This window comes from Streptomyces sp. NPDC051822 (assembly GCF_044452745.1).
Classification (GTDB): Bacteria; Actinomycetota; Actinomycetes; order Streptomycetales; family Streptomycetaceae; genus Streptomyces.
In genome coordinates this window covers 91,958-147,275 of sequence record NZ_JBITBZ010000005.1, presented here as the reverse complement: position 1 = coordinate 147,275, position 55,318 = coordinate 91,958, and the positions used below count along the sequence as shown (strand labels likewise).

Annotated in this window: 55 protein-coding genes and 4 tRNA genes (1 of these 59 only partly in view); 33 read left to right on the top strand and 26 right to left on the bottom strand. The window is 72.0% G+C overall.

Features of this window, described 5'->3' with window-relative positions:
- The first annotated feature begins 380 nt into the window (after positions 1–380).
- Together ACIA8N_RS18090 and ACIA8N_RS18085 are read left to right on the top strand one after the other, a co-directional pair.
- Positions 381–1,055 carry a bifunctional DNA primase/polymerase gene (locus ACIA8N_RS18090; protein WP_365776553.1) on the top strand — a complete coding sequence of 225 codons (675 nt, stop codon included), beginning with the start codon at positions 381–383 and terminating at the stop codon, positions 1,053–1,055.
- 206 nt (positions 1,056–1,261) lie between these two features.
- On the top strand, positions 1,262–1,885 hold the full coding sequence (locus ACIA8N_RS18085) for a hypothetical protein (protein WP_365776551.1): 624 nt from the start codon (positions 1,262–1,264) through the stop codon (positions 1,883–1,885).
- Between the two features lie 219 nt (positions 1,886–2,104).
- On the opposite strand, the gene ACIA8N_RS18080 is transcribed toward ACIA8N_RS18085, so the two are convergent.
- From ACIA8N_RS18080 to ACIA8N_RS18070, 3 genes are all read right to left on the bottom strand, one after another.
- On the bottom strand, positions 2,105–3,082 hold the full coding sequence (locus tag ACIA8N_RS18080; protein WP_365776549.1) for a DUF5926 family protein: 978 nt from the start codon (positions 3,080–3,082) through the stop codon (positions 2,105–2,107).
- A gap of 169 nt (positions 3,083–3,251) precedes the next feature.
- Positions 3,252–3,854: an ATP-binding protein gene (locus ACIA8N_RS18075; RefSeq protein ID WP_365776548.1), complete on the bottom strand. Its 603-nt coding sequence runs from the start codon at positions 3,852–3,854 to the stop codon at positions 3,252–3,254.
- Positions 3,855–3,957: 103 nt separating this feature from the next.
- The gene (locus ACIA8N_RS18070) at positions 3,958–4,779 is read right to left on the bottom strand and encodes a glycerophosphodiester phosphodiesterase (RefSeq protein ID WP_365776546.1); all 822 of its coding nucleotides are present in this window, start codon (positions 4,777–4,779) and stop codon (positions 3,958–3,960) included.
- 201 nt (positions 4,780–4,980) lie between these two features.
- Between ACIA8N_RS18070 and ACIA8N_RS18065 the strand changes: the two genes are divergently transcribed.
- The 13 genes from ACIA8N_RS18065 (at position 4,981) to ACIA8N_RS18005 (ending at position 16,917) form a co-directional block, all read left to right on the top strand.
- Positions 4,981–6,450 carry a trypsin-like peptidase domain-containing protein gene (locus tag ACIA8N_RS18065; RefSeq protein WP_365776544.1) on the top strand — a complete coding sequence of 490 codons (1,470 nt, stop codon included), beginning with the start codon at positions 4,981–4,983 and terminating at the stop codon, positions 6,448–6,450.
- Between the two features lie 53 nt (positions 6,451–6,503).
- Positions 6,504–6,590: transfer RNA gene (locus ACIA8N_RS18060), tRNA-Ser, on the top strand.
- Positions 6,591–6,735: 145 nt separating this feature from the next.
- A complete protein-coding gene (locus ACIA8N_RS18055) occupies positions 6,736–6,954 on the top strand; it encodes an antitoxin (RefSeq protein ID WP_365776542.1) in 219 nt (72 codons plus the stop codon).
- A 136-nt stretch (positions 6,955–7,090) separates the two neighbouring features.
- A complete protein-coding gene (locus tag ACIA8N_RS18050; RefSeq protein ID WP_365776540.1) occupies positions 7,091–7,612 on the top strand; it encodes an O-acetyl-ADP-ribose deacetylase in 522 nt (173 codons plus the stop codon).
- A 421-nt stretch (positions 7,613–8,033) separates the two neighbouring features.
- Complete coding sequence (locus ACIA8N_RS18045; RefSeq protein WP_365776538.1) at positions 8,034–8,339, top strand: hypothetical protein; 306 nt, start codon at positions 8,034–8,036, stop codon at positions 8,337–8,339.
- 200 nt (positions 8,340–8,539) lie between these two features.
- The gene (locus ACIA8N_RS18040; RefSeq protein ID WP_365776535.1) at positions 8,540–9,706 is read left to right on the top strand and encodes an acyl-CoA dehydrogenase family protein; all 1,167 of its coding nucleotides are present in this window, start codon (positions 8,540–8,542) and stop codon (positions 9,704–9,706) included.
- Positions 9,703–10,626 (top strand): OB-fold domain-containing protein, encoded by a 924-nt coding sequence (locus ACIA8N_RS18035; RefSeq protein ID WP_365776533.1) that lies wholly within the window; start codon positions 9,703–9,705, stop codon positions 10,624–10,626. Before ACIA8N_RS18040 ends, ACIA8N_RS18035 begins: the two co-directional genes overlap by 4 nt.
- Position 10,627: 1 nt before the next feature.
- A complete protein-coding gene (locus tag ACIA8N_RS18030; RefSeq protein WP_365776531.1) occupies positions 10,628–11,692 on the top strand; it encodes an acyl-CoA dehydrogenase family protein in 1,065 nt (354 codons plus the stop codon).
- A complete protein-coding gene (locus ACIA8N_RS18025; RefSeq protein ID WP_365776529.1) occupies positions 11,689–12,078 on the top strand; it encodes a MaoC family dehydratase in 390 nt (129 codons plus the stop codon). The genes ACIA8N_RS18030 and ACIA8N_RS18025 overlap by 4 nt, the downstream gene beginning before the upstream one ends.
- Positions 12,075–13,241: a lipid-transfer protein gene (locus ACIA8N_RS18020; RefSeq protein ID WP_365776527.1), complete on the top strand. Its 1,167-nt coding sequence runs from the start codon at positions 12,075–12,077 to the stop codon at positions 13,239–13,241. The genes ACIA8N_RS18025 and ACIA8N_RS18020 overlap by 4 nt, the downstream gene beginning before the upstream one ends.
- A 52-nt stretch (positions 13,242–13,293) precedes the next feature.
- Positions 13,294–14,397 (top strand): DUF1906 domain-containing protein, encoded by a 1,104-nt coding sequence (locus tag ACIA8N_RS18015; protein WP_365776525.1) that lies wholly within the window; start codon positions 13,294–13,296, stop codon positions 14,395–14,397.
- A 185-nt stretch (positions 14,398–14,582) separates the two neighbouring features.
- The gene (locus ACIA8N_RS18010; RefSeq protein ID WP_365776523.1) at positions 14,583–15,128 is read left to right on the top strand and encodes a SigE family RNA polymerase sigma factor; all 546 of its coding nucleotides are present in this window, start codon (positions 14,583–14,585) and stop codon (positions 15,126–15,128) included.
- 136 nt (positions 15,129–15,264) lie between these two features.
- Entirely contained in the window at positions 15,265–16,917 is a 1,653-nt protein-coding gene (locus ACIA8N_RS18005; protein WP_365776521.1) for a long-chain fatty acid--CoA ligase, read from the top strand.
- 49 nt (positions 16,918–16,966) lie between these two features.
- Here ACIA8N_RS18005 and ACIA8N_RS18000 read toward each other — a convergent pair whose 3' ends face one another.
- Both ACIA8N_RS18000 and ACIA8N_RS17995 read right to left on the bottom strand, forming a co-directional pair.
- Positions 16,967–21,130 (bottom strand): PAS domain-containing protein, encoded by a 4,164-nt coding sequence (locus ACIA8N_RS18000; protein ID WP_365776519.1) that lies wholly within the window; start codon positions 21,128–21,130, stop codon positions 16,967–16,969.
- Positions 21,131–21,262: 132 nt separating this feature from the next.
- Entirely contained in the window at positions 21,263–21,688 is a 426-nt protein-coding gene (locus ACIA8N_RS17995) for an SSI family serine proteinase inhibitor (RefSeq protein WP_365776517.1), read from the bottom strand.
- Positions 21,689–21,980: 292 nt separating this feature from the next.
- On the opposite strand from ACIA8N_RS17995, the gene ACIA8N_RS17990 reads away from it, so the two are divergent.
- From ACIA8N_RS17990 to ACIA8N_RS17980, 3 genes are all read left to right on the top strand, one after another.
- Positions 21,981–22,071: transfer RNA gene (locus tag ACIA8N_RS17990), tRNA-Ser, on the top strand.
- Between the two features lie 214 nt (positions 22,072–22,285).
- Positions 22,286–22,358 (top strand) — tRNA-Arg (locus ACIA8N_RS17985).
- A 135-nt stretch (positions 22,359–22,493) separates the two neighbouring features.
- Positions 22,494–23,000, top strand: a complete 507-nt coding sequence (locus ACIA8N_RS17980; RefSeq protein ID WP_365777609.1) for an RDD family protein — start codon at positions 22,494–22,496, stop codon at positions 22,998–23,000.
- Positions 23,001–23,043: 43 nt separating this feature from the next.
- Here ACIA8N_RS17980 and ACIA8N_RS17975 read toward each other — a convergent pair whose 3' ends face one another.
- Complete coding sequence (locus ACIA8N_RS17975; RefSeq protein ID WP_365776515.1) at positions 23,044–24,297, bottom strand: FAD-dependent oxidoreductase; 1,254 nt, start codon at positions 24,295–24,297, stop codon at positions 23,044–23,046.
- A 102-nt stretch (positions 24,298–24,399) separates the two neighbouring features.
- The gene (locus ACIA8N_RS17970; RefSeq protein WP_365776513.1) at positions 24,400–25,344 is read right to left on the bottom strand and encodes an RNA polymerase sigma-70 factor; all 945 of its coding nucleotides are present in this window, start codon (positions 25,342–25,344) and stop codon (positions 24,400–24,402) included.
- A gap of 95 nt (positions 25,345–25,439) precedes the next feature.
- On the opposite strand from ACIA8N_RS17970, the gene ACIA8N_RS17965 reads away from it, so the two are divergent.
- From ACIA8N_RS17965 to ACIA8N_RS17915, 11 genes are all read left to right on the top strand, one after another.
- Positions 25,440–25,805: a PH domain-containing protein gene (locus tag ACIA8N_RS17965; RefSeq protein ID WP_365776511.1), complete on the top strand. Its 366-nt coding sequence runs from the start codon at positions 25,440–25,442 to the stop codon at positions 25,803–25,805.
- 169 nt (positions 25,806–25,974) lie between these two features.
- The gene (locus tag ACIA8N_RS17960) at positions 25,975–26,802 is read left to right on the top strand and encodes a BRO family protein (protein ID WP_365776509.1); all 828 of its coding nucleotides are present in this window, start codon (positions 25,975–25,977) and stop codon (positions 26,800–26,802) included.
- Positions 26,803–26,860: 58 nt separating this feature from the next.
- Positions 26,861–27,787 (top strand): DUF2797 domain-containing protein, encoded by a 927-nt coding sequence (locus ACIA8N_RS17955; RefSeq protein WP_365776507.1) that lies wholly within the window; start codon positions 26,861–26,863, stop codon positions 27,785–27,787.
- A 172-nt stretch (positions 27,788–27,959) separates the two neighbouring features.
- Positions 27,960–28,295, top strand: coding sequence for an antibiotic biosynthesis monooxygenase (locus ACIA8N_RS17950; protein ID WP_365776504.1), 336 nt, complete (start codon positions 27,960–27,962; stop codon positions 28,293–28,295).
- Positions 28,296–28,317: 22 nt separating this feature from the next.
- On the top strand, positions 28,318–29,238 hold the full coding sequence (locus ACIA8N_RS17945) for an amidohydrolase family protein (RefSeq protein ID WP_365776502.1): 921 nt from the start codon (positions 28,318–28,320) through the stop codon (positions 29,236–29,238).
- A 68-nt stretch (positions 29,239–29,306) separates the two neighbouring features.
- Positions 29,307–30,050: a response regulator transcription factor gene (locus ACIA8N_RS17940; protein WP_359202759.1), complete on the top strand. Its 744-nt coding sequence runs from the start codon at positions 29,307–29,309 to the stop codon at positions 30,048–30,050.
- Between the two features lie 5 nt (positions 30,051–30,055).
- Positions 30,056–31,618 (top strand): HAMP domain-containing sensor histidine kinase, encoded by a 1,563-nt coding sequence (locus ACIA8N_RS17935; RefSeq protein WP_365776500.1) that lies wholly within the window; start codon positions 30,056–30,058, stop codon positions 31,616–31,618.
- A 26-nt stretch (positions 31,619–31,644) separates the two neighbouring features.
- On the top strand, positions 31,645–32,934 hold the full coding sequence (locus ACIA8N_RS17930; protein ID WP_365776498.1) for a bifunctional glycosyltransferase family 2/GtrA family protein: 1,290 nt from the start codon (positions 31,645–31,647) through the stop codon (positions 32,932–32,934).
- Entirely contained in the window at positions 32,931–35,099 is a 2,169-nt protein-coding gene (locus ACIA8N_RS17925; protein WP_365776496.1) for a glycosyltransferase family 39 protein, read from the top strand. Before ACIA8N_RS17930 ends, ACIA8N_RS17925 begins: the two co-directional genes overlap by 4 nt.
- A 73-nt stretch (positions 35,100–35,172) precedes the next feature.
- Positions 35,173–36,711 (top strand): MFS transporter, encoded by a 1,539-nt coding sequence (locus ACIA8N_RS17920; RefSeq protein ID WP_365776494.1) that lies wholly within the window; start codon positions 35,173–35,175, stop codon positions 36,709–36,711.
- A 34-nt stretch (positions 36,712–36,745) separates the two neighbouring features.
- The gene (locus ACIA8N_RS17915) at positions 36,746–37,516 is read left to right on the top strand and encodes a TetR/AcrR family transcriptional regulator C-terminal domain-containing protein (RefSeq protein ID WP_365776492.1); all 771 of its coding nucleotides are present in this window, start codon (positions 36,746–36,748) and stop codon (positions 37,514–37,516) included.
- 81 nt (positions 37,517–37,597) lie between these two features.
- Here the strand turns inward: ACIA8N_RS17915 and ACIA8N_RS17910 are convergent, their stop codons facing one another.
- Together ACIA8N_RS17910 and ACIA8N_RS17905 are read right to left on the bottom strand one after the other, a co-directional pair.
- Positions 37,598–39,205, bottom strand: a complete 1,608-nt coding sequence (locus ACIA8N_RS17910) for an MDR family MFS transporter (RefSeq protein ID WP_365776490.1) — start codon at positions 39,203–39,205, stop codon at positions 37,598–37,600.
- 15 nt (positions 39,206–39,220) lie between these two features.
- Complete coding sequence (locus tag ACIA8N_RS17905; RefSeq protein WP_030549662.1) at positions 39,221–39,664, bottom strand: MarR family winged helix-turn-helix transcriptional regulator; 444 nt, start codon at positions 39,662–39,664, stop codon at positions 39,221–39,223.
- Between the two features lie 193 nt (positions 39,665–39,857).
- Here ACIA8N_RS17905 and ACIA8N_RS17900 point away from each other — a divergent pair, with 193 nt between their 5' ends.
- Positions 39,858–40,097 carry a hypothetical protein gene (locus ACIA8N_RS17900; RefSeq protein WP_362218460.1) on the top strand — a complete coding sequence of 80 codons (240 nt, stop codon included), beginning with the start codon at positions 39,858–39,860 and terminating at the stop codon, positions 40,095–40,097.
- 68 nt (positions 40,098–40,165) lie between these two features.
- On the opposite strand, the gene ACIA8N_RS17895 is transcribed toward ACIA8N_RS17900, so the two are convergent.
- From ACIA8N_RS17895 to ACIA8N_RS17855, 9 genes are all read right to left on the bottom strand, one after another.
- Complete coding sequence (locus ACIA8N_RS17895) at positions 40,166–40,951, bottom strand: hypothetical protein (RefSeq protein ID WP_365776487.1); 786 nt, start codon at positions 40,949–40,951, stop codon at positions 40,166–40,168.
- Between the two features lie 51 nt (positions 40,952–41,002).
- Positions 41,003–41,917, bottom strand: a complete 915-nt coding sequence (locus tag ACIA8N_RS17890) for an RNA polymerase sigma factor SigF (protein ID WP_030204752.1) — start codon at positions 41,915–41,917, stop codon at positions 41,003–41,005.
- A gap of 235 nt (positions 41,918–42,152) precedes the next feature.
- On the bottom strand, positions 42,153–42,998 hold the full coding sequence (locus ACIA8N_RS17885; protein ID WP_365776484.1) for an RNA polymerase sigma factor SigF: 846 nt from the start codon (positions 42,996–42,998) through the stop codon (positions 42,153–42,155).
- Positions 42,999–43,221: 223 nt separating this feature from the next.
- Positions 43,222–43,515, bottom strand: a complete 294-nt coding sequence (locus ACIA8N_RS17880) for a Dabb family protein (RefSeq protein ID WP_365776482.1) — start codon at positions 43,513–43,515, stop codon at positions 43,222–43,224.
- 9 nt (positions 43,516–43,524) lie between these two features.
- Positions 43,525–43,689: a hypothetical protein gene (locus ACIA8N_RS17875; RefSeq protein ID WP_015034987.1), complete on the bottom strand. Its 165-nt coding sequence runs from the start codon at positions 43,687–43,689 to the stop codon at positions 43,525–43,527.
- Positions 43,690–44,118: 429 nt separating this feature from the next.
- Positions 44,119–44,203 (bottom strand) — tRNA-Ser (locus ACIA8N_RS17870).
- Positions 44,204–44,270: 67 nt separating this feature from the next.
- Positions 44,271–44,699: a tRNA adenosine(34) deaminase TadA gene (tadA, locus tag ACIA8N_RS17865; protein WP_365777607.1), complete on the bottom strand. Its 429-nt coding sequence runs from the start codon at positions 44,697–44,699 to the stop codon at positions 44,271–44,273.
- A 119-nt stretch (positions 44,700–44,818) separates the two neighbouring features.
- Positions 44,819–45,352, bottom strand: coding sequence for a hypothetical protein (locus ACIA8N_RS17860; RefSeq protein WP_365776479.1), 534 nt, complete (start codon positions 45,350–45,352; stop codon positions 44,819–44,821).
- Positions 45,353–45,698: 346 nt separating this feature from the next.
- Complete coding sequence (locus ACIA8N_RS17855) at positions 45,699–45,896, bottom strand: hypothetical protein (RefSeq protein WP_365776477.1); 198 nt, start codon at positions 45,894–45,896, stop codon at positions 45,699–45,701.
- 93 nt (positions 45,897–45,989) lie between these two features.
- Here ACIA8N_RS17855 and upp point away from each other — a divergent pair, with 93 nt between their 5' ends.
- The gene (gene upp / locus ACIA8N_RS17850; RefSeq protein ID WP_365776475.1) at positions 45,990–46,625 is read left to right on the top strand and encodes a uracil phosphoribosyltransferase; all 636 of its coding nucleotides are present in this window, start codon (positions 45,990–45,992) and stop codon (positions 46,623–46,625) included.
- Between the two features lie 54 nt (positions 46,626–46,679).
- Here the strand turns inward: upp and ACIA8N_RS17845 are convergent, their stop codons facing one another.
- Positions 46,680–47,309, bottom strand: a complete 630-nt coding sequence (locus tag ACIA8N_RS17845) for a LytR C-terminal domain-containing protein (protein WP_365776473.1) — start codon at positions 47,307–47,309, stop codon at positions 46,680–46,682.
- A 117-nt stretch (positions 47,310–47,426) separates the two neighbouring features.
- Positions 47,427–47,723, bottom strand: coding sequence for a type II toxin-antitoxin system VapB family antitoxin (locus ACIA8N_RS17840; RefSeq protein WP_015034993.1), 297 nt, complete (start codon positions 47,721–47,723; stop codon positions 47,427–47,429).
- 97 nt (positions 47,724–47,820) lie between these two features.
- Here ACIA8N_RS17840 and ACIA8N_RS17835 point away from each other — a divergent pair, with 97 nt between their 5' ends.
- Entirely contained in the window at positions 47,821–49,464 is a 1,644-nt protein-coding gene (locus tag ACIA8N_RS17835; RefSeq protein WP_365776470.1) for a helicase HerA-like domain-containing protein, read from the top strand.
- Between the two features lie 28 nt (positions 49,465–49,492).
- Here the strand turns inward: ACIA8N_RS17835 and ACIA8N_RS17830 are convergent, their stop codons facing one another.
- From ACIA8N_RS17830 to ACIA8N_RS17810, 5 genes are all read right to left on the bottom strand, one after another.
- Positions 49,493–51,046, bottom strand: a complete 1,554-nt coding sequence (locus ACIA8N_RS17830; RefSeq protein ID WP_365776468.1) for a M28 family metallopeptidase — start codon at positions 51,044–51,046, stop codon at positions 49,493–49,495.
- A 130-nt stretch (positions 51,047–51,176) separates the two neighbouring features.
- Entirely contained in the window at positions 51,177–51,845 is a 669-nt protein-coding gene (locus ACIA8N_RS17825; RefSeq protein ID WP_365776466.1) for an HhH-GPD-type base excision DNA repair protein, read from the bottom strand.
- Positions 51,846–51,888: 43 nt separating this feature from the next.
- Positions 51,889–52,839: a prolyl aminopeptidase gene (pip, locus tag ACIA8N_RS17820; protein WP_365776464.1), complete on the bottom strand. Its 951-nt coding sequence runs from the start codon at positions 52,837–52,839 to the stop codon at positions 51,889–51,891.
- A 75-nt stretch (positions 52,840–52,914) separates the two neighbouring features.
- Complete coding sequence (locus ACIA8N_RS17815) at positions 52,915–53,487, bottom strand: alpha/beta hydrolase (protein WP_365776462.1); 573 nt, start codon at positions 53,485–53,487, stop codon at positions 52,915–52,917.
- Positions 53,488–53,672: 185 nt separating this feature from the next.
- A complete protein-coding gene (locus ACIA8N_RS17810) occupies positions 53,673–54,311 on the bottom strand; it encodes a TetR/AcrR family transcriptional regulator (RefSeq protein ID WP_365776460.1) in 639 nt (212 codons plus the stop codon).
- Positions 54,312–54,513: 202 nt separating this feature from the next.
- Between ACIA8N_RS17810 and wrbA the strand changes: the two genes are divergently transcribed.
- Entirely contained in the window at positions 54,514–55,125 is a 612-nt protein-coding gene (gene wrbA, locus ACIA8N_RS17805) for an NAD(P)H:quinone oxidoreductase (RefSeq protein ID WP_365776458.1), read from the top strand.
- A gap of 67 nt (positions 55,126–55,192) precedes the next feature.
- On the opposite strand, the gene ACIA8N_RS17800 is transcribed toward wrbA, so the two are convergent.
- On the bottom strand, positions 55,193–55,318 hold the end of the coding sequence (locus ACIA8N_RS17800; protein ID WP_365776456.1) for a metal-sensitive transcriptional regulator. 162 nt of this gene lie beyond the right edge of the window; 126 of the gene's 288 nt are visible here — the last part of the coding sequence; the start codon falls outside the window, past its right edge — the gene reads right to left on this strand; its stop codon occupies positions 55,193–55,195.

Sequence of the window (55,318 nt, the reverse complement as noted above, 5' to 3'; positions counted from 1 at the left end):
CCCGGCGTCCTTCAAGCCGCAGGCCGCAGCCCGTCACCGAGTGGCGGGGAACGTGTTCTGACCCGCCCTGGTTCTGACCCGGCTCCACCTCGTTCTGACCTGGCTCCACGTGGTACCGACCCGGCTCCATCCCGGTCCTGACCTCCTGGTCCTGGCCTCGCGGCCCTGACTTCCGGTCCTGATCTCGCTCCGCCCGGATCCATCCGGCTCCATCCGGCTCAATCCGGTTCCACGTGGCTCCATCTGGTGACGGCCCGGCCGGCCCCGCTCCGCGACGGGGGCCGCCGTCCCGCCGACCCGGTACGCGCTGATACGCACGGTGAAGTGTCCTGTACATGGTGTGATGTGGATTCGGCGTTCACGGAAAGGAACGAGCGCTCATGCGCGAGATCCTCGGAAGGCGACGCAGGCTCCGGTTCCGGCGCAAGGCGAGGACCGCCCGACTCGACGCGGCGGTCACCTTCGCCGTCGAGTGGAACTGGCCCGTCCTGCCGGGAGCGGCCCTGAGGGCGACGACCCGTACGGGGGCGGTCTGCTGCTGCCCCGACCCCGAGTGCGTGGTGCCCGGCGCCCACCCCTACGACCCGGGCCTGCTCGCGGCCACCACGGACGAGCGGATGATCCGCTGGTGGTGGACGCGGCGCCCGGACGCCCCGGTGGTGCTGGCCACGGGCGGCACCGCGCCCTGCGCGGTCAGCCTGCCCGCGGTGGCGGGCGCGCGGGCGCTCGCGGCGCTCGACGCGATGGGCATGCGGCTCGGTCCGGTGGTGGCGACCCCGACGCGGTGGTCGATCCTCGTCGCCCCCTACGGCCTCGAACGGCTCGGTGAGCTGCTGTACGCGAAGGACAGCGTGCCGAGCTCGCTACGGTTCCATGGAGAGGGCGGCTATCTGTTGCTGCCGCCCTCGGTCGCCGGTACCGGACAGGTGCGATGGGAACGGGCGCCGCTCGCGGGCTCGGCCCGGCCGTGGCTGCCGGACGTGGAGGCGGTGGTCGACGCCCTGGTGGAGGCGAGCACGAGCACCCCGGGCGGCGGAAGCCGACTCGCGTACTGAGGCGTACTGAGGCGTACTGAGGGGTGCGGGGCGGGGCGCTTCCCCGTCCCCGAGGCCCCGGTCTCCCCGGGCCGTTCACCCGAACGGGTGTGTCCCGGCCCCACTTCTCCGGGAAACGGGCGCGCGCCCGACCGGGCGCCCGCCGCCCGCCGATATGTTCACCCCACCGTTCGAGATCTCCAGCCGAGCAGGAACAGGTGGGGCACATGGGTCCGGTGAACCTTCGCGTGGTCGGACTCGGGGCCGCCGTCACGGTCGCCGTCCTGCTTCCACTCGTCGCGATGGCGGGGCCCACGGGCGATCCCGTACGACCGGCCGGGGCGGCGGACGGGGCCGGCGGCGACGCGAAGCCGGGGGACCTGTGGTCGGGCCTCGGCCTCGGCACCCGTACGCCGGCGTCTCCCGCCCACACCGCTCCCGCATCCCCTCCCGCATCCGCCCCCGCCGCCCCGGCGGCCCCCGCCCGGGTGTCTCCGGAGCGGGTCACGCGCTGTGGGCCGGAACTCGCCTCCCCCGAGGGGGTCGAGGCGCAGACCTGCGTGCTGGCCGAGGGACCCGACAACTGGGCGCGTACGTACTACAGGAACGCCACCGGCCAGGAACTCGACGCGTTTCTGACCCTCATGGCACCCGGCGGGCGGACCGTACAGGTGCGCTGCCCTGTCACGGCGCAGGACGAACCGGGAACCTGTGAAACGCCCAGGGAGCGCGGTCGGGGCGCGGCCGGGATGTATACGGCGGTGGCGGAATTCGCGGGTACGGGCGAGGGCGACAGCACTCCGCTGCTGCTGCGGGCAGGCAGCAACACGGCAGACCCGGAAGGAAGTTGAGCGTCTACGCCCCGGGGCTCCCGGAAGCGGACATGGAAAGGCCCGATCGCTGGCGACGGGGGATGCACCAGCGACCGGGCTTCCAGAACGGTAACAAGAGATCTGCTGTTCGCAAATTCGATCTCGGTTATTCGGACAGGGATTTACCCGTCCGAAGACCGCCTTGTGGCGGAAGTCACCGACTGGTCGGTCTGTCAGTCACCGATACCACCTGGGGTATCAGCTGAGAGTCACCTGACGGTTCGTGAGGCCGCCGCGCGCACGCCGCTCCTCCGCGGTGAGCGGGGCGTCCGAGGCGAGCGCCCCGGCAAGCCGCTCGGCGAACTCGGCGGCCGGCTTCTCGCACTGCTCGGCCGTCATCGAGGTCGGCAGGTCCCAGACCGGCACCATCAGGCCGTGGGCCCGGAACGAACCGACGAGCCGGGTGTCCGCGCCGAGGGAGGTGCCGCCGGCCGCCTGGAGGCGGGCGAGCGCGTCGAGGAGCTTCTCCTCCGGGTACGGCATGACCCAGCGGAGGTGGTTCTTGTCCGGGGTCTCGCACCAGTACGCGGAGTCCACGCTCGTGAGCTTCACGGTCGGGATCGCGGCCGCGTTGGCCCGCTCGAGCGAGGCGGCGACCTCCGGGTCGGCGCCGTCGGCGGACTGCGGGATCCAGAACTCGAAGCCCGTGTGGACCTCGGGGGCGAACGGGGCGTCCGCGTCGAGCAGGTCCTGGAGGCGCGGGCCCTCGGCCGGGACGCGGCGGGCGGGGATCGGGGTGCCCGGCTCGGCCTCCAGGGCGCGCTGGAGGGTGTCGGCGAGGTCGCGGGCGAGGTCGCCGGAGGTGGAGTCGTTCTGCAGGGCGAGCAGGACGGAGCCGTCGTCGCGGCGCAGCGCCGGCCACGCCATCGGCAGCACGGTCGCGAGGTTCACGGACGGCACGCCCTCCGGGAGCCCGCCCTTGAGGGTGAGCGGCGCGGTGGCGGCGGGTACGAGCTCACGCAGTGCGACCCAGTCGCACTCGCCGGGCAGGCCCTCGAAGGGGCGCTGGACGAGCTCGGTCACGGCGTGCGAGGCGGCTCGGCCGTGACACGCCTTGTAACGGCGGCCCGAACCGCACGGGCACGGCTCGCGGGCGCCGACGACCGGGATCTCCCCGCTCGTGACCTGTGCCTGGCCGGACGTGCCGGCCTTCGTCTGGGGGCGCTTCTTGGCCATGGTGTGGCTTTCTCCCGATCGCGGCGGTGCGGTGCTTGTTCCGGCGCGAGCCTAGCCGCCCCGGGCACCGACACCCCTCAGGCGGGCCGCGCCATCCCCTGTCATGGACCAGACCGGCTGCCATGGGTGGCGACGGCGGACGCCGCAGAGGCGCCGCCGCCGAGTCGCCTCAGTCCAGATCGTTGTACGCGTCCAGGACGTCGAAGCGGGAGCCGCCGCCGACCCGGGTCGCGAAGTCCTCGCGGCGGTGTCCCTCGGTGACCACCACCCAGACCGTGACCTCGCCCGTCGCGCTGTCCCGTACACCCCAGTCCTGAGCCAGCGCGCTGATGATGTTCAGCCCGCGGCCTCCCCGTGCGGTGACCGAGGGCGTCGACGGAACCGGTCGTGTCGGACCACCGCCGTCCGTCACCTCGACCCGCAGGCCGCCCGCCGGGTCCACCCGCCAGGCCGCCCGTACATCCCCGTCGCCCCGATCCGCCCGCCCCAGCGGCCTGCCGTACCGGCAGGCATTGCTGAGCAGCTCGGAAAGGATCAGCACCGCGTCGTCGACGACCGAATCGGCCACTCCGCTGCGGTACAGCTCGTCCCGCATCCGGTGTCTCGCCGCACCCACGCCCGCAGGACCGTGGGGTACGGCCATGCTCGACGACGTGGGCACCTCTTGTGCCACCACAAACGCCACCCCCGAGACCTCCTTTGCCCCACGCCACCGTTTGGATGCCCCAATGGACTGGACCGGAAACCGGCCAATCCGCGTGGGATGAGGCACTCGTGACGATCGCGTACGTACGGAACGCGCCGGTGCACGCCCTGCGAGCCCCATAAACCCTTGTGCCGTATGGGAAAGGAGGGACCCAGGGGGTGGGAAGGCGTCAGCTGCGGCCGAGCTGGGAGAGCACCTGCTTGGGACGGTTCGTGATGATCGCTTCCACGCCGAGGCGCTCGCAGAGCTCGACGTCCTCGGGGTCGTCCACCGTCCAGACGTGGACGTGGTGTCCGGCCTTCTGGAGCCGCAGGATCACGGCGGGGTGGTGCCGGACGATCCGGATCGAGGGGCCGGCGATACGCGCGCCCGCGGGGAGGCGTCCGTCGCGCAGCCGCGGAGAGACGAACTGGGCGAGGGAGACGGTGGGGAGCGTCGGCGCGGCCACGGCGATCCTCTGCAGGGAGCGGGCCGAGAAGCTCATGACGCGCACGGGGGATTCCGCGGAGTACGCGGGCGCGTGCAGGTTGAAGCGCTTGAGGAGGTGGAGGAGCCGCTCCTCCACCTGACCCGCCCAGCGGGTGGGGTGCTTCGTCTCGATGGCCAGCTCGACCCGGCGCCCGGCGTCGGACACCAGCTCCAGGAGGCGTTCCAGGGTGAGGACGGAGGTGTACCCGGGGTCTCGCCAGTCGGGGACCTCGCCGGAGTCGTCGCGGCCCTTCCAGGTGCCGAAGTCGAGGGCGGTGAGGTCGGCGAGCTCAAGGGCGGAGACGGCGCCGCGGCCGTTCGACGTGCGGTCGACGCGTCGGTCGTGGACGCAGACGAGATGGCCGTCGGCGGTGAGCCGGACGTCGCACTCCAGGGCGTCGGCGCCGTCCTCGATGGCCTTCATGTAGGCGGCCAGGGTGTGTTCCGGTGCGTCCTCCGAGGCTCCACGGTGGGCGACGACCTGGAGCGGGACGCGGTTCGATTGCTGCCGTGCGTGAGTCACGGCGTCATGGTGCCATTGGCGGGGTGCGGCGGGCACACCGGAAGGTGTCCGTTCTGTCCGTATATAAAGGTGGGGGTGCAAACGCACAGCTCCGCCTTACAGCGGCCTGACGCCCTGTGGGAAAAGCTGGTGCAGCACCCTGGACTCAGCAGGTGCCCCGTAGGTACCACCACCCCGCGCAGTCAACGAGGAGAGCGAGCTGTGAGCACCGAGAACGAGGGCACGGCGGTTCCGGCGGACCCGTCCGCCCCGTCCGCCCCTCCGACACCTCCCTCGACGGCGACGCCGGAGCAGACGCCGACGACGCCGCCCATCCAGGAGCCCGCCCCGGCCCCGGAAGCGGCGACGGCTCCCACTCCGGTGCAGCCCCCGGCCCACCCCGCGGCTCCGGCCGACGCCCCGACGGTGGTCCATGCCCCTGCCCCCGCCCCGCCCGCCGCCCCCGCGGGCGCCGCGGGCGGATGGCCGCCGCCTCCGCCGGCCGTCCCGGCCTGGGGCGCCCCGGTCCCGCCCGCGCCGCCCGCCCCCACGGCACCGCGGAAGCGGACCGGCGGCCTCGTGGCGGCGGTGCTGGTTGCGGCGCTCGTCGCGGGCGGCATCGGCGGTGGCGTCGGCTACTGGGCGGCCCAGCGCGGTGACGACGGCGTCAGCTCGACGACGGTGTCCTCGGGCGAGGCCCCGGCGGCCTTCAAGCGCGACCCGGGGACGGTCGCCGCGGTCGCGGCGCAGGCGCTGCCCAGCGTGGTCACGATCCAGGCGAAGTCCGGCGGCCCGCAGAGCGAGGGCGGCGGCGAGGGCGGTACGGGCACGGGCTTCGTGTACGACCAGGAAGGCCACATCGTCACCAACAACCACGTGGTGGCGTCGGCGGCGGACGGCGGCGCGCTCTCCGTGACGTTCCCGGACGGCAAGGCGTACGACGCGGAGGTCGTCGGCCGGGCCGAGGGCTACGACGTGGCGGTACTGAAGCTCACGAACGCGCCGAAGGGGCTGAAGCCGCTGCCGCTCGGCGACTCCGACAAAGTGGCGGTCGGCGACTCGACCATCGCGATCGGGGCGCCCTTCGGCCTGTCGAACACGGTGACGACGGGCATCATCAGCGCCAAGAACCGTCCGGTGGCCTCGGGCGACGGCTCCGGCGGCAGCAACTCGTACATGAGCGCGCTGCAGACGGACGCGTCGATCAACCCGGGCAACTCCGGCGGTCCGCTGCTCGACGCGAGCGGCGCGGTGATCGGCATCAACTCGGCCATCCAGTCCACGGGGAGCGGTTTCGGCCAGTCCCAGGCGGGCTCGATCGGCCTGGGCTTCGCGATCCCGGTGAACCAGGCGAAGAACGTCGCCCAGCAGCTGATCAAGACGGGCAAGCCGGTCTACCCGGTGATCGGCGCGACGGTGAACATGAACGAGCGGGGCGAGGGTGCCACGATCGCCTCCCAGGGCTCGGGCGGCACCCCCTCGGTCACGCCCGACGGCCCGGCGGCGAAGGCGGGCCTGAAGGCCGGCGATGTGATCACGGCCTTCGACGACCGCCAGATCGACAGCGGTCCGACCCTGATCAGCGAGATCTGGACCCACAAGCCGGGCGACTCGGTGAAGATCACCTACGAGCGCGACGGCAAGACCTCCACGGCCACGGTCACCCTCGGCGAACGCACCGGCGACAACTGACCCCGACCGGCTAGGCTGTCCCCCGCGCCGCCCGTGACACACCGACGGCGCGGGGTGGGTTGCCCGAGCGGCCTAAGGGAACGGTCTTGAAAACCGTCGTGGCAGCGATGTCACCGTGGGTTCAAATCCCACACCCACCGCAGTTGAACGGCCCCTGACCAGGTAGATCGGTCAGGGGTCGTTTTCTCGTGCCGGTCGGGAGGAGCGGGGCCGGGCTCAGCGGATGCGGGACTCGGGTGCTGCCCTGATGCTGGAAGGGCTGGAACAGCGGCTAGGAGGGCCAGGATGTCTATGCTCGACAAGCTCAAGGGGATGCTGAAGGGCCACGAGGAACAGGGCTCCAAGGGCATCGACAAGGCCGGTGACTTCGTCGACGGCAAGACGCAGGGCAAGTACAGCGGTCAGGTCGACACCGCCCAGGCGAAGCTCAAGGAGCAGATGGGCAACACGGGTCAGGGGCCCGACTCCCCACGGCCGGACTCTCCGCCCCCGCCCCAGCCGTAGCGCGGAGGCGCGTATCGCTCCTCAGGGGCGCCCCGGATGTGTATCCGGGGCGCCCCTTCGGGGTTTCCGTCGGGGGGTTCAATGGACTCGTGACAACGGTGACCTGGGAGAGGTGACCTGGGAAAGGGGTTCTGGCGTGGTGCGGATCGTGCTCGTGCAGGGGGACATCACCGCGGAGGCGGCGGACGCGATCGTCAACGCCGCCAACACCTCGCTGCTCGGCGGTGGGGGAGTCGACGGGGCCATCCACAGGAAGGGCGGGCCCGAGATCCTCGCGGCCTGTCAGGACCTGCGCCGTTCGCACTACGGCAAGGGGCTGCAGGTCGGGCGGGCCGTGGCCACGACGGCCGGGCGGCTGCCGGCCCGGCACGTGATCCACACGGTCGGGCCCGTCTGGTCGCGGGAGGTGGACCGGTCGGAGTCGCTGGCCTCCTGTTACCGCGAATCCCTCCGGGTCGCCGACGAGCTGGGGGACCGTACGGTCGCGTTCCCCGCGATCTCGACCGGGATCTACGGCTGGCCGATGGAGGACGGCGCCCGGATCGCCGTGGAGACGGTACGGGCGGCCCGTACCGAGGTGGAGGAAGTGCGGTTCGTGCTGTTCGACGCGCGCGCGTACGCCGCTTTCGAGGCGGCTGTCGGGCAGGAGATCCCCTAAGGGGCATCGCCTCGCGGTCGAATTCTTCTTCCCGTCGGTTCGTTTGTTCGGTTTCCGGGTCGGGGGGACTCGCCGTCGCTCTCCTCCGCGAGAGCGATTGGCGGGAAATCTGCCGGAACGCTTCCTCCCTTGCGGCAGCCCGGTTCTGCCTGTCCTGAACCCGCTCCTCCCGGGGTGAGCTGGGGCTTTCCTCGTACTGACCTGGTTTATCTGCTTGTCCTCACGCTTGCGGGGGAATCGGGCGCTCCGGGGTGGTTCGCCGGGGATTCGGTGGGTAACTCTGGAGTCGCGACGTCGAGCACGAAACGACCGGGGCGGTCGGCCAACTGCCCTGTGAATGACCGTAGTTCAGAAGAGTTCCCAGCACTTCAGAAGCAGTTCCGTGCAACAGCACCAGCTTTCAGTTCCCGGAGGAACACACATGGCAAGCATCCGTACCGCCCGCATCTTCGCCGTCGCCGCCGCCCTGCCCCTCGCCGCCGCGCTCTTCACCGGGGTGGCCCAGGCCGACAATGGCGGGTTCGCGGACGACGGATCGAACACGAGCGTCGCCACGATCATCGGCAGCGGCGTGGGTGGGGACAACTTCGGCAACTCGACCACGACGCAGCAGGTGGCGACCGGTTCCGGTGCCTCCAACCAGAACAACACCGCCAGCGTGAACGGCTCCGCCTTCACCCACATCGCCCAGAACAACGCGGTGGTCAACTTCAACCCGTGGTGGTGACCGCCGCACGGCAGCCGGCCCGACGGGGGGCGTGACCGTGGTGTGAACGACGGCCTGTGCGCCGGTACTTCGGTACCGGCGTGCGGGCCGTCGCGCTTGTGTGCGCCCGGTCTTCCGCGCGGTCGGTCGGCGACCTTGACAGGGATCCTGAATCTGACGGACAGTCAGAAATCTCAGTCGTCCCACGGGAGGCCGTCGCCGTGCACCTCGCCCCGACCGAGCGGCAGCTGCGGCTGCGCGCCGAACTCCGCGCCTACTTCCGGGAGGTGATGCCCGAAGGGCCGCCCCCTGCCGCGGACACCGCCGCCCAGCGCCGGCTGCTGCGCCGCATCGGCGCCGACGGGCTCCTCGGTCTCGGGTGGCCCGAGGAGTACGGCGGGCAGGGCCGGGGCCCCGACGAGCAGTTCGTCTTCTTCGACGAGGCGTACCGAGCGGGCGCCCCCGTCTCGATGGTCACGCTGAACACCGTCGGGCCCACCCTCATGGCCTACGGGACCGAGGAGCAGAAGGCCTTCTTCCTGCCCCGGATCCTTCGGGGCGAGACCGTCTTCGCCATCGGGTACAGCGAACCGGAGGCCGGCACGGACCTCGCCTCCCTCCGGACGCGGGCGGTCCGCGAGGGGGACTCCTGGCGGATCGACGGGCAGAAGATCTTCACCTCCAACGCCCAGAACGCCGACTGGATCTGGCTCGCCTGCCGCACCGACCACGACGCGCCCCCGCACCGGGGCATCTCGATCGTCCTCGTCCCCACCGACGCCCCCGGTTTCTCCTGGACCCCGATCGCGACCGTCGGCGGGCTGACGACGACGGCGACCTACTACGACGGGATACGGGTCCCCGCGGGGAACCTCGTCGGGCCCGAGCACGGCGGCTGGGGGCTCATCACCAACCAGCTCAACCACGAACGGGTCGCGCTCGCCGCGATCGGCATGCAGGCCGAGGACTTCTTCACGGCCGCGCTCGCCCGGGCGCGCATCCCCGATCCGGTGACGGGCAGGCGTCGCGTTGACGAGCCGTGGGTCAGGATCCGGGCCGCCGAAGCACACGCCCGACTGTCGGCGACACGCCTGCTGAACTGGCGTTTGGTGAGTGATGTGGGGGCCGGCCGGCTCGCCCCGGGGGACGCGAGCGGCGTGAAGTTCGTGGGAACCGAATCGGCGGTGGAGGTGTATCGAATATGTCAGGAAATCACGGGCGGGCCGGGGACGGTGCGAGCGGGATCGCCGGGGGAAGTCGACGCCGGTGAGCTGGAGCGCATGAACCGGGCCGCCCAGATCAACACCTTCGGGGGAGGGGTGAGCGAGGTGCAGCGCGAGATTGTCGCGAGGATGCGGCTCGGCATGAAGGGGAGGGGGCGGCGATGACTGTCACGGAGCGGGACGCCACGCTGTACGACCGGCTCGTGGCCTACGAGGGCCGTGCCGCAGCCACCGCGGGCGTCGGCAAGGACCCGGTGAACCTGCCCATGATCAGGCACTGGTGCGAGGCCATGGGGGACGCGCACCCCGCCTACCGGGGGCCGGAGGCCGTCGCCCCGCCGACGATGCTCCAGGCCTGGACGATGGGCGGCCTCTCGGGGCATACGGGCCGCTCCTCCGCGTACGAGGAGCTGTTCGCCCTCCTCGACGCGGCCGGATACACGTCCGTGGTCGCGACCGACTGCGAGCAGGAGTACCTCCGGCCTCTGCGCCCCGGCGACGAGATCACCTTCGACACCGTGATCGAGTCCGTGTCGCGGCCCAAGACCACCAAGCTCGGACCGGGCTACTTCGTCACCACCCGGACGGACGTCCGCGTCGGCGCCGAACTCGCCGGCACCCATCGCTTCCGCATCCTCAAGTACGCACCGGCGAGCAGGCCACCGAAGTCCCCGGACCACGCCCCGAGGCGGCCCCGGCCGGTCATCAACCGGGACAACGCCGGGTTCTGGGAGGGGGTGGCGGCGCACCGGCTGCTCATCCAGCGCTGCGGCGACTGCGCGGCCCTCCGCTTCCCCTGGCTGCCCGGGTGCGCCGACTGCGGATCGCCGGAATGGGACACGGTCGAGGCGAGCGGCGCCGGGACCGTCTTCTCGTACGTGGTGATGCACCACCCGCCCTTCCCGGCCTTCGCCCCGCCCTACGCGGTCGCGCTGATCGAACTCGCCGAGGGCGTACGGATGATCAGCAACGTGGTGGGGGTGCCCTACGACAAGGTGCGGATCGGGATGCCGGTGCGGCTGGAGTTCCTGCGGGCCGACGAGGAGCTGGAGCTTCCCGTCTTCCGCGCCGGAGGGGAGGACTGACATGGACTTCACCCCCACCGAGGAGCAGGAGGCCGCCCGCGAGCTGGCCGGCCGGATCTTCACCGACCTCGCCACCCACGAGCGGCTCAGGGCGGCCGGCACCGCCACCGACGCCGAGCTCTGGAAGGCGCTCTGCGCCGCCGGACTGCCCGGCGCCGTCGAGGAGACCGGCCTGCTCGGCCTGGTCCTGCTTCTGGAGGAGCAGGGGCGGGTGACGGCCCAGGTGCCCTTCGCCGCGAGCTGCGCGTACGGGATCCTCGCCGTCGGCCGGCACGGTACGGAAGAGCAGCGGGCCCGGCTCCTGCCCGGCCTCCGGGACGGTACGACGGTGGTGACGGGGGCGTTCCCGGCGTCGGGCACGGTCTCCGCGCACGACGGGCGGCTCAGCGGGACCGTGGACTGGGTGCCGTGGCTCAGGGACGCCACGCATGTCCTCGTACCGGACGAGGACCGTGACCTGTGGCTGGTCCCGCTGGTCCCACTGGGCCCCACGGAGGAGGACGCGGTCCGGGTGGATCCCGTCGAGCTCACCGCACCCTGGTCCGCCGGGCGACTCTTCCTCGACGGGGCAGCCGGGGAGCGACTCGGGGAGCCGGCCGGCGCGTCCGGCGGTGCCTATGAGGACGTGCTCGCCGTCGCCCGGATCGCCTTCGCCGGACTGCAGGCGGGGGTCTGCGCGGGATCGCTGGCCAGGGCCGTGGAGCACACCTCCGTACGGGAGCAGTTCGGCCGCCCGCTCTCCACCCACCAGGCCGTGCAACTACGTGCCGCCGACGCCCACATGGACACCGAGGCCATCCGGGTCACCGCCTACGAGGCCGCCTGGCGACTCGACGAGGGACTGGACGCCGGTGGGGCGGCCCTGACCGCCGCCTGGTGGGCCTCGGAGGCGGGGAAGCGGGTCGTGCACGCCGGGCAGCATCTGCACGGCGGTACGGGAGCGGACCTCGACCATCCCGTCCACCGGCACTTCCTGTGGGGCCGGCAGCTCGACGCCTATCTCGGCGGCGGCACCGAACTCCTCTCCGAACTCGGCGCCCTGCTCGCGGAAGGAGACCTGTCATGAAGCCCGGGGACGAGCTGCCTCCGCTGACCATCCCGATCACCCGCACTCTGATCGTCGCGGGGGCCGTCGCCTCCCGCGACTACCAGGACGTGCACCACGACGCCGAGCTGGCCCGGGAGAAGGGCTCACCGGACATCTTCATGAACATCCTCACCACGAACGGGCTCGTCGGCCGGTACATCACGGACCACTTCGGTCCCAGCGCCGTCCTCCGCAGGGTCGCCATCCGGCTCGGCGCCCCCAACCACCCCGGCGACACCATGGTCCTCACCGGCACGGTCACCGCAGTGGACGGGGACACGGCACGCGTCCGGGTCGTCGGTGCCAACGGGCTCGGGCACCACGTCACGGGCACGGTCACCGTCACCGTGGAGGTGCCGCGATGAGCCTCCGCAGCAGGGACGGACTCGGCGGCCGGGCGGCCGTGGTGGGCATCGGGGCGACCGAGTTCTCCAAGGACTCGGGCCGCAGCGAACTCTCCCTCGCCGTCGAGGCGGTGCGAGCGGCCCTCGACGACGCCGGGCTCGCCCCCGCCGACGTCGACGGCCTGGTCACCTTCACGATGGACACCAACCCGGAGATCACCGTCGCCCAGGCCTCCGGCATCGGTGAACTGTCCTTCTTCTCCCGTGTGCACTACGGGGGCGGGGCCGCCTGCGCCACCGTCCAGCAGGCCGCGCTCGCGGTCGCCGCCGGGGTCGCCGAGGTCGTCGTCTGCTACCGGGCGTTCAACGAGCGTTCCGGGCGCCGCTTCGGCTCAGGCGTCAAGGAGCGCCAGCCCTCCGCCGAGGGCGCCGCGCTCGGCTGGCAGCTGCCCTTCGGGCTGCTCACCCCGGCCTCCTGGGTCGCGATGGCCGCCCAGCGGTATCTGCACACCTACGGGTTGAGCCCGGACGCCTTCGGCCATGTCGCCGTCACCGACCGGCGTCACGCGGCCCGGAACCCCGCCGCGTACTTCCACGGGAAGCCGATCACCCTGGACGACCACGCCGCCTCGCGCTGGATCGTCGAACCGCTCCGGCTCCTCGACTGCTGCCAGGAGACCGACGGCGGTCAGGCGCTCGTCGTCACCTCCGTCGAGCGCGCCCGTGATCTGCGGAATCCGCCCGCCGTGATCGTCGCGGCGGCGCAGGGCGCCGGGCGGAAGCAGGAGGCGATGACCAGCTTCTACCGCGACGAGCTGACGGGCCTTCCGGAGATGGGGGTGGTGGCCCGGCAGCTCTGGCGGACCTCCGGGCTCGCACCGTCCGACATGGACGTCGGCATTCTCTACGACCACTTCACCCCCTTCGTGCTCATGCAGTTGGAGGAGTTCGGCTTCTGCGGACCGGGAGAGGCGGCCGACTTCGTCGCGGCCGACGCGCTCCCGCTGAACACGCACGGCGGGCAGCTCGGCGAGGCGTATCTGCACGGGATGAACGGCATAGCGGAGGCGGTACGGCAGCTGCGCGGGACCTCGGTGAACCAGATACCCGGCGCGGAGCGGACCTTGGTCACGGCGGGCACGGGGGTTCCCACGTCCGGGTTGATCCTGGGCACGGACGGCTGAGGCGACGGCCTCAGCGGTGGCCGGGCGGAGCGGGCGGTTCTTCACTCGCGGCATGAGCACACACGAACCGCCCCGATCAGCCCCCGTAGTCGTACCCGTACCCGTACCTGTAGTCGCCGTCGAGCCCGCCTCCGTACCCGAGCCCGCCGCCGTACCCGTACCCGAGCTCGCCGACGTACCCGTACCCGAACCCGCCGCCGGATCCGCATCCGCATCCGTATCTGCTTTCCTGCCCGCGCTGTCTCCCGGAGTACGGACCGTGGTCGCCGCCCTCCTGGCGGCGCTGGCGGGGGCGGCCCTGCTCAGTGCCCCCGCTCCGGCGGTGGCGGCCCGACCGGGTGGTGCCGTTCCGAACGGTGCCGTTCCGTCCGGGGCAACTCCGGCAGGTGCCGATCCGGCCGGTGGCACGGCGACCCGTGGGGCCGCGCCCGCGCACTTCACCGGGCAGGCCTTCGACACCTGTGACGCTCCCTCCCTGGAGGTGATGAGGGCCTGGCGCAGTTCGCCGTACGGGGCGGTCGGGATCTACTTCGGCGGCCGGGGCCGGGGCTGCCCCGTCCAGCGGGAGCTGACCCCCGCCTGGGTCGCCTCCGTGAACGCCATGGGCTGGCGGCTGCTGCCCCTCTTCGTCGGCTCCCAGGCGCCGTGCGTGGTCTCCCCGGCCAAGCGGCCCTTCGCCATCGGCGGCAGCCCCTGGAGCCAGGGCACCAGGGAGGGCGGCGAGGCGGTGCGGGCGGCGCGCGCCCTGGGCCTCGACGCGAGCAGCCCGCTCTACCTCGACATCGAGGCCTACCGGCAGGGGGACGCGCCCTGCGCCGCGACCACCCTCTCCTTCGTCCGGGCATGGAACCGGGAGGTGCGGCGCCTCGGATATCTGCCCGGGTTCTACAGCAGTGCGGATACGGGGGTACGGGACATCGAGGAGCAGCGGAGGGCGGGTACGAAGGACCTGCCGGCCGTGATGTGGTTCGCGCGCTGGCGGGGGCGGCCTTCGCTGTACTCCGAGTCGGTGCTGCACCCGCAGGCATGGATGCCGCACGCCCGGATCCACCAGTACACGGGCAACGTCACCGAGTCGCACGGCGGCCGCCGCCTCTACATCGACCGCAACGCGATGGACGCGCCCGTGGCCCGCGTCACGGACGCCGCCCCCTGAGCCCTCGCCCCCTGAGCCCTCGCCCCCTGAGCCCTCACCCCCGGGCCCCTCCGACCCTGAGGGGGCCACGACGGGTCTCCACCCAGAGGAGGTGAGGCGGTCCCCACCCCTACAACCTGAGGCGGACGGAGGGTCGGGACCTGGGGCCGATCCGCCGAGCGCCCCTCCCCTCCTAGCGTGGAGTCATGACTCCGCCACCCTCTGGCCCCGTCTGCGCCGGTGCCTCGCAGTACGCGTCGTACCCGACCTTCTCCTCGTACGTACGGGCGCGGCAGCCCGTACTCCTGCGCACCGCGCGTTCCCTGACCGCCAACCCCTGCGACGCCGAGGACCTGCTCCAGACGGCGCTGGCCAAGACCTTCATGGCGTGGGAGCGCATCGAGGACCATCGCGCCCTGGACGGGTACGTCCGTCGCGCGCTGCTGAACACGCGTACGTCGCAGTGGCGCAAGCGGAAGGTCGACGAGTTCGCCTGCGAGGAGCTGCCCGAGCCCGCCGGTCTCCCGGAGCCGGACCCGGCCGAGCGGCAGGTGCTGCACGACGCGATGTGGCGCGCGGTGCTGAAGCTGCCGGAGCGGCAGCGCCAGATGGTGGTCCTCCGGTACTACGAGGACCTCAGCGAGGCCCAGACCGCCGAGGTGCTCGGGGTGTCGGTCGGTACGGTCAAGAGCGCGGTGTCCAGAGCGCTCGGCAAGCTCAGGGAGGACCCGGAACTGACCCCCGTACGGTGAGCAACCGGGACAGGACGGCGCCCCCGCCAGTGAACACTGGCAATTCACGTACTCCCGGGTAGTGACATACCGCGTGGTATGTGCGCAGAATCTCCACACCCTTTCTGCCACGTAGCGCCCACCGGGAGGACGCCCCGTGTACAGCACCATGCAGGACGTACAGCTGACCGTGAGCCGCATCCTCAAGCACGGGATGACGATCCACGGGAAGTCCATCATCACCACCTGGACGGGGGAGCCCGAGCCGCACCGCCGCACGTTCGCGGAGGTGGGAACGCGCGCACACCAGCTGGCCAACGCCCTGCGCGACGAACTCGGGGTCATCGGCGACCAGCGTGTCGCCACGCTCATGTGGAACAACTCGGAGCACGTCGAGGCGTACTTCGCGATCCCCTCCATGGGCGCCGTGCTCCACACCCTCAACCTCCGTCTTCCCCCCGAGCAGCTGGTGTGGATCGTCAACCACGCCGCCGACCGGGTCGTGCTCGTCAACGGCTCGCTGCTCCCCCTCCTCGCCCCGCTGCTGCCGCACCTGCCGACGATCGAGCACATCGTGGTGGCGGGCCCCGGCGACCGTTCCGTCCTGGACGGCGTGGCGCCCCGCGTGCACGACTACGAGGAACTGATCGCGGGCCGTCCGACCACGTACGACTGGCCCGAGCTCGACGAGCGTTCGGCCGCCGCCATGTGCTACACCTCCGGCACCACCGGTGACCCGAAGGGCGTCGTCTACTCCCACCGCTCGATCTACCTGCACTCGATGCAGGTGAACATGGCCGAGTCGATGGCCCTCACGGCCAAGGACACGACCCTCGTCGTCGTCCCGCAGTTCCACGTCAACGCCTGGGGCCTGCCGCACGCCACCTTCATGACCGGCATCAACATGCTCATGCCGGACCGTTTCCTCCAGCCGGCCCCGCTCGCCGACATGATCGAGCGCGAGAAGCCGACCCACGCGGCCGCCGTCCCCACCATCTGGCAGGGCCTGCTCGCCGAGGTCACCGCCAACCCCCGCGACCTCTCCTCGATGGCCCAGGTGACCATCGGCGGCGCGGCCTGTCCGCCGTCCCTCATGGAGGCTTACGACCGGCTCGGCGTCCGTCTCTGCCACGCCTGGGGCATGACCGAGACGTCCCCGCTGGGCACGATGGCCCACCCGCCGGCCGGTCTGACCGCCGAGGAGGAGTGGCCGTACCGTGTCACGCAGGGCCGTTTCCCGGCCGGTGTCGAGGCGCGGCTCGTCGGTCCCGGCGGCGACCACCTCCCCTGGGACGGCGAGTCGGCCGGTGAGCTGGAGGTGCGCGGCACCTGGATCGCGGGCTCGTACTTCGGTGGCGTCGACGGCGAGGTCATCCGCCCGGCCGACAAGTTCAGCGAGGACGGCTGGCTCAAGACCGGCGACGTCGGAGTGATCAGCCCCGACGGCTTCCTGACCCTCACCGACCGCGCCAAGGACGTCATCAAGTCGGGCGGTGAGTGGATCTCCAGCGTCGACCTGGAGAACGCGATCATGGCGCACCCGGAGGTCGCGGAGGCCGCCGTCGTCGCCGTGCCGGACGAGAAGTGGGGCGAGCGCCCGCTGGCGACCGTCGTGCTCAAGGAGGGGGCGACGGCGGACTACGAGACGCTGAAGGCCTTCCTCGCCGACGAGGGCGGCATCGCCAAGTGGCAGCTGCCGGAGCGCTGGGCGATCGTTCCGGCGGTGCCGAAGACGAGCGTGGGCAAGTTCGACAAGAAGGTCATCCGCAGGCAGTACGCGGAGGGCGAGCTGGACGTGACCCAGCTCTGACCCACCGGGGGCGAACATCAGTCGGCACCAACCGGCCCTGTGAACGGGGCTAGTTGGTGCCGATCTTCGCGAGCAGGTCGACGATCCGGGCCTGGACCTCGGCGCTGTTCGAGCGTTCGGCGAGGAAGAGGACCGTCTCGCCGGACGACAGCTTCGGCAGCTCCTCGTCGACGAGGTCGGCCGAGGTGTAGACGACGAGCGGGGTGCGGTTCAGCTGTCCGTTCGCCCGCAGCCAGTCGATGATCCCGGCGCGGCGGCGGCGCACCTGCATCAGGTCCATCACCACCAGGTTCGGCTGCGTCTGCGTGGCCAGCGCGACCGCTTCCGTGTCCGTGGCCGCCCGCGCCACCTGCATCCCGCGCCGCTCCAGAGTGGCCGCGAGCGCCTCCGCGATGTCCTCGTGCTCCTCGATCAGCAGGACACGGGACGGGTGCTGTTCGCTGTCGCGCGGTGCGAGCGCCTTGAGGAGTACGGCCGGATCGGCGCCGTACGCCTCCTCCCGGGTCGCCTGCCCGAGCCCGGCCGCGAGCAGCACCGGCACCTCGGCGGCGACGGCGGCCTGGCGCAGCGACTGGAGCGCGGTACGGGTGATGGGGCCGGTCAGCGGGTCGACGAAGAGCGCGGCGGGGAAGGCGGCGATCTGGGCGTCGACCTCCTCGCGGGAGTGGACGATCACCGGCCGGTAGCCCCGGTCGCTCAGCGCCTGCTGGGTCGAGACGTCGGGCGCGGGCCAGACGAGCAGCCTGCGCGGGTTGTCGAGGGGCTCAGGGGGCAGTTCGTCGTCGACCGGACGCGGCGCCGGCCGGTTGGCGACCTCGACGGCTCCGCCGGGGCCGTCGAGCGGCTCGGGACCCTCGGCGGAGCCGGCGGCGGGCGCTCCTATGGCGTACGCGCGGCCCTCGGGGGCGGCGGCGAGGCCGAGGGCGGCCTCGGGGTGCGCGGAGGGGTCCGCGTCCGGATGCGGCCTCGCCTCGCCGGCGGCCGGTACAGGAAGCGCGGCCGGGGCCGGCGGGTCGACGTCCGGCGGGGTGGCGAGCCTGCGCCGCCGCCCGGAGCCGTTGGAGGGCGCGGCGGGGGCCGCGGGGGCGGCCGGGCCGGAGGAGGTCTGAGGCGCCGCGGGGAGCGGCGAGGCCATCGGGGCAGGCGGGACGAAGGGAACGCCCTGCCCGAGAGTCCGGACGCTGAACGCCCGCCCCTGCGTCGAGTCCTTCGGCATCGGCGTCGGCGTCGGGATGGCGGTGGGGGCAGGGGTGGGCATCGGCAACTCGGGCGGCAGCGGTACGGAACCGGTGCCGGTGCCGGAACCCGTGCGGTCACGGGGCCCGGAACCCGTAACCGCCTCCGACTCCTGCGCCGACACCGGCTGCTGCTCCGGCTGCGGAGGCCTGACGGCCCGGCGGCGCCCGGTCGGTTCGGCGGGCGGCATCGCGGCCGGGGCGGGCGAAGGGGAGACCGCAGAGGGCACCGCGGAGGCAGCGGAAGGAACGACCGGCGGGACCGGCCCGTGGGACTGCGGGTGCGGGTGCGGGTGCGGCTGCGGAGGCGTGTGATCGGCGCCCGGGACACCCCGTACGGCCTCGTGACGACCTTCGTCGGAGACCGGCAGCGGCCCGGCGAACGGAACGCCGGCCGGAGTCGTGAACGGAGCGCCGTCCGGCGTGGCGGCCGGCTCGGGGCGGTCGGCCTCGGCCGGCGGGAGCGCGAACGGCGTCCGGGGACCGGCCTCGGCCGCGGCCGCCCGTTCCTGAGCGGCCGCCAGCGCACGCCGCCGGCGCCCGCTAGGCCGCGCCTCGGCCACCCCGTTGCCGTCGCCGTTTCCGTGCCCGTCCCCCGCCTCGGAGCCGGGACCGGAAGCGACGGCCGGCAGGGCGCGGGCCAGGGCTGGGGCGGACGAGGAAGCCGAGGGGGGAGCGGAAGCGGGGGCGGAAGCGCCGGTGGGTTCGACGGGGACGCCCTGCGGGGGCACGGCGGCACCGAGCGCGGCACGCCCCTGCGCGCTTTCGGCGGCGGTCACCACGGAGCCCTCGGCGGGCCTGCCCCGTCGGCGCCCGGTGGGCTCGACCACGGAGCCGCGGGGGCCACCCGGGCCGCTCGGGCTGGGTGAGGTTCCGGAAGCGGTGAGGGCGAAAGGAGAGCCGGACGGGGCGTCCGCGGCCGCGTTCTGCTGCGCCGGGATCAGCTCGGAGGCGCCGGTGGCGGCCTCTCCCGTACGGGCACGGCGGCGCCCACTGGGCTCCGTACCGCCGCCCTCGGGGGCGACCGGGCTCGCCAGGAAGGCGTCCGTGGAGCCGCGTCGTGCCCGCCGCCGCCCGCCACCGGAGGTCTCCCCGCCGACGGCCCCGGCATCGATCCCGGCCCCGGCCGCAACCTCGCCGGAAGACGCACTGACGGAAGACGCGTCGACGGGAGGCGCGCTGACGGAAGACGCGCCGACGGAAGACCCGCTGCCGGAAGACGCGTCGACGGGAGGCGCCATGGAAGGAGGCGTCGAGACGGGAGGCGTCGTGACGGGAGGGGTCATGACGGGAGGGGTCATGACGGGCTCACCGGCCTGCGCGGGCAGCGCGAGGGCCTCGCGGCCGCCACCGGCCGGTGCCGCGGCCCTCGTCGCCGCCGCGGGCACGGTGCCCCGCCCGGAGCCGAGCGGGACTTCGAGGACGTAGGCGCCGCCGCTCGTCCCCGGCACCTCATGGGTCTGCACGACCCCGCCGTGCGCCGCCACGATGCCGCGCACGACGGGCCCGTGGACCGGGTCGCCGCCCGCGTACGGGCCGCGGACCTCGATGCGTACGACGTCCCCGCGCTGCGCGGCCGCCACGACGATGGTGGAGTCGGCGGGCGCGGCGCCCGGGGCGGTGGCCCGGTTCCTGCCGGTCGCGTCGACGCCGGCGACGTCCGCGACGAGGTGCGCGAGCGCCGTCGCGAGCCGGGCCGCGTCGACCTCGGCCTCGATGGGCGGGGCGTGCACGGCGAACTGGGCACGGCCAGGACCGATGAGCTCGACGGCCGCGTCGATGCCGGCCGACACGACCCCGTCGAGGAGCGCGACGCGCCGGTCGAGCCGCTCCGCTCCGGCGTCCAGACGCTGGTAGCTCAGGACGTTGTCGACGAGCGCCGTCATACGGGCGTACCCGGCGGCCAGGTGGTGCAGGACCTGGTTGGCCTCGGGCCAGAGCTGCCCGGCGTCGTCGGCGGCGAGGGTGCCGAGCTGGGTGCGCAGCTCCTCCAGGGGGCCGCGCAGCGACTCGGCGAGGACGGCGGTCAGCTGTTCGTGGCGGGCGGCGAGCGAGGCGTACCGCTCTTGCTGCGCCTCACGTTCCGCCGCGCTCCGCTCGGCGCGGTCGGCGAGTTCGGCCGCGTTCCGCTCCTCGAGGGCGGCGAGTTCGGCGGCGTGCTGCTCTTCGAGCTGCTCGTACGGCCTGCGGTCGGTGAAGGTCATGACGGCGCCGACGAGCTGGTCGCCGTCGCGTACCGGAGCGGTCGTCAGGTCGACCGGGACCCGCTCGCCCTTCTTCGACCACAGGACCTGCCCGCGGACCCGGTGCTTGCGGCCGGACTTGAGTGTGTCGGCGAGCGCCGACTCCTCGTACGGGAAGTCCTCGCCGTCGGCGCGCTTGGCGAGGATCAGCGGGTGCAGCTCCTGCCCGCCGAGTTCGCCGGCGCGGTAGCCGAGGATCTGCGCGGCGGCGGGGTTGACCAGGACGACCCGGCCGTCGGTGTCCGTGCCGACGACGCCCTCGGCCGCGGCGCGCAGGATCATCTCGGTCTGCCGCTGCGAGCGGGCGAGTTCGGCCTCGGTGTCGAGGGTGCCGGTGAGGTCGCGCACGACCAGCATGAGCAGCTCGTCGCCGGTGTAGCCGCCGTACGAGTCGTAGGCCTCGCGGCCGTCCTCCAGGCTGGCGCTGGTCACCTCGACGGGGAACTCGCTGCCGTCCGTACGGCGGGCGATCATCCGGGTCGGCTTGGTACGGCCCCGCTCGTCGGTGCCCTCGGGGCGGCGCATGGAGCCGGGGATGAGCCGGGAGTCGAAGTCGGGCAGCAGGTCGAGCAGACCGCGCCCGACGAGCGCGGTGCCGGGTGTCTCGAACATGCCGAGGGCGATCGTGTTGGCGTTGACGACCGTGCCGTTGCAGTTGACGAGCACGAGGCCGTCGGGGAGGGCGTCGAGTATGGCTGCGAGGCGAGCAGCGCCTCGGGATGGCCTGCTGCTCACGAGACGCTTCCTCCCTGACCCACTGCACTTGCCTGTCGCACTTGCCTATCGGCCGGCGGGCTCCATCTTGCCCCTCGGGCCGCAGCCTGTCACTGAGGGGAGTCTAAGGGAGCCCGGGGGCGGGCTCCCTGCCTATCCCCGGAGGAGTGGAAGGACCGGCTCCAGGTTCTGCCAGCGGTCGATCTCGCAGCCGTCGGCCCGGGAGAAGCGGGCGTCGATCGTGCGGCCCTGCCAGGTGCCGGTGACGTGCGCGACGGCGGGTCCGCCGTACACCTGCGTACAGAGCTGATCGGCGGGCACGGGCTTGAACGGGTTCTCGCCCTCCTTCGCGAGCTGGTCGAGCCGCCTGCAGGCGTTGTCGCGGGCGGGGTGGTCACCGCCGGCCCGGTCGTCGCAGGTCAGCTCGAAGGTGCCGTCGGCGTTCGGATGGCCGCTCTCGGCCACCGTCACGGTCAGCCTGTCGGGCGGTGAGAGCAGGGGCAGCGGCGGCAGCGGGCCGAACCCGGCGGCGCCGGCGGCGGTGGTGGCGAGGGTCGCGAGGACGAGGCTGCGCAGCATGCGGATCTCCAGGAGCGGCGTGTGTGGCGGCGGGTACGACGGGGCGCGGACGCACGACGCGCCCCGTCCCCTCTAACGCTCCGGGCGCCACGGCGTTGCGCAAGCGGGGTGCGCCGGGCGGGGCTGGACAGGCGTGCCGGCGGCCGCGGTGGCCGACGCCGTCGGGGGCGGCGCGACCGTCCTGGGCTTTGCCCTCGACCCCGAAGGGCTAGTACGGTGAGAATCAATTGGTGACAGCCGGTTCGCCTGTGTCATCATCTGCACGCACCACTCGCGTATGCGCGGGGTGCATGGAGGCGTCGCCTAGTCCGGTCTATGGCGCCGCACTGCTAATGCGGTTTGGGTCTTAAAGCCCATCGAGGGTTCAAATCCCTCCGCCTCCGCCCCTACCGAAGCCCCGGCCCCCAGGCCGGGGCTTCGGCCGTTCCCGGCCCGTCCCACCGGACACTCCCACGGCCGCCCAGACGGTGTTTCCGCAGGTCACAAGGGGTGGGGTAATCGGATTTCACATGACGGCGGCAGTCATGTAATGTTCTTCCTGTCGCCGCGAGCGGGTCGAAAGACCGGGGAGCGAAGGCAAGAAACACAAAAGAACAAGCACTCGTAGCTTAACGGATAGAGCATCTGACTACGGATCAGAAGGTTGCAGGTTCGAATCCTGCCGAGTGCACACAGACAAGAGGCCCGGACGAGAGTCCGGGCCTCTTGCGTTTCCGGGGCGTACAGCGGCTGGCCGAGAAGCGGCCTGTGGGTACAGCCGCCGGGGGCTTGGCCTGGGGGTAGTGGTGAGGAGGATCTGGTGGCGATGATTTCAGGGGGCGACCTCGGGCCGCTGCCTGTGATGGGTAAGCGGGTGAAGCTTCGGCCTGTTCCGGGTGCCCCGGCCGGTGTCATGCGGCGGTCTGTCGCGGTTGCCGTCGACCTTCCCGTTGCCGTCGTCGTCCTTCTCGGGCCCCTTCTCGGGCTTGACCGGATGCTGGAGGCCATGGCCGTCCCGGAGGATTCGGTGCGGACCGTCTGGCGGGTCGCGGTCGGCGTGTGGCCGCTCGCTTTCGTGCTGGGCTACTCACCGGTGTGCGTCTCGCGTTGGGGCGGCACCCTGGGCAAGCGCGTCCTGGGGATGGAGGTGGTCCGCGTACGGGATGGCGGACGGCTCGGCTACGGCCGCGCGGTGCTGAGGCACGTCACGAATCTGGTGTCCAACCTCGTGCCCCTCTTCCTCGTCCCCCACCTGTCGGCGATGACCCTCAGCCCGGACGGGCAGGGCTTTCACGACCGGGCGGCGGGCAGCTCGGTGATCCACCGCAGGTGAGGCCCCGGGCGCTGGGCGCTGTGTCCGGGGCCGGTCGCCTGCGTCATGCCGTGGTCTCGGCGGGCACGCCCGCGTGCGGCTGGGCGGTGACGGTGCGGTGGCGGCGGGTCGGCATTCCGAGGGTCGGCTTGCCGACGCTCCAGGCCGCGCCCTTGCAGACGAGTTCCTTGTACGTCGCGGCGAGCCGGCCCGTCAGGGCCGACCGGACGGAGCGGTCGTCGGCCGTGACGTACTGGATGAGGCCGTCCTTGCGGCCGAGCGAGATGCACTGGTTGAAGTAGCGGAGCGGCACCGTCGGGATCTTTCCGCCGGTCAGGCGGGCCGCGATGGCGTCGGCGGCCTGCCAGGCCATGGGGCTGCCCGTGGCGCAGCACATCCGCAGCGGCTTGTCGCCGGGGCCCATGGCCATGGCGGCGTCGCCCGCGGCGTACACGTCGGGGTGCGAGACCGAGCGCATGGTCCCGTCGACCACGATCTGGCCCGCCTCTGTGACCTCGAGGCCGGTGGCCCGTGCGATCGGGTGGACCGCGAAGCCGGTGGTCCACACGGTGACCGCGGCCGGGACGGATCCGCCGTCGGCCGTGGTGACGCGGTCGGCCTCCACGCCGGTGACGGCGGCCCCCTCGTGCACGGTGATGCCGAGCCTGTCGACGACCCTCCGCAGGTGGTCGCGGCCCTTGGGCGAGAGCCAGTCGCCGAGCTCGCCGCGGGCGGCGAGGGCGACGGAGAGGTCCGGGCGGGCCTCGGCGATCTCGGTCGCCGCCTCCAGACCGGTGAGGCCGCCGCCGACGACGACCACGGACTCCCCGGCGCCGAGGCGGGCCAGGCGGTCGCGCAACCTCAGCGCTCCGGCGCGGCCGGCGATGTGGTGGGCGTGCTCGGCGGCGCCGGGGACGCCCTGGTCGTTCCAGTCGCTGCCGAGGGCGTACACGAGGGTGTCGTAGGCGAGTTCCGTGGTCTCTGCCCCCTCGCCTCCCGTGGCCCCGGAGGCGGCCGGGGCGCTCGCGGAGGCCGCGGAGGCCGGGGCCGTGACGCTGACGGTCTTGCGGTCGACGTCGACCGCGGTGACCCTCGCCACCTTCAGTTCGACGCCGGTGCCCGCGAACATCTCGGTGAAGGGGCGGGGCCTGAGCTCCTGGCCGACGGCCACCTGGTGCAGCCGGACGCGCTCGACGAAGTCGGGCTCGGCGTTGACGAGGGTGATGGCGACGTCCTCGCGGTGCAGCCGCTTGGCGAGGCGCCCGGCGGCGACGGCTCCGGCGTATCCGGCCCCGAGGACGATGATGCGGTGCTGCATGTCCGTACTCCTGTCTTCACGCTTTCTCGGCGGGCTGCCCCTTGAACCGGGCAGCCCGCCGATTCCTGACAGGCCTCAGGTGTGAAGCAGGTCACATCAGGGTCAGGAGGCGTGGAACAGGGGTTCCCCGTGGTCCGTGGCCGTCCATCGCCGCGTCGCGCGTTCGAGCTTGTCGGGGTTGACCTGGCTGCGGACGGCGGCGATGCCGTCGGCGCCGATCTCCACGCACATGACGCCGACGACCCGGCCGTCGACGACCGCCACGACGGCGGGGGCGCCGTTGGCGGTCGCGGCGTAGATACCGGCCGAACCGCCGACCAGTCTGCGCTTGGCCGTGCTGGGCTTGAACAGGCCACGCAGGAAGGTGGCGACCGCGCGGGCGCCCTCGAACGCCTTGGCGCGGGCCGGGACCTTGCCGCCGCCGTCGCCGATCGCGACCGCGTCCGTGGTCAGCATCCGTACGAGGGTGTCCGTCTGCCCGCTGGTGGCCGCGGCGAGGAACTCGTCGACGATCCGCCGGGCGGTGGCCTCGTCGATCTCGGTGCGGGCCTTGCCGTCGGCGACGTGCTTCTTCGCGCGGTGGAAGATCTGCTGGCCGGCGGCCTCGGTGATGTCGAGGATCTCGGCGATCTCCCGGTGCGTGTAGCCGAAGGCCTCCTTCAGCACGTACACCGCGCGTTCGTTGGGGGAGAGCCGCTCGAGGAGGGTCAGCACCGCGTACGAGAGCGATTCGCGCTGTTCGGCGGTCTCGGCGGGGCCGAGCATCGGGTCGCCGGCGAGCAGCGGCTCGGGGAGCCACTGGCCGACGTAGGTCTCGCGCCGCGCGCGGGCGGAGGTGAGCTGGTTGAGGCACACGTTGGTGAGCACCTTCGTCAGCCAGGCCTCGGGGACCTCGATGCGGTCCACGTCGGCGGCCTGCCAGCGCAGGAACGTGTCCTGTACGGCGTCCTCGGCCTCGCTCGCCGAGCCGAGGAGGCGGTACGCGATGGCCTCCAGGCGGGGCATGGCGGCTTCGAAGCGGTCCATGGCGTTCATGGTCAGGGCCATGGACCGGATCCTAACTCCCACCCCACCCTGCCGCCCCGGGAGTTGAGGTTAGGGTCGGTTGATCGTTCTTTCATTTCGAATGTGGGGGTTGGGGCATGGCACTCTTCGGGAACGCGCACGCGATCGATCCGGCGCAGGCGCAGCAGGACTTCGCGCGGCTGCTCGGGCCGGGGGAGCAGGTGCACGCCGCGTACCTGCTGATCCGCGACACCATCTTCTTCACCGACCGCCGGCTCGTGCTGGTCGACAAGCAGGGGCTCACCGGCAAGAAGGTCGAGTACCACTCGATCCCGTACCGGAGCATCACGCACTTCGCCGTCGAGACGGCCGGCACCTTCGACCTGGACGCCGAGCTGAAGATCTGGATCTCGGGCAGCCAGCTGCCCGTACAGAAGACCTTCACCAAGGGCGTCGACATCTACGAGGTACAGGCGATCCTGACGCAGTTCGTCGCGAAGTAGAGGCGTAGGAGCAGGGGAGGGGCAGGGGAGGAGTCGGGGGAAGCCGGGGAGTCGGGGAGGGTTTTCCGGGGAGAACCCGGAAAACCCTCCCCTTTTGGGTGAACCTGTCTGATTTGCATGTCAGTTGAATATGCCCTCGGCCTACCTTGCGTGGCGGAGGTGATGATCGATGGATGCGATCGACATCGATGACCTGGTGTACGCCGCCACCGGTGCGCCCCTGCGCCGGCTGACCGCACCCGACGGGGCCCACTGGTTCCCGGTGGTGGACGTGGCGAAGGGACTCGGGTACGCCGGGACCCGGGAGGCACTGCGGACGGTGGCCCTGCCAGAGGCGTGCCTCGCGTCCGCGCGGGAGGTCGCCGGAGAGGCGGAACTCCCCGGCAGGAGCGGGCTCAGGGCATCGACCCGGATGGTGAGCCTCCAGGGGCTCGTGCAGCTCGTCGGGGCGTGCCGAAGACCGGAGGCCGGGGCCTTCCGGGCGTGGACGGGCGAGGTCATGGCGGCGGTCCAGCGGTACGGCGGGTACGGGCTCGAACCCTCCCCGGTGCACGGCGGTTTCGTGCTGCCGCCGGAGCTCGTCGACGCCCTCGTCCGGCTTGAGGGGCGGTTCGACGAGCGGGCCGCCGCGTACACCGAGCACACCGAGTACGCGGAGCTGCTCCGCGAGACCCGGCTGAGCCTCTCAAGGGTCGCCGACTCCCTTGAGCGGCTCTCCGTGCCCCGTCAGCGCACCGGCGCCGCCGCCGTCGCCCTCACGCCGCAGGAGCTGGTCGAGTCCTGGGCGATCACCGGGGACGTACGGACGGTCGCCACCTGCCTCGCCCCCGCCCTGATCCGGGGCGGTGTCCGCCACCGGGACCAGGACGTCACCCGGCGCACCGGGCTCTCCCGGGAGCGCGTCCGGGACTGCGTACGGCTCCTTCTGGAAAGGGGCTGTATGCGGGAGGTCGGGGGGCCTGACGTGGACGGGGCGCGGATCTACGTCCTGCCGTGAGGCGTGACGGAGACTGCACGGAGACTGGGGGCAGGGGAGAGAGAGGAGGGCCGGGCCGGTGGAGTGGCGGTGTCGGGGGATCACCTGGAGCGGTGGGGCGCCGGGCCTGCGGTGGCAGGGCGGGAAGGTCAGCCCTCTCGCGTACGGGCAGCGGCTCGCCTTCCGAGCCGTGGGGCCGCGGCGGTGCGCCGGGGCCCGCGGCAACCCCTGCCCCCTGGGGGCCGTCGTGCCCGGCCGGTCCACCGGTGGGCGGTGCGCGGAGTGCGCGCGGCTCGACCGGGCCCACTCGGTCGCCGCCGACACCTTCCTGGACGATCCCCAGCCGTACCGCGTGTACCTCGCCTGGTTCGGGCCCGGCATGACCAAGGTGGGGATCACCGCCGAGGCCCGGGGCGAGGCCCGGCTCCTCGAACAGGGCGCCGTCACGTTCAGCTGGCTGGGGCGGGGCCCCCTGATGGCCGCCCGGCGGACCGAGGAGGTGCTGCGGCAGACGCTGGGCATCCCCGACCGGGTGGCGTACGAGCGGAAGCGGGCCGCCCGGCACGCCCTGCCGCCCGCCTCGGTGCGGGCCGGCGAGGTCGAGGAGCTGCACCGGAGCGCGCGGGCGGTCGGCGGCTGGACGGAGACCCTGGAACCGCTGGAGTTCGCGCCGCGCGACCACGTCGAAGCCTTCGGCCTCGACGGGCTGCCGCCCCTCGCCGGCACTGTCTTCGAACTGGTCGACGGGGGTGTCGTCACCGGGCGGCTGCTCGCCGCCGCCGGGCCCGATCTGCACCTGCTCGATCCCTATGGGCGCTGTCTGGCCCTCGACACCCGGCTGATGGGCGGGTGGGCGCTCCGGAGAGCCGGTGAGGGGACGGGGGAGGGCGTGTCGGGTCAGGACGGGGCGGACGGGGCGGACGGGGCGACGGGAACGGCGTTCTCGGTGCCCGTGACGCCGGCGGCCGCCACAGAGCCCGAAAGCGCTCAGGGCGAGCTCTTCTGAGGAGTGGCGGGTGCTTCGTACGGCGGGGGCGGGTGCTTCGTACGACGGCGGTGGGCGCTTCGTACGGCGGGGGCGGGCGCTTCCTCGGGCGGCGGTGGGCGCTTCGTAAAGTCTTGGATCCCTTTCCCCGCCGCCGTGGACATCCCCGCCCGGCCCCCGCGAGGGTGATCACATGACCCCCAAACTGGTGGCGGACATCCAACCGCCGTACTACACCGCTGTCTTCACCTCCGTCCGCCCCGAGGCGCCCGAGGGCTACTCCGAGACCTCCTCCCGCATGCAGGAGATCGTCAGGGACGTCCCCGGCTTCCTCGGCTACGAGGCCGCCCGCACTCCCGGTGGCATCGGCATCACCGTCGCCTACTTCCGCGACCTGGAGTCCCTCGACGCCTGGCGCCTCGACACCGAGCACCAGGCCGCCAAGGCGTACGGCCGGGAGCACTGGTACGAGAGCTACAGCGTCCACATCGGCAAGGTCGAACGGAGCTACAGCTTTGAGCGGGAGTAGCGGGGGCAGTGGGAGTAGCGAAATGGGCGAAAGTAGCGAAAGGGGCGGGGCTGACGCGAGCGTCGACATCCCGGCCCTCGTCGAGCGCCTGGGCATCCCCGGGCTCGTCGACGTGCACACGCACTTCATGCCGCAGAGCGTCCTCGACAAGGTCTGGGCCTACTTCGACTCCGTCGGCCCGCTGACCGGCCTGGAGTGGCCGATCACCTACCGCGAGGAGGAGGAGGAGCGCCGGCTCGCCCTCCTGCGCGGTTTCGGGGCGGTCGCGTTCACCGCGATGCTCTACCCGCACAAGCCCGGCATGGCCGCCTGGCTGAACTCCTGGGCCGCCGACTTCGCCGCTCGTACGCCCGACTGTCTGCACACCTCCACCTTCTTCCCCGAGCCGGACGCCCGCCGGTACGTCCACGAGGCGCTCGACGCCGGTGCCCGTGTCTTCAAGGTGCATCTCCAGGTCGGCGGCTTCGACCCGAACGACACCCAGCTGGACGCCGTCTGGGGAGCCCTCGCCGACAGTGGCACCCCCGCCGTGGTCCACTGCGGCTCGGGACCCGCGCCCGGCAGGTTCACCGGTCCGGAACCCATGGGACGGCTGCTCGCCCGCCATCCCCGGCTGCGGGTGATCGTCGCGCACATGGGGATGCCCGAGTACGGCGACTTCCTCGACCTCGCCCAGCGGTACGAGGGTGTCCACCTCGACACCACCATGGCCTTCACCGACTTCAGCGAGCGGCTCGCGCCCTTCCCCGGGGCGGAGCTCAAGCGGCTCGTCGACCTGGGCGACCGGATCCTCCTCGGCTCTGACTTCCCGAACATCCCGTATCCGTACGCGCACCAGCTCCACGCCCTCGAACGCCTCGGGCTCGGGGACGACTGGCTGCGACGGGTCCTCTACGAGAACGGGGCCGCGATGTTTCACGTGAAACAGCGTCCGGACGTTTGAGGTTCTTTCTCAGGGAATTCACAGGAAAGGGAAAGAGGGCTCTCAGCGGCGGCGGCCAGCGTGGAGCCATGACCGTCACCACACGCCGCCCCGGCACCCGCGCCGACATGCTCCGTGCCGACGGCACCGCCGTCCGCGTCCTCGTCGTCGACGACGAGGCCTCGCTCGCCGAGCTCCTCTCCATGGCCCTGCGGTACGAGGGCTGGCAGGTGCGGAGCGCCGGGGACGGTGCCGCCGCCCTGCGTTCCGTCCGCGAGTTCCGGCCCGACGCCGTGATCCTCGACGTGATGCTCCCCGACGCCGACGGGCTCAGCCTGCTGGGCTCGATCCGGCGTGAGCTGCCGGACGTCCCGGTGCTGTTCCTGACGGCGAAGGACGCCGTCGAGGACCGGATCGCCGGACTCACGGCCGGCGGCGACGACTACGTCACCAAGCCCTTCAGCCTGGAGGAGGTCGTCGCCCGGCTGCGCGGCCTCATCCGCAGGTCAGGAGCCGCCCAGGCGCGCAGCGAGTCGCTGCTCGTCGTCGGTGACCTGACCCTCGACGAGGACAGCCACGAGGTCACCCGGGGTGGGGAGTCGATCCACCTGACCGCCACCGAGTTCGAGCTGCTGCGCTACCTCATGCGCAATCCGCGGCGGGTCCTCAGCAAGGCGCAGATCCTCGACCGCGTCTGGTCGTACGACTTCGGCGGCCAGGCCAACGTCGTCGAGCTCTACATCTCCTACCTGCGCCGGAAGATCGACGCGGGCCGCGCGCCGATGATCCACACCCGGCGCGGCGCCGGATATCTGATCAAGCCGGGCGAGTAGCGCCGGTGTTCCGACGTGCACGGCGGCGCCCGTGGTCGCGTGTACGGCGGCGACCGTGGTCTCTGCGCACCCGGCTCGTCGTCTCTGCGGTCGCGCTGATCGCTGTCGTCGCGGCCGTCATCGGCACGGTCACGACGATCGCGTTCCGCTCGTACCTGTACGACCGGGCCGACGAGCAGGTCCGTACGGTCTCCAACCGGGCGGCGGGCCCGCCGGTCTCCCTGGGCCTCCGGCTGCCCGAACCGGGCGGCGGTCAGGACCCCCTCGGGTTCGTCGTGGGGCCCGGCATACCGACAGGCGCCCTCGGGGCGGTGCTGGTGGACGGTGAACTGACCTCGGCCGGGTACTCGGCGGAGGCCGATACCGAGGCCGGCGGCCTGTACGGGCGGAACGTCCGGACCGAACTCGACGCGGCCCAGCGTGCCGCGCTCGCCGCCGTCCCCCGCGACGGAGACCCGCACACCGTCGAGCTGCCCGGCCTCGGCTCGTACCGGGTCGAGTACGCGGAGGGCAGCCACGGCACCTTCCTCAGCGGCATCCCGCTCACCGAGGTCGAGGACGCCCTCTCCACGCTCGTCCTCGTCGAACTGAGCGTCACCGGCGCGGGCCTCGTCGCGGCCTCGCTCGCCGGGACCGTGCTCGTCGGGGTGGCCCTGCGGCCGCTGCGGCGCGTCGCCGCCCTCGCGGGCCAGGTCGCCAAGCTGCCGCTGCACAGCGGCGAGGTCGCGCTCCACCAGCGGATCCCGGAGACGCAGGCCGATCCCCGGACCGAGGTCGGTCAGGTCGGCGCGGGAATGAACCGGATGCTCGACCACGTCCACTCGGCACTCGACGCACGCCAGCAGAGCGAGACCCGGGTCCGGCAGTTCGTGGCGGACGCCAGCCACGAACTGCGCACCCCACTGGCCTCGATCCGGGGATACGCGGAGCTGACCCGGCGCGGCAGGGAGGAGTGCGGGCCCGACACCCGGCACGCGCTCGGCCGGATCGAGTCCGAGGCGACCCGGATGACCGGCCTGGTGGAGGACCTGCTGCTGCTCGCCCGGCTCGACGCGGGGCGCCCGCTCTCGTACGAGACCACCGACCTCGTCCCCCTCGTCGTGGACGCCGTCAGCGACGCCCGCGCCGCCGGTCCCGAGCACCACTGGCGCCTCGAACTCCCCGGCCCCTCCACGGACCACCCGGCCGTACGGGCCGACGGCGCCCGCCTCCAGCAGGTCCTCGTCAACCTCCTCGCCAACGCCCGTACCCACACCCCGCCCGGTACGAAGGTCACCGCCCGCGTCCGTACGGAGGCCGGGGCGGCGGTCGTCGACATCGAGGACGACGGGCCGGGCATCCCGGCCGCGCTCCTTCCCACCGTCTTCGAACGGTTCGCGCGCGGCGATGCCTCCCGTTCCCGGCACGCCGGATCCACCGGCCTCGGGCTCGCCATCGTGCGCGCGGTCGTCCACGCGCACGGCGGCGAGGTGGGCGTCGAAAGCGCCCCCGGCCGGACCGTCTTCACCGTCCGGCTCCCCGAAAGCGCGGACTCACAGGCAGGGCACAGGCGCATCACACAGCGGTGACAGCGGGCCCGGCGAGTGTCGTCGGCATGCGAACCCCAACGATCGCGGGTCCCCCGTCCGTGGCCTCCGGGAGGTCCGACGCCCTCCCCGCCCGGGAGCACCTGCCGGTGAACCTCGCAGGACGGCCCGTCCTGGACGTGGTGATTCCCGTCTACAACGAGGAGAAGGACCTGGAGCCGTGCGTCCGCCGCCTCCACGAGCACCTCCTGCGGACCTTCCCGTACGGCTTCCGCATCACCGTCGCCGACAACGCCTCCACCGACAGCACCCCCGCCGTCGCCGCCGGCCTCGCCGCCGAGGTGCCCGAGGTGCGCTCCGTACGGCTGGAGGAGAAGGGGCGCGGCCGGGCGCTGCGGACCGTGTGGTCCGGCTCGGACGCACCCGTCCTCGCCTACATGGACGTCGACCTGTCCACCGACCTGAACGCCCTGCTGCCGCTGGTGGCGCCGCTCATCTCCGGTCACTCCGACCTGGCGATCGGTTCGCGGCTCGCCCGCTCCTCGCGGGTGGTGCGCGGCCCGAAGCGCGAGTTCATCTCGCGCGCCTACAACCTGATCCTGCGCGGCTCGCTCGCCGCCCGGTTCTCCGACGCGCAGTGCGGATTCAAGGCGATACGGCGGGACGTCGCCGAACGGCTGCTCCCGATGGTGGAGGACACCGGCTGGTTCTTCGACACCGAGATGCTGGTCCTCGCCGAGCGGGCCGGGCTGCGCATCCACGAGGTGCCGGTCGACTGGGTCGACGACCCCGACTCGACCGTGCACATCGTGAGGACGGCGACCGACGACCTGAAGGGCGTGTGGCGGGTCGGGCGGGCGCTCGCGACCGGTTCCCTGCCCCTCGACCGGCTCGCCAGGCCCTTCGGGGACGATCCCCGCGACCGCGAACTCAGCGGTGTGCCCGGCGGGCTCGCCCGGCAGCTGGTCGGCTTCTGCGTGGTCGGAGCCCTGTCGACGCTCTTCTACCTGGCGCTCTACTCGCTCTTCCGGCTCGGCGTCGGCCCGCAGGCCGCCAACGCCGCCGCCCTCCTCGTCTCGGCCGTCGCGAACACGGCGGCCAACCGGCGCCTCACCTTCGGGGTACGCGGCCGGGACCGGGCCGTCCGCCACCAGGCGCAGGGACTCGTCGTCTTCGCCATCGGCCTGGCCCTGACCAGCGGTTCGCTGGCCGCCCTCGGCGCGGCGTCCGGCGATCCGGCGCACTCCACGGAGCTCGCCGTCCTGATCGTCGCGAACCTCGCCGCGACCGTCCTGCGCTTCCTCCTCTTCCGGCTCTGGGTCTTCCCGGACCGCGTCTCCTCAAGGACCGAACGATGACCTCCCTGTCCACCGCCGTCCATGCCGCGCCCCGCGCCGGCCGGCTCGCCCGGCTGCGGCGCGGGCGCGCCGAGGACGCCCCCTGGGTGCGGCCCGCCTTCCTCGTCCTGCTCGCCGTGACCACCGCGCTCTACCTCTGGAACCTGAGCGCGTCCGGCTACGCCAACTCCTTCTACTCGGCCGCCGTGCAGGCGGGCGGCGAGAGCTGGAAGGCCTTCTTCTTCGGCTCCCTCGACTCCGCCAACGCCATCACCGTCGACAAGCCGCCGGCCGCCCTCTGGCCGATGGCCCTGTCCGTCCGCCTCTTCGGCCTCGGGACCTGGCAGATCCTCGTGCCCGAGGTGCTGATGGGGGTCGGCACGGTCGCCGTGCTCTACGCGGCCGTACGGCGCAGGTTCGGCGCGGGCGCCGGTCTGATCGCGGGGGCCGTCCTCGCGCTGACGCCCGTCGCCGCGCTCATGTTCCGCTTCAACAACCCGGACGCCCTGCTCGCCCTGCTCATGACGGTCGCCGTCTACTGCGTGCTGCGCGCGCTCGAACAGGACAAGGGTGCGGCCAGGTGGCTGGTGTGGGCCGGGGTCGCCCTCGGCTTCGCGTTCCTCGCGAAGACCCTGCAGGCGTTCCTGATCCTGCCGCCGCTCGCGCTCGTGTACGCGGTGTGCGCGCCCGGCGGGTTCGGGCGGCGGCTCGGCCGGCTCGCCCTGGGCGGGCTCGCGATGGTCGGATCGGCGGGCTGGTGGGTGGCCGTGGTCGAGCTGTGGCCGGCGTCCTCCCGCCCGTACGTCGGAGGCTCGCAGACCAACAGCTTCCTGGAGCTGACCTTCGGCTACAACGGCCTCGGCCGGATCAACGGCAACGAGACCGGCAGCGTCGGCGGCGGGGGAGGCGGCGGTGGCGGTGGCCGGTGGGGCGAGACCGGGATCGGCCGGATGTTCAACGACTCCGTCGGCGGCCAGATCTCCTGGCTGCTTCCGGCCGCGCTGATCCTGCTCGTCGCGGGGCTCGTCGTCACCTGGCGGGCGCCCCGGACGGACACGGCGCGCTCCGCGTTCCTGGTGTGGGGCGGCTCGCTGCTGATCACGCTCGTCGTGTTCAGCTTCATGGCCGGCATCTTCCACGAGTACTACACGGTGGCCCTGGCCCCGTACCTCGCGGCGCTCGTCGGCATGGGCGCGGCCGTGCTGTGGGAGGAACGCACCCGGTGGCTCGCCTCGGCGACCCTCGCGGTGACGGTGGCCGTGACGACCTGGTGGGCCTTCACCCTGCTCGGACGTACGCCGGACTGGCTGCCGTGGCTGCGCTGGGCGGTCCTGGTGGCGGGCGCGGTGGCCGCGCTCGGGCTGCTGTTCGCGGGCCGGGTGGACCGCCGGCTCGGCCTCGGCCTTGCGGGCCTGGGCCTGGCGGCGGGGCTCGCCGGGCCGTTCGCGTACACCCTGGCGACGGTGGACTCGGCCCACCAGGGCTCGATCGTGACGGCCGGCCCGGCGGGCGCGGGCTTCGGCGGGATGCGCGGCGGACCCGGCGGGGGCCGGGACGGCGGCATGCGGATGCTGTACGGCCCGCCGGGCGCGGCCCAGGCTCCTGGTGGCCGGGCTCCGGCCGGCCAGGACCCCGGCGGCCAGATCAGTGGCGGACAGGGCCAGGGCCAGATGCCGCCGGGCCAGGGCTTCGCGCCCCCCGGCCAGGGCCAGGCGCAGCCGCCCGGAGCCACGGGCGGCACTACGGGCGGCACCACCCCCGGCGGTGAGCGGGGCGGGATGGGCGGCGCGATGGGCGGTCTCCTCAACGGCGCCGGCGTCGGCGCGGAGGCGAAGGCGGCCCTGCTCAAGGACGCCGACGACTACACCTGGGTGGCCGCCGCGGTGGGCTCCCAGAACGCGGCCAGTTACCAGCTCGCCACCGAGAAGCCGGTCATGGCGATCGGCGGCTTCAACGGCAGCGACCCGTCCCCGACGCTGGATCAGTTCAAGCGGTACGTCGCCGAGGGGAAGATCCACTACTTCATCTCGTCCAGCGGAGGCGGCGGGGGCGGCGGCGAAGGCGGCATGGCAGGCCCCATGGGCGGAAACGGCACCAGCGCCCAGATCACCGCCTGGGTCCAGGACACCTTCGAGCAGGTGACCGTCGGCAGCTCCACCTTCTACGACCTGACCTCCGCCGAATAACTCCTATACACCGTACGAGCGCCCCTTGTACGGTGTACGAGACCGAGTCCCGTACACCGTACAAGGAGTGCCTATGACCGCCACCGGCGGCCACCCTCCCCCGAGCTCTCAACTTCGTTCGAACAGGGGGGACCCCCATCGCTGGCTGATCCTCGGCGTCATCTGCCTCGCCCAGCTCACCGTGCTGCTCGACAACACCGTGCTCAGCGTCGCCATCCCCGCCCTGACGACCGAGCTCCACGCCTCCACCAGCGACATCCAGTGGATGATCAACGCCTACTCGCTCGTCCAGTCAGGCCTGCTCCTCACCGCGGGCAACGCCGCTGACCGCTACGGGCGCAAGAAGCTGCTCGCCGCCGGTCTCGCGCTCTTCGGCCTCGGCTCGCTCGCCGCGGGAATGGCCGAGACCACCGGCCAGCTGATCGCCGCCCGCGCGGGCATGGGCGTCGGCGGTGCGCTCCTCATGACCACCACCCTCGCCGTCGTCATGCAGATCTTCGACGACTCCGAGCGGGTCAAGGCCATCGCGCTCTGGGCCACCGTCAGCTCGCTCGGTTTCGCCGCCGGGCCGCTCATCGGCGGTGTGATCATCGAGCACTTCTGGTGGGGAATGATCTTCCTGATCAACATCCCGGTGGCGCTGATCGGTCTGATCGCCGTCCTCAAGCTCGTACCGGAGTCGAAGAACCCCCAGGGCGACCGCCCCGACCTGGTCGGCGCGCTGCTCTCCACCATCGGCATGACCGCAGCCGTGTACGCGATCATCACAGGTCCCGAGCACGGCTGGACCTCCGCCGAGGTGCTCGTCCCGGCCGCGATCGGCGTCGCCGTCCTCGCCGCCTTCGCGGTGTGGGAGCTGCGCGTCCCGTACCCGATGCTCGACATGCACTTCTTCCGGAACCAGAAGTTCGTCGGCGCCGTCGGCGGCGCGATCCTGGTCATGTTCGGCATGGGCGGCTCGCTCTTCCTCCTCACCCAGCACCTGCAGTTCGTCCTCGGGTACGCGCCGCTCGAAGCCGGTCTGCGGATGGCCCCGCTCGCGCTGACCGTCGTCGTGCTCAACCTCAGCGGCGTCGGCCCGCGGATCGTGATGAAGCTCGGCACCCCGCCGACCGTGGCCGTCGGCATGACGCTGGTCGCGGCCGGGCTCGGCTCGATCGCCGTGATCGGCGGCGGCACGGACGGCACCTACTGGGGCATGCTCCTCGGCCTGGTCCTGATGGGCATCGGCCTCGCCGTCTCCAATCCGGCCATGGCCAACGCGATCATGAGCGCGATCCCGCCGGAGAAGGCGGGCGTGGGCGCCGGCGTCAACGGAACCCTGGCCGAGTTCGGCAACGGCCTCGGGGTCGCCGTCCTCGGCGCCGTCCTCAACGCCCGCTTCGCCGCGCTCGTCGCCGTGACCGCGACCTCCCTGCCCGCGGCCCTCGCCGCCGCAGGGAGCGACGCCGAGCGGGCGGCGATCTCCGACGCCTTCGCCTCCGGCCTCCAGACCAGCCAGCTGGTGGGCGCCGTCGCCGTCTTCGCCGGCGGACTGCTCGCCGCGGCCCTGCTCAAGCGGGCCGAGCGGACGGAGAAGACCCTGGCGGCCGAGCAGCCGGTCGCTGCCTAGCATGGTCACGGACGACTGACAGACGGAGGACGCGATGGTCAAGGCAGCCGATCGGGCCAAGAACCCGGCGCGTTCCAGCGTCTGGCTGGAGAACCGGGCCGCCCGTGGCGGAGGCGGCCCGGCCGGGCTCGACCGGGACCGGATCGTCGCCGCGGCGATCCGGATGCTCGACGAGGAGGGTCTGGCCGGCCTGTCGATGCGCAAGCTCGCGGCGGAGCTGAAGGTCACCGCGATGTCCCTGTACTGGTACGTGGACACCAAGGACGACATCATCGAGTTCGCCATGGACAGCGTGTACGGCGAGTTCGACCTCGCGGCGATCGACGCCGCCGACGGCTGGCGGGACATGATCAGGGTGCTCGCCCTGGAATACCGGCGGATGCTGGTCCGCCACCCGTGGATGTCGCCGAGCGCCGGGCAGTACCTGAACATCGGCCCGCACGCGATCGCCGTCGGCGGAAAGATCCAGGAGGCGATCGGGGGCACCGGCCTGCCGATCGACCGTCAGCCCAGTGCGACCTCGGCGGTCTTCCAGTTCGTGTACGGCTACGGGACGATCGAGTCCCAGTTCGGGCGGCGTGCGGCGGAGGCCGGGATGTCGCAGGACGACTTCTACGTGGAGTCCGTCAAGGCCTTCCGTGACAATCCGGGCTTCGCGGAGGCCATCGAACCCATGGCGGAGATCCTTGACGTGCGGGCCTCGCAGGGCAGCGTCAGCGCCATCTGGGACCGCGACTTCGCCTACGCCCTGGACGTCCTGATCGCCGGGATCGAGGCGATGGTTTCACGTGAAACCGGAACGTGACGGAGCGGCGGGCCGTCCCCTGCCCGCCGCTCCGTACCCGACCCGGCCGCGCCTCCGCTCGAAGCGCGGCCGGGAGCTTTTCTAGCCTTCCCCGGAGCCCTCCTCGGCGCCCTTCGCCGAGCTGCTCTTCAGCGCGACCTCCTTGATGAACAGGGTCACCACGAAGGCGAGCAGCGCGAACGGCGCCGAGTAGAGGAAGACATCGGCGACACCGTGTCCGTACGCGTCCTCCATGACCGTACGGATCGGGGCCGGGAGCTTGTCCATGTCGGGGATGGAGCCGCCCGAACCGCCCTGGCCCATGGCGCCCGCGGCCTTCGGACCGAGTTCGGCCAGGCCCTCCTTGACGTAACTGGTGACCCGGTGCGCCATGACCGCGCCGAGCGCCGAGACGCCGATCGCACCGCCGAGGGAGCGGAAGAAGGTGACGACGGAGGAGGCGGCGCCGAGGTCGGCGGGGGCCACCTGGTTCTGGGTGCAGAGCACCAGGTTCTGCATCATCATGCCGAGGCCGAGGCCGAGGACCGCCATGAACAGCGCGATGTGCCAGTACGCCGTGTCGTAGCGGATCGTGCCGAGCAGGCCGAGGCCGCCGGCGGCGAGGGCGCCACCGCTGACCAGCCACGCCTTCCACCTGCCGGTCTTGGTGATGACCAGACCGGAGACGGTGGAGGAGACGAACAGGCCCGCGATCATCGGGATGGTGAGGACGCCGGACATCGTCGGCGACTCGTTCCGCGCCAACTGGAAGTACTGGCTGAAGAAGACCGTGCCGGCGAACATCGCCACACCCACGAAGAGCGAGGCGAGCGAGGCCAGGGTGATCGTGCGGTTGCGGAAGAGGCGGAGCGGGATGATCGGCTCGCTCGCCTTCGACTCGACGAGGACGAAGATCCCGCCGAGGGCGACCGCGCCGAGCACCATCACGCCCGTCTGCCAGGACATCCAGTCGTACTTGTCACCGGCGAAGGTGACCCAGATGAGGAGCAGGGAGACGGCGGCGCTGATGAAGAGGGCACCGGCCCAGTCGACCTTCACCTGGCGCTTCACGACGGGCAGCTTGAGGGTCTTCTGCAGGACGACGAGCGCGAAGATCGCGAACGGGACGCCGACGTAGAAGCACCAGCGCCAGCCGAGCCAGTCGGTGTCGGTGATCACGCCGCCGAGCAGCGGGCCGCCGACGGTGGCGACGGCGAAGGTCGCGCCCAGGTAGCCGCTGTACCGGCCGCGCTCACGCGGGGCGATCATCGCGGCCAGGATGATCTGGGAGAGGGCGGTCAGACCGCCGACGCCGATGCCCTGCACGACACGGCAGACGATGAGCATGCCGGTGCTCTGGGAGAGGCCGGCGACGATCGAGCCCGCGACGTAGATGACCAGGGCTATCTGGACGAGCAGCTTCTTGGAGAAGAGGTCCGCGAGCTTGCCCCAGAGCGGGGTGGTCGCGGTCATCGAGAGCAGTGCGGCGGTGACCACCCAGGTGTACGCGGACTGGCCGCCACCCAGGTCGGTGATGATCTGGGGAAGGGCGTTGGAGACGATCGTCGAGGACAGGATGGCGACGAACATGCCGAGCAGCAGCCCGGACAGCGCCTCCATGATCTGCTTGTGCGTCATCGGGGCGGTCTCGCCGCCGCCGGTGCCGGTGAGACCGTCCCGCACCCCGGTGTCGGGCGTGGTCGTAGCCATGGACTTCCTTTGTTCTCAAGCGTGGTGGGCCCGGCAGTCCCCGAAGGAGTCGCGGAGGCGGGCGAGCAGGTGGGCGAGGAGTTCGACGTCGTCGTCGGACCACTCCGCGAGGTGGCGGGAGAAGGCCTCGGTGACCCGGCGGTCGAGTTCGCCGAGCATCGCGTGGCCCGGCTCCGTGAGCCGGAGGATGCGGGAGCGCCGGTCGTCCGGGTCGGGCAGGCGCTCGATCCAGCCGTGTTCCACGGTGTGGGCCACATGGCGGCTGCACACGGACATGTCGACCGCCATGAGTTCGGCGAGCCGGCTCATCCGCATGTCGCCGTGGTGCTTGACCAGGGCGAGCACGGCCGCCGAGCCGCCCTGGCATTCGACGGGCAGGGCGCGGGCGAGTCCGCGTTTCACGGCGCCGATCGCGCTCACCGAGCGGGCGAGTTCCTCGTACCGGCTCCGTGTCTTCATCGGCCACCTTCCGGACCATCTTGTTGCTTAGGGCAACCATAGAGATGGATGGTTGCTCCAGGCAAACTAAATCGGTCAAACGGCGCTAAAGAATCGGCAAAGGCGCCCCAGGTGTGGGGCCGGTGTGGGTCGAGGGCGGGATGTGGGCGGTGGGCTTGGGTCCCTCGCTCCGACTTCGCTAGGGTCCTGGCCCATGGCACACAACCCCCAAGCACCGTACGGCCAGGGCCAGGGCCCCCAGGGGCAGAGCCCCGAGGGTTACGACCCCGCCGGCAACACGCAGATGTTCCGCGCCTTCGTCGACGAGGGCGCCCCGCAGCAGCGGCAGCCGCAGGCCGTCGCGGCCTCGGGCGGCCCGCGAGTCGGCCTGATCGTCGGCGTGGTCGCGGTGATCGTCGTCCTGGCGGCCGTCGCCTGGCTGGCCCTGGGCTGACGCTCGTACTTCCACAGAACAAAGGTGGGCCGGATCCGTGTCACGCGGATCCGGCCCACCGCTTTGCGTCACTGCCAGGTGGCGGTGACCTGACGCGTGTCGATCCGCATTCCCAGCGGAACCCGCCAGGAGTCCACGCACACGGTGTACGTCTCCGTCCTGGCCGACCCGGCGGCGATCGGGGCGGGCAGCGGCCGGCTGGAGGTGAGGGTCGCCCAGTGGACGCCGAGCGCGCCGATGACGTGCGTGGCGAAGGTGACCGTGCCCGAGCGGGCCGCCGTGCCTCCGCTGTTCCGGAAGGTGACGGTCACCCGCTCGCACCACCGCCGGTCGCCGTCCGCGAGCACGGGCGCGGAGACGGTGAGCAGGGCGGGCGCGGGCGCGGGCGTTGGCGTGGGAGTGGGGGTCGGCGAAGGGGCCGGGCCGCCGGTGCCGGGCGTGGGCCGGGGAGTCGCGGAAGGGGTACGGGACGGGGTGCTGCCGCCGGTCCCGGGAGCCGTACCGCCGCTGCCGGCACCGGGCCCTTCCGGCGAGGCCGTCGGTCCCGCCCCGGGAACCGTCGCCGTGCCCTTCGGGGAAGGCCCGTACGTACCGGCGGCGGGCGAGGAGGAAGAGGAGGAGGCCGGGGGCGCGGGTGACGGCGACGACGTGCTGGACGTCGTTCCGCTGGCCGTGGGGCTGTCCAGGGGGATCAGGGTGACCGCACCCGAGGGGGTGGCCGCGCCCTTGGGGGAGGGGCCGGCGCCGACCGCCGCGTACCCCTCGCCGTCTCCTCCGCCGCCACAGGCGGTCAGCGCTCCACCGAGGCAGAGCGCCACCACGACGAGTCCCGGTCCCGGCTTCGTTGGCCTCATGGCCACCAGTGTGGCTGACGAACCGTCAGTAAAGCCGGGCTTTCAGGGAAGTCAGTCGGCGATGAGGCCCTCGCGCAGCTGGGCGAGGGTGCGGGTGAGCAGGCGCGAGACGTGCATCTGGGAGATGCCGACCTCCTCGCCGATCTGCGACTGGGTCATGTTGGCGAAGAAGCGCAGCATGATGATCTGCCGCTCCCGGGGCGGGAGTTTGGCGAGCAGCGGCTTGAGCGACTCGCGGTACTCGACGCCTTCGAGCGCCGTGTCCTCGTAGCCGAGGCGGTCGGCGAGCGAGCCCTCGCCGCCGTCGTCCTCGGGCGAGGGGGAGTCGAGCGAGGAGGCGGTGTACGCGTTGCCCACGGCGAGGCCGTCGACGACGTCCTCCTCGGACACCCCGAGCACGGCGGCGAGTTCGGGCACGGTGGGGGAGCGGTCCAGCTTCTGGGCCAGCTCGTCGCTCGCCTTGGTCAGTGCGAGCCGCAGCTCCTGGAGACGGCGCGGCACCCGCACCGACCAGGAGGTGTCCCGGAAGAAGCGCTTGATCTCGCCGACGACCGTCGGCATCGCGAACGTCGGGAACTCGACGCCCCGTTCGCAGTCGAAGCGGTCGATCGCCTTGATCAGGCCGATGGTGCCGACCTGGACGATGTCCTCCATCGGCTCGTTGCGCGAGCGGAAGCGGGCCGCCGCGTACCGCACGAGGGGGAGGTTGAGCTCGATGAGGGTGTCGCGGACGTAGGTCCGCTCCGGGCTGTCGGCGGCGGCGCCTTCGGTGTCGAGGGCGCGCAGCCGCAGGAAGAGGGAGCGGGAGAGGGTGCGCGTGTCGAGGGCGCCCGAGGTGACGACCATCGGCGGAGGCGCGGTGTCGGGCGTCTCCGTGCTGTCGGTCGCGGTCGGCGCCGTCGTCTGCGTGGGCACGGGAACGGGCGTGAGCGTGAGCACCTTCGAGCTGCCCAGTTCTGTGGACATGCCACCCCCTTGAGGTCGCGGACGGTCGCGGTGGCCGCGACCATCTGAGGAACGCAGCCTCCACCTGAATACCGGCGGCGGGGCTGCGGCAAACTCGGTTCCTGCAGAATGTCACATGTCGGCAACACGCTGTAGTGACTTGTCGACAAGGCGAGGGGGTATTTCCGCAGGAAACAAGGGGTGTACGGCATTTGGGCCGCCGGAGAACCGCTCCGAACCGGTCTACCCGTTTCGGTTACGCCTCGATCCTGTTTGCGGATCTCAATCGTGCGAAGCTGCGGGCGAGGAGCCTTGACACATGCATCTGGGAGACGCCCAGTTCCTGACTGATCTGGGACTGCGTCAGATTGCTGTAGTAGCGCAGCATGAGGATCCGCTGCTCCCGCTCGGGCAGTTGCACGAGCAGGTGCCGGACGAGGTCGCGGTGCTCGACCCCGGCGAGGGCGGGGTCCTCGTAGCCGAGCCTGTCGAGCAGTCCCGGCAGCCCGTCGCCCTCCTGCGCGGCCTCCAGGGAGGTGGCGTGGTACGAGCGTCCCGCCTCGATGCAGGCGAGCACCTCGTCCTCGCCGATCCGCAGCCGCTCGGCGATCTCGGCGGTGGTGGGCGAGCGGCCGTGAGCGGTCGTCAGGTCCTCGGTGGCGCCGTTGACCTGCACCCACAGCTCATGGAGCCGGCGCGGCACGTGCACGGTGCGCACGTTGTCGCGGAAGTACCGCTTGATCTCGCCGACGACCGTCGGCATGGCGAAGGTCGGGAACTGCACGCCCCGGTCGGGGTCGAAGCGGTCGATGGCGTTGATCAGGCCGATGGTGCCGACCTGGACGACGTCCTCCATCGGCTCGTTGCGCGAGCGGAAGCGGGCCGCCGCGTACCGCACGAGCGGCAGGTTGGCCTCGATGAGGGCCCCGCGCACCCGGTCGTGCTCCGGAGTGCCCGCCTCCAGGTTCTTGAGCTGCCCGAAGAGCACCTGGGTGAGGGCGCGGGTGTCGGCGCCGCGGGTGCTCTGGGGGCGGGGGCGCGGGGTCTCCACGCCGCCTGCCTCGTGCTGGGGCGGGACTTGAGGCGCTGTACTGGCCGGCACGTTCACGCCACCCCTTTGGCTGGTCTTGCTGGTCGACTGAGTCAACTACGGTCAACTCATCCATCAAAAGCGGTCATAGCATCACAAGACATGTCCACTGTGTGCAAGCACCGCATAGTGACGTGTTGAGGGCATGATGGCGGAAAAAGGGGAGGTCACACACCAGGTCACACACCGAAAAAGCCCCCCGTCTCGACGACAGGGGGCCTCAGGAGAACGAGGACTAGAAGGCGTAGTCCGCGATCACCCAGGTCGCGAACTCGCGCCACTGGGCCACACCGGCCTGGTGCGCGGGGTGATCCAGGTAGCGCTGGAGCGCGTCCTTGTCCTCGACGGCCGAGTTGATGGCGAAGTCGTACGCGATCGGCCGGTCCGTGATGTTCCAGTCGCACTCCCAGAACCGCAGCTCCGGAATCTGCCCACCGAGCGCGCGGAACGCCTCGACGCCGGCCACGACGCGCGGCTCGTCACGGGCGACGCCCTCGTTGAGTTTGAAGAGGACCAGATGGCGGATCACGGAGGGCTCCTAATTGATGAGTTCGGTCATGAACTCGCCGACACCCTGGGCGGCGCTGGAAATGCCCTCGAACCCTACCTGCACGAGATCGGCGGCCCGGGCCGGAGACGTGACGATCGTGTACAGCACAAAGACCACGACCGCGTACAGCGCGACCTTCTTCGCTTGCACCATTGACCAGCCCTCCCCTGTTCCCCCGCCGTACGACCGCGCCACTCTAACCGAGGCCTTATGGACCAAGGACCCGGAGATCGAGGCCTTTTGCCGCCCCCCGGAAGGGTGACGGGCGAGCAGGATGGATGTCGAGCCCGGCGGATCTGGCAGGAATCGGCAGGGCTCCCTGGAACCGGCCCGCACTGCGGGGTCCGCGCCGCGCGCTTCCCCCGACTGCGGCGCAGGACTGGTGGGACCGGTTCTCATCGGGGGGAGCGGCTTGTCCCCCCGATGCCGCTCCCCCCGGCCTACGGATACGCGCTGTCCTACGGAGCCCCCAGGCCTACCGGATACGCGCTGTCCTACGGAGCCCCCAGGCCTACCGGATACGCGCTGTCCTGAGATACGCCGAAGGGCCCGGTGCTGATGCACCAGGCCCTTCGATCGAAGCGGTAGCGGAGGGATTTGAACCCTCGGTGACTTGCGCCACACTCGCTTTCGAGGCGAGCTCCTTCGGCCGCTCGGACACGCTACCGAGAGAGAGCTTAGCCGAAAGTGCCGCCGCGATGAAATCCGTATCCCCGAGGAGGTCAGGAGGGGGTTCAGCGGGTGCGGAAGAAGGCCGTCAGCTGCTCCGCGCACTCATCGCCGAGCACACCGTGGATCACCTCGGGACGGTGGTTGAGCCGGCGGTCCCGTACGAGGTCCCACAGCGAACCGGCCGCGCCCGCCTTCTCGTCCACGGCGCCGAACACCACCCGCTCGACCCGCGACTGCACGAGCGCGCCCGCGCACATCACGCACGGCTCCAGGGTCACGACGAGCGTGCACCCCGTCAGGCGCCACTCCCCGGTCGCGGCGGCCGCCCGGCGGAGGGCGAGGACCTCGGCGTGCGCCGTGGGGTCGCCGACCGCCTCCCGCTCGTTGTGCGCGCGGGCGAGCACCGAGCCGTCCGGGGCGAGCACGACCGCGCCGACCGGTACGTCACCGGCCGGCACGGCCGCGTCGGCCTCGGCGAGAGCGAGCCGCATGGCGTCCCGCCAGGGGTCCCGGACGGGATCGGCGGCCACCGGCGGGCCGCCGAGCGGACTGCTCGTCGGCCCGTCCGGCGGCCCGTTCGTCGGATCGGGGCCGGGTACCGCGTGTGCCACTAGCGGACGGCCTCCAGGACCTCGGCCGCGCCCAGCGCGTCCGCGATCTCCGCGAGCGCGTCGCTCTCCAGCGCGAGCAGGTCGGCCGGGGGCATGCCCAGGTCCGCCAGGATCAGCCGGTCGCCGACCGGAGCGGCCGGCACGGCCTCGGCGGCCACGCTCGTCTCCTCGTCGTCGTCCGGGACGCCGTCGAGCGGCTCCCCGTCCTCCGTACCGTCCAGGTCCAGCGACTCGAGCTCGTCGATGATGTCGTCCAGGTCGTCGCCGAGGATCTCCCGGGTGAGGATCTCCCCGTACGAGGAACGGGCGGCGGCTGCGCCGTCCGAGACGTAGATACGAGGGTCTTCCTCACCCTCGATCCGTACGATCCCGAACCACGCGTCCTCCTGCTCGATGAAGACGATCACCGTGTCGTCGTCCGAGGCCTCGCGGGCAAGCTCGGTCAGATCCGACAGGGTCTCCACGTCGTCGAGCTCCGTGTCGCTCGCTTCCCACCCGTCTTCGGTGCGCGCGAGCAGTGCGGCGAAGTACACCTGACTCTCTCCCACTGATCAGAGGTGTGACGTTCCGGCGGCGCGCTCCTGATGCCCGCCCAATCGGCATCGTGACAGAAACGACGCCCGCAGGAGAGGTCTTCTGCTCTTGCGTCGTGCATCAGTCTGAACGACCCCGCGATCGGGTGGGCGTACGACCCCGGCGCGCGCAGGGGGCGCACAGCGGGCCGGGGCCGGGGCCGCTCACCAGCGGAGAGCCGGGAGAGGCGGGAGAGACGGGAAGGGCGGGCGGGGCGGGAGGCCGCAAGGGCGGGCGGGGCGGGAGGCCGCAAGGGCGGGCGTGGCGGGAGAGGTGAGAAGGGCGGGCGTGGCGGCCCGGCGGGCCTCACCACCGGAAGGTGCGCATCCGCATCTGCTGACGCATCCGGGCGGCGCGCGCGCGTCTCGGCTGCACGCGCTCGCGCAGCGCCTTCGCCTCGTTCAGTTCGCGAAGGAACTGGGCGCGGCGCCTGCGGCGCTCCGCGTCGGTCTCCGGGCGAGGCTCCTCGGGGGGCTCGCCGCGCTTCTCTGCAAGGTCGGGCATCGGACACTCCACCCCATCGCTGGGTCCCCGTGCCACCCACCTTCCCCCAGCGGCGTGGGTCGATGCCAGTGCGCGGCGGGCTACTGTTGAGTCATGCGTCTCCACGTCGTCGATCACCCGCTGGTCGCCCACAAGCTCACCACTCTGCGCGACAAGCGCACGGACTCCGCGACCTTCCGTCGGCTCGCCGACGAACTGGTCACCCTGCTCGCCTACGAGGCCACCAGGGACGTCCGCACCGAGCAGGTCGACATCGAGACCCCCGTCACGCCCACCAGCGGCGTCAAGCTGTCGCACCCGCGCCCGCTGGTGGTCCCGATCCTGCGTGCCGGCCTCGGCATGCTCGACGGCATGGTCCGGCTGCTCCCGACCGCCGAGGTCGGCTTCCTCGGCATGATCCGCAACGAGGAGACGCTGGAGGCGTCGACCTACGCCACGCGGATGCCGGAGGACCTCTCGGGCCGCCAGGTGTACGTCCTGGACCCGATGCTGGCGACGGGCGGCACGCTGGTCGCGGCGATCCAGGAGCTCATCAAGCGCGGCGCGGACGACGTGACCGCGGTCGTGCTCCTCGCCGCCCCGGAGGGCGTCGAGGTCATGGAGCGGGAGCTCGCGGGCACGCCGGTCACCGTCGTGACGGCCTCGGTCGACGAGCGCCTCAACGAGAACGGCTACATCGTCCCGGGCCTGGGCGACGCGGGCGACCGCATGTACGGCTCCGCCGAGTAGAAGTCACGCCGGCTCCGCCGAGTAGAAGTCACGCCGGCTCCGCCGAGTAGCTCCTCAGCACTTTCCGGTCGGTACGGGCGCGGGCTTGGTCAGGGCGACCAGGGCCGCGTCCGCCGTCGCTTTCGGGGCCAGGTTCTTGAAGGCGGTCCCGATGATCAGGTCCACGTCCGCCGTGCCCCGCGTGTCCGTCTTGGTCGTGGCGCCCTTGAGCTGGGTGCCGAGGACCGGGAAGGCGCCCTTGGCGGCGGTCGTGGCGCCGAGGAGCAGGCCGGCGCCGGGGACCTTCTTGTCGTAGGCCGTGGGCGCGTTGCCCACCTTGCCGATCTTGAAGCCGCGCTTCCTGAGCTCGTCCGCGGTCGTCTTGGCGAGACCGCTGCGCGGGGTCGCGTTGTAGACGTTGACCGTGATCTGGCCGGGCTTGGGGAGGGCCACGGCGGGCGCGGTGGTCGCCCTGGCGACGGGTTTGCAGTCGGTCTGCTTCCCGGCTGTGGTCTTCTTCCCCTCTTCGCCGGAGAAGACGTCGACGAGCTGGAGCGTGCCCCAGCCGGCGGCGCCGAGCACGATCACGGCGGCACCTGCCGCGAGGACGATCCTGCGCCGGCGATGGGGGCGGCGCATGCGCGGGTAGACGTCCCCCGTGATGCGGTACTTTCCGCCCATTCCGGGGGGAGTGAGCATGCTCATGAACGCAGCGTAATGCCGCCCGTCGGCGATGCCTACTTGATGATCATGTGATCGCGTCCGGATGGGGGCGAACTGACCCCGAAAGGGTCAGTGGGAGCGGTGCCGGTCGGGCGCCGCTCAGTCCATTTCCAGGACGCGGGCGTGCAGCACCTGGCGCTGCTGGAGTGCCGCGCGGACGGCGCGGTGCAGTCCGTCCTCGAGGTAGAGATCGCCCTGCCACTTCACGACGTGCGCGAAGAGGTCGCCGTAGAACGTGGAGTCCTCGGCGAGGAGCGTCTCCAGGTCCAGCTGGCCCTTGGTGGTGACCAGCTGATCGAGGCGGACCGGGCGCGGGGCGACGTCCGCCCACTGCCGGGTGCTTTCCCGGCCGTGGTCGGGATACGGCTTTCCGTTTCCGATGCGCTTGAAGATCACACGGAAAGCCTACCGGGCGAGCGGCTACCGGCGCAGCCACGCGAGGACGGTGGGATGCTGGTGCGAACCGTGACATAAGGGAGATCGGGGTGCCGTCATGAGCGTGAGTGACCAGCCGCGGAACGCTCTGGCCGCCCCCGCCGCCGAGATCGCCGCCGGATACGCCTTCGACGGTGAAGCACTCGAACTGGGGGCCCTGCTCTGGGACGGCGTGTGTCACCCGGACGCGCCGGTCCGGATCCCGCTGTCCGTCCTCAACCGCCACGGCCTGGTGGCCGGAGCGACGGGCACCGGCAAGACGAAGACGCTCCAGCTGATCGCCGAGCAGCTGTCGGCGCACGGGGTGCCGGTCTTCCTCGCCGACATCAAGGGCGACGTCTCCGGCGTCTCGGCCCCCGGCGAGGACGGCGAGAAGGTCAGGGAGCGGGCCGCGCAGGTCGGGCAGACCTGGGAGGCGAAGGGCTTCCCCTGCGAGTTCTACGGTCTCGGCGGCACCGGCCCCGGCATCCCGGTGCGCGCCACGGTGACCGGTTTCGGCCCCGTACTCCTCTCCAAGGTGCTCCGGCTCAACCAGACGCAGGAGCAGTCGCTCGGCCTGGTCTTCCACTACGCGGACTCCAAGGGCCTGGAGCTCGTGGACCTCAAGGACCTGCGGGCGGTGGTGGCCTTCCTGGTCTCGGACACCGGGAAGGCCGAGCTGAAGGGGATCGGCGGTCTTTCGACGGTGACGGCCGGGGTGATCCTGCGGGCGCTCACGGCCTTCGAGCAGCAGGGCGCGGGAGGGTTCTTCGGGGAGCCGGAGTTCGACACGTCGGAGTTCCTGCGGACGGCGGCGGACGGGCGCGGCATCGTCTCGGTGCTTGAGCTGCCGGCCGTGCGGGACAAGCCGCAGCTCTTCTCGACCTTCCTGATGTGGATGCTCGCGGACCTCTTCCACGACCTTCCGGAGGTCGGCGACCTGGAGAAGCCGAAGCTGGTCTTCTTCTTCGACGAGGCGCATCTGCTCTTCGACGGGGCGTCGAAGGCGTTCCTTGAGTCGATCACCCAGACGGTGCGGCTGATCCGCTCGAAGGGGATCGGCGTGTTCTTCGTTACGCAGACCCCGAAGGACGTTCCCTCCGACGTGCTCGCCCAGCTCGGCAACCGGGTGCAGCACGCGCTGCGCGCCTTCACCCCGGACGACGCGAAGGCCCTCAGGGCGACCGTGAGGACGTTCCCGAAGTCGCCGTACGACCTGGAGGAGGTGCTCACGGGCCTCGGTACGGGCGAGGCCGTGGTCACCGTACTGAGCGACAGGGGCGCCCCGACCCCGGTGGCGGCGACCCGGCTGCGGGCGCCCGAGTCGCTGATGGCACCGATCGACGCCGCGGCCCTGGACGCGGCGGTGCAGGGTTCGCCGCTGCACGGGCGGTACGCGGAGGCGGTGGACCGGGAGTCGGCGTACGAGAGGCTGACGGCCGAGCAGCGGGCGGCGGAGGCGGCGGCGCTGGAGGCGGCGGCGAACGAGGCCGAGAAGAAAGCCGAGAACAAGGCCGAGAACAAGGCCGCGAAGGAAGCCGCGAAGGACGCCGCCGAGGCGCGGAAGGGGGCGAGGGCTCCCCGGGAGAAGGAGGAGCCCTCGCTGGCCGAACAAGTGGTGGGCAGCGGGATCTTCAAGTCCCTGGCCCGTTCGATCGGCACCCAGCTGGGCCGGGAGATCAGCCGCTCGGTCTTCGGAACGGCCCGCCGCCGGCGGCGGTGAGCCGTTACGCGGACAGACGCCGAGGCTGTTACTCGGTGACTTCGTGGTGGTCGTCGTGCAGGCCGCCGCCGCTGCCCGCGTCGCCCTCGGTCGGGACGGAGACGACCGGCTTGCGGAGCGAGGAGATGTCGTGGGCGTAGGTGCCCACGGCGTTGGCGATGACGTCGATGTTCACGTCGAAGGCCGTCATGTTGACGTTGCTGAGGTCGTCGCCCGCGGCGTGGTAGTTCACGTCGTACGCGACACCCGCCTCGCCGCCGTACTTGGCGGCCTGGGCGGTGGTCTTGACGCCCTCGGCGCCGGTGAAGGTGCCGCCGGAGGGGATGCCGACCGCGATGAACGGGCCGTAGTCGGAGCGGCCGGTGAAGTCGGTGCCCTCGTGCGGCACTCCGCGACGGTCCATGAAGTCGGTGATGTCACGCTCCAGCTGGGCCGAGCCCTCCGGGCCCGGGTCCGCGCCGACGCCGTCCGAGTTGTCGCCGTCGTACACGAACAGGCCGTAGTTCGGCGAGGCGATCATGTCGAAGTTGAGGTAGAGCTTGATCTCCTTCTTGTCGAGCGCCGTCAGGTTGTTCACGTAGTGCTTGGAGCCGAGGAGGCCGACCTCCTCCGCCGACCACCAGGCGAAGCGGACCTTGTTGCGGACCTTGTCCTTCGACTGGGCGAGCTCCAGGGCGGCCTGGAGGAGACCGGCGGAGCCGGAGCCGTTGTCGTTGATGCCGGGGCCGGCGGTGACGGAGTCGAGGTGCGAGCCGAGCATCACGGTGTTGGCGGCGTTGCCGCCCTTCGTCTCCGCGATGACGTTGTTGGTGACGCGCTTCTCCTGGAGCTGGCGGATCTCCAGGTCGAGCGAGACCGGGCCGTTGGCGAGGTCGGCGGCGAGCCGGTCGCCCTCGGCCTGGCTGATGCCGCCGGTCGGGATCTTGCCGGCGCCCGGCTCGCTGAGGGTGCCGGCGAGGACGCCGGCGACGTTGTTGTAGATGACGGCGGCGGCGGCGCCGGCCGCGGCGGCCTGCTGCTGCTTGATCGCGAAGGAGCAGCCGCCGCGCTTGATCAGCGCGATCTTTCCGGTGAAGGTGCCGGAGGCGTAGTCGCCCGGCTCGCAGCCGGTGGTGCCGTCGGCGTCGACGGGCACGGCCACGAGGGCGGCGGTGATGCCGCCGACGGGGGTGGACGTGGTGTACGTCATCGCCCTGATGTCGAGCGGCTGGGGCGTGGTGCCGACGACGGACGCCTTCTCGGTGAGCGTCTCCGTGTAGATGAAGTCGAACTTCTCGTACGAGACGTCGTAGCCAGCCTTCTTGAGCTGTGTGTACACGTACGCGGCCGAGGCGTCGTGGCCGAGCGTTCCGGCGGCGCGGTTGCCGCCGGCCGAGTCGGATATCGCCTGGAACTTCTGCAGGTGCTTGTACGCGTCCTGTGCGGACGTTTCGCGGACCAGCTTCTTCGCCAGCTTGGCGGCATCGCGGGCGGGTGCGGCCGTGGGGTCCTGCCCGGCGGTGGCCGGGGAGGAGAGGACCAGCGGGGTGGCGAGGGCGGCGGCGGCCAGAATGGCCGCGGCTCGGCGCTGGGTAGCGTTCACAGAAGTCCTTCCCGTTACGGACGAGGTTGAGGGGAAGTTAGCGATCCGCCGGGCGTTCTGTGAACACCTTCTCCACAATTCCTCTCGCAAGGAACAGGATTGGAATGTGGAATTAGCAATTCCCGCAGGATTAGAGGCGCTTGGTGCCTTTCGTGGCTTTCGCGGGGCTCTCCGCCTTCGCGGGGCTCTCCGCCTTCGTCGTGCTCTCCGCCTTCGAGGCCTTCTCGGCCTTCGCGGCCGCCTTCATCTCCTGCTTGTGCGCACGCACCTTCGCCAGCGACTCCGGCCCGGTGATGTCTGCCGCCGAGCGGTACGAGCCCTGCTCGCCGTACGGCCCCGCCGCCTCCCGCCAGCCGGTGGGCCGCACCCCGTACCGCTTGCCGAGCAGCGCCAGGAAGATCTGCGCCTTCTGCTTACCGAAGCCGGGCAGCGCCTGGAGCCGCGCGAGCAGCTCCTTCCCCGTGGCCGCGTCGGCCCAGACGGCCTCGGCGTCGCCCCCGTACTCCTCGACGAGGAACCGGCACAGCTGCTGCACGCGCTGCGCCATCGACCCCGGGTAGCGGTGCACGGCCGGCTTCTCGGAGAGCAGGGCGGCGAACTCCTCCGGGTCCCGGGCGGCGATCTCGTGCGCGTCGAGATCGTCCGCGCCGAGCCGGGTGGCGATGGTGTACGGCCCGGAGAAGGCCCACTCCATCGGGACCTGCTGGTCCAGGAGCATGCCGACGAGCGCGGCGAGCGGGGACCGGCCGAGGAGGGCGTCGGCCTCCGGCTGCTGGGCGAGATGGATCTCGGGACTCATGCCTCCGATCATCCCGCCGGGGCGGACCGCCCGCCCGGTGGACTCACCCCTTCGCGAAGCCGTCCAGGGCCGTCAGAAGATGCGTCTTGGTCTCCTCGCCGCCCAGGTGACCGGCGCCCTCGACCACCCGCAGCTCCGCGCCGGACCAGGCCCGCGCCAGCTCCCAGGCGGTGGTGAGGGGGCCCGCGAGGTCGGCGCGTCCGTGGACGAGGACGCCGGGGATGCCGGCGAGCCGGTGGGCGTCCCGGAGCAGCGCCCCCTCCTCCAGCCAGGCGCCGTGCGCGAAGAAGTGCGAGCAGATCCGGACGAAGCCGAGCCGGGCGTCGTCGACACGGTCGGTGTACGGGGTGCCCATGCCCTCCAGGGAGAGCACGGCGTCCTCCCAGGCGCACCAGTCGGCGGCGGCCTTGCGCCGGACGGCCGGGTCGGAATGGTTCATGAGGGCCGCGTAGGCGGCGACGAGCTCGGCGGCCGGGGCGCCCGTCGGGCGGTCCGCCCCCGCCCGGAAGCGCTCGTGGGCCTCGGGGAAGATCCGGCCGACCCCCTCGTACAGCCACTGGATCTCGGAGCGGCGGGTGGTGGTCACCCCGGCGAGCACGATGGCGGAGACGCGCTCGGGATGGGCCTCGGCGTACGCCAGGATCAGGGTCGATCCCCAGGAGCCGCCGAACAGCAGCCAGCGGTCGATCCCGAGGTGCTCGCGCAGCCGCTCCATGTCGGCGACCAGGTGCGCGGTGGTGTTCACCGCCATGTCGGCGGCCGGATCGCTCGCGTGCGGGGTGGAGCGGCCGCAGCCGCGCTGGTCGAAGAGGACGAGCCGGTACGCCTCCGGGTCGAAGAACCGCCGGCTGCGCGGGGACGACCCGGAACCCGGCCCGCCGTGGACGACGAGCGCTGCCCGGCCCGCCGGGTTGCCGGAGACCTCCCAGTGGACAAGGTTGCCGTCGTCCACGTCGAGCAGGCCCTGGTCGTGCGGTGCGGTCTCCGGGTACATCCGCCGGAGCCTACCGACCGGCGCGCGGGCGGCGGGGTGGTTTCCGCCCGGCCGGTGACCGGTCCAGGACACCCCCTAGCGGCCCTTGATCCGTACGGTCGGGTCCTCGCACCACTCCAGGACCGAGGCCCACTCCCCGTACCCCGAGTCGGGGTTGAGGTGCTCGCCGCCCGGTACGTGGTCCAGGTCGAGGCCGAGCGGGACGCCGTAGTGCAGGTCGGCGCCCTCGGGGCAGTACGGGTCGCCGTCGCCGTACACGAGCCGTGCGTCGAGCCCCTCCTGCGTCAGGTCGAGCCCGTCCGCGAACTCGGCGATCCCGGAGATCGACGCGGTCACGGGGGGCGACGGCGGAGCGACGAGCAGCACCCGGTCGGCGTCGGGCCGGCGCTCGCCGGCCCGCAGCCACAGCAGCACGGACAGACTGTGCGCGAGGACCACGAACTCCCCCTCGGCCGGCCGCTCCCCGTGCTCCTCAAGGGCCGCGAGCCACTCCCCGAGCACCGGCGCGTCGGCCTCGGGCAGCTGCGGATACCGCACGTCGTGCCCCCGCTCCCGCAACCGCCCGGCGAGCCAGTGCTGCCAGTGCCCGGCCGGCCGGTGGTTCTGGTAACCGTGCAGGATCAGAAAGGTCTTGGAATCACTGGTCATGGCGCGATCCTGTGCTCCACCGGGCGGCGCGGTCCAGATCGTTCCGACGGGTGGACGGGTGGACGGGTGGACGGGTGGACGGGTGGACGGGTGGACGGGTGGACGGGGCGAGGGACGCCAGGGGGCGGCCCGTGGGGGCACGCCCCCTGGCGTCCCTCGGGGCGCGCCCGTGGGGCCGCGCCGCCTCAGGCCCGCAGCCGGAGCAGTTCCCGTACGCCCGCCTTCAGGCGGTCCGCCGACAGTTCCTGTTCGACCGTCAGGTGGTGCACGACGTCGGGGGAGAAGGGCGCGAGCAGCAGATGGGCCAGGAGCGTGCTGTCCGAGCCGGGCCTGAGCCGGCCGATCAGCAGGGCCACGTGCGTGTGCATCACCCGGTACGCGCCGCTGTGATAGCGGGCGCGGGGCGCGGCGGAGTGGGCGGCGAGCAGGATCTCGCGCTGTTCGCCGACCCGGTCGACGAGCGCGTCGAGGAAGGCGTCGATCCGCTCGGCGGCGGGGGCGCCGGGCCCCAGCGGCGGCGGCCCGCTCATGTACGCCTCCTGGAACTGGCGCTCGCGGTCGTCGAGGAGCGCCCACAGGAGCTGGGAGACGTCGCCGAAGCGGCGGTAGACGGTGCCGACGCCGATGCCGCTGGCGTGGGCGACCTGGTTCATGGTGACGGCGTCGGGGCCGTCCTCCGCGACGATCCGGGCGGCCGCGTCGAGGATCTTCCGCCGGTTGCGGGCCGCGTCGGCGCGCTCGGGGGCGGGGGCGCCGACGGTGGGGAGCAGCCCGGGCAGCGGCGCCGCCGCCGCGCCTCCGGCCTGCGGGTTCTCCGTGCTCATCTGTCGGCTCCTCTGCCCTCGGTGCGCGTCCCGTCTCCCCGTTCGGGCCGCTCTCGCTCGTACAGCGCGCGCTCCGGTCGTTCCCGCTCCGGGCGGTCTCTGATGCGAGCATACCCGCCCCCCTTGCAAAACGGATAGCAATCCGTTTAGCGTGAAGCCGTCCACGGGAAACGGAAAGTAATCCGGTTGAGGAGAGTCCGCCATGTCCGTCAAGGTCGCCGTCATCTACTACTCGGCCACCGGCGCCGTCCATCAGCTCGCCCAGGCCGTCGCCGAGGGCGCCGAGAAGGCCGGCGCCGAGGTGCGCCTGCGCCGGGTGCCCGAACTCGCCCCCGACGGCGCCATCGACGCGAACCCGGCCTGGCGGGCGCACGTGGACGCCACGGGCGAGATCGGGACCGCGACGCTCGAAGACCTGGAGTGGGCGGACGCGTACGCACTCGGCTCCCCGACCCGGTTCGGCAACGTGGCGGCGCAGCTGAAGCAGTACATCGACACCACGGGCGGGCTGTGGCAGCGGGGCGTCATGGCCGACAAGCCCGCGACCGCCTTCACCAGCGCGCACAACCCGCACGGCGGCAACGAGTCGACGCTGCTCGCGCTCTACAACACCTTCCACCACTGGGGCTCGGTGATCGTCTCGCCCGGCTTCACGGACCCGGCGGTGTACGCGGCCGGCGGCAACCCGTACGGCACCGCGCACCCGGCCGCCAACGGCGCCCCGGGGGAGAACGTCCTCCAGGCCGCCCGCTACCAGGGCGCCCGCCTCACGAAGATCGCGCGGCGGCTGAAGGGTCTCGCGGACAGCGCCTGACCAGGCCTGATCACTGCCCAGGGGTGTCCCGGGGCGCCACCCTCGGGGGACACCCCCGGGGGCGCCGCTATGCCAGCGACAGGAACAGCTTCTCCAGGCGCGCGCGCATCGCGTCGCGGTCCTCGCCGTTCTCCTGGCCCTCCTCGATGCCGGTCAGGCACTGCTGGAGGCCGGTCGCGATGATCGCGAATCC

Excerpts from the sequence above, each read along its gene's own strand:
- ACIA8N_RS18090 (WP_365776553.1), top strand. The coding sequence starts at position 381 with ATGCGCGAGATCCTCGGAAGGCGACGCAGGCTCCGGTTCCGGCGCAAG.
- ACIA8N_RS18085 (WP_365776551.1), top strand. The coding sequence starts at position 1,262 with ATGGGTCCGGTGAACCTTCGCGTGGTCGGACTCGGGGCCGCCGTCACG.
- ACIA8N_RS18080 (WP_365776549.1), bottom strand. The coding sequence starts at position 3,082 with ATGGCCAAGAAGCGCCCCCAGACGAAGGCCGGCACGTCCGGCCAGGCA.
- ACIA8N_RS18055 (WP_365776542.1), top strand. The coding sequence starts at position 6,736 with ATGTCTATGCTCGACAAGCTCAAGGGGATGCTGAAGGGCCACGAGGAA.
- ACIA8N_RS18045 (WP_365776538.1), top strand. The coding sequence starts at position 8,034 with ATGGCAAGCATCCGTACCGCCCGCATCTTCGCCGTCGCCGCCGCCCTG.
- ACIA8N_RS18035 (WP_365776533.1), top strand. The coding sequence starts at position 9,703 with ATGACTGTCACGGAGCGGGACGCCACGCTGTACGACCGGCTCGTGGCC.
- ACIA8N_RS18030 (WP_365776531.1), top strand. The coding sequence starts at position 10,628 with ATGGACTTCACCCCCACCGAGGAGCAGGAGGCCGCCCGCGAGCTGGCC.
- ACIA8N_RS18025 (WP_365776529.1), top strand. The coding sequence starts at position 11,689 with ATGAAGCCCGGGGACGAGCTGCCTCCGCTGACCATCCCGATCACCCGC.
- ACIA8N_RS18020 (WP_365776527.1), top strand. The coding sequence starts at position 12,075 with ATGAGCCTCCGCAGCAGGGACGGACTCGGCGGCCGGGCGGCCGTGGTG.
- ACIA8N_RS18015 (WP_365776525.1), top strand. The coding sequence starts at position 13,294 with ATGAGCACACACGAACCGCCCCGATCAGCCCCCGTAGTCGTACCCGTA.
- ACIA8N_RS18010 (WP_365776523.1), top strand. The coding sequence starts at position 14,583 with ATGACTCCGCCACCCTCTGGCCCCGTCTGCGCCGGTGCCTCGCAGTAC.
- ACIA8N_RS17995 (WP_365776517.1), bottom strand. The coding sequence starts at position 21,688 with ATGCTGCGCAGCCTCGTCCTCGCGACCCTCGCCACCACCGCCGCCGGC.
- ACIA8N_RS17980 (WP_365777609.1), top strand. The coding sequence starts at position 22,494 with ATGATTTCAGGGGGCGACCTCGGGCCGCTGCCTGTGATGGGTAAGCGG.
- ACIA8N_RS17975 (WP_365776515.1), bottom strand. The coding sequence starts at position 24,297 with ATGCAGCACCGCATCATCGTCCTCGGGGCCGGATACGCCGGAGCCGTC.
- ACIA8N_RS17970 (WP_365776513.1), bottom strand. The coding sequence starts at position 25,344 with ATGGCCCTGACCATGAACGCCATGGACCGCTTCGAAGCCGCCATGCCC.
- ACIA8N_RS17965 (WP_365776511.1), top strand. The coding sequence starts at position 25,440 with ATGGCACTCTTCGGGAACGCGCACGCGATCGATCCGGCGCAGGCGCAG.
- ACIA8N_RS17960 (WP_365776509.1), top strand. The coding sequence starts at position 25,975 with ATGGATGCGATCGACATCGATGACCTGGTGTACGCCGCCACCGGTGCG.
- ACIA8N_RS17950 (WP_365776504.1), top strand. The coding sequence starts at position 27,960 with ATGACCCCCAAACTGGTGGCGGACATCCAACCGCCGTACTACACCGCT.
- ACIA8N_RS17945 (WP_365776502.1), top strand. The coding sequence starts at position 28,318 with ATGGGCGAAAGTAGCGAAAGGGGCGGGGCTGACGCGAGCGTCGACATC.
- ACIA8N_RS17940 (WP_359202759.1), top strand. The coding sequence starts at position 29,307 with ATGACCGTCACCACACGCCGCCCCGGCACCCGCGCCGACATGCTCCGT.
- ACIA8N_RS17930 (WP_365776498.1), top strand. The coding sequence starts at position 31,645 with ATGCGAACCCCAACGATCGCGGGTCCCCCGTCCGTGGCCTCCGGGAGG.
- ACIA8N_RS17925 (WP_365776496.1), top strand. The coding sequence starts at position 32,931 with ATGACCTCCCTGTCCACCGCCGTCCATGCCGCGCCCCGCGCCGGCCGG.
- ACIA8N_RS17920 (WP_365776494.1), top strand. The coding sequence starts at position 35,173 with ATGACCGCCACCGGCGGCCACCCTCCCCCGAGCTCTCAACTTCGTTCG.
- ACIA8N_RS17915 (WP_365776492.1), top strand. The coding sequence starts at position 36,746 with ATGGTCAAGGCAGCCGATCGGGCCAAGAACCCGGCGCGTTCCAGCGTC.
- ACIA8N_RS17910 (WP_365776490.1), bottom strand. The coding sequence starts at position 39,205 with ATGGCTACGACCACGCCCGACACCGGGGTGCGGGACGGTCTCACCGGC.
- ACIA8N_RS17905 (WP_030549662.1), bottom strand. The coding sequence starts at position 39,664 with ATGAAGACACGGAGCCGGTACGAGGAACTCGCCCGCTCGGTGAGCGCG.
- ACIA8N_RS17900 (WP_362218460.1), top strand. The coding sequence starts at position 39,858 with ATGGCACACAACCCCCAAGCACCGTACGGCCAGGGCCAGGGCCCCCAG.
- ACIA8N_RS17895 (WP_365776487.1), bottom strand. The coding sequence starts at position 40,951 with ATGAGGCCAACGAAGCCGGGACCGGGACTCGTCGTGGTGGCGCTCTGC.
- ACIA8N_RS17890 (WP_030204752.1), bottom strand. The coding sequence starts at position 41,917 with ATGTCCACAGAACTGGGCAGCTCGAAGGTGCTCACGCTCACGCCCGTT.
- ACIA8N_RS17875 (WP_015034987.1), bottom strand. The coding sequence starts at position 43,689 with ATGGTGCAAGCGAAGAAGGTCGCGCTGTACGCGGTCGTGGTCTTTGTG.
- tadA (WP_365777607.1), bottom strand. The coding sequence starts at position 44,699 with ATGCGGCTCGCTCTCGCCGAGGCCGACGCGGCCGTGCCGGCCGGTGAC.
- ACIA8N_RS17855 (WP_365776477.1), bottom strand. The coding sequence starts at position 45,896 with ATGCCCGACCTTGCAGAGAAGCGCGGCGAGCCCCCCGAGGAGCCTCGC.
- upp (WP_365776475.1), top strand. The coding sequence starts at position 45,990 with ATGCGTCTCCACGTCGTCGATCACCCGCTGGTCGCCCACAAGCTCACC.
- ACIA8N_RS17845 (WP_365776473.1), bottom strand. The coding sequence starts at position 47,309 with ATGAGCATGCTCACTCCCCCCGGAATGGGCGGAAAGTACCGCATCACG.
- ACIA8N_RS17835 (WP_365776470.1), top strand. The coding sequence starts at position 47,821 with ATGAGCGTGAGTGACCAGCCGCGGAACGCTCTGGCCGCCCCCGCCGCC.
- ACIA8N_RS17825 (WP_365776466.1), bottom strand. The coding sequence starts at position 51,845 with ATGAGTCCCGAGATCCATCTCGCCCAGCAGCCGGAGGCCGACGCCCTC.
- pip (WP_365776464.1), bottom strand. The coding sequence starts at position 52,839 with ATGTACCCGGAGACCGCACCGCACGACCAGGGCCTGCTCGACGTGGAC.
- ACIA8N_RS17815 (WP_365776462.1), bottom strand. The coding sequence starts at position 53,487 with ATGACCAGTGATTCCAAGACCTTTCTGATCCTGCACGGTTACCAGAAC.
- ACIA8N_RS17810 (WP_365776460.1), bottom strand. The coding sequence starts at position 54,311 with ATGAGCACGGAGAACCCGCAGGCCGGAGGCGCGGCGGCGGCGCCGCTG.
- wrbA (WP_365776458.1), top strand. The coding sequence starts at position 54,514 with ATGTCCGTCAAGGTCGCCGTCATCTACTACTCGGCCACCGGCGCCGTC.